At 61.0% G+C, this 56,622-nt stretch carries 55 protein-coding genes and 1 tRNA gene (2 of these 56 only partly in view); 24 read left to right on the top strand and 32 right to left on the bottom strand.

Going from position 1 to position 56,622, the window contains the following annotated elements:
* On the bottom strand, positions 1-747 hold the 5' portion of the coding sequence (locus tag ACP15P_RS07115) for a dihydrodipicolinate synthase family protein (protein WP_424927813.1). It extends 120 nt beyond the left edge of the window; the window shows 747 of its 867 coding nt (coding positions 1-747); it begins with the start codon at positions 745-747; its stop codon lies beyond the left edge, outside the window.
* Between the two features lie 514 nt (positions 748-1,261).
* Here ACP15P_RS07115 and ACP15P_RS07110 point away from each other — a divergent pair.
* The gene (locus tag ACP15P_RS07110; protein ID WP_424927812.1) at positions 1,262-1,384 is read left to right on the top strand and encodes a hypothetical protein; all 123 of its coding nucleotides are present in this window, start codon (positions 1,262-1,264) and stop codon (positions 1,382-1,384) included.
* A gap of 156 nt (positions 1,385-1,540) precedes the next feature.
* Here ACP15P_RS07110 and xseA read toward each other — a convergent pair whose 3' ends face one another.
* Positions 1,541-3,019 (bottom strand): exodeoxyribonuclease VII large subunit, encoded by a 1,479-nt coding sequence (xseA, locus tag ACP15P_RS07105; protein ID WP_424927811.1) that lies wholly within the window; start codon positions 3,017-3,019, stop codon positions 1,541-1,543.
* 71 nt (positions 3,020-3,090) lie between these two features.
* Between xseA and purD the strand changes: the two genes are divergently transcribed.
* Positions 3,091-4,341, top strand: coding sequence for a phosphoribosylamine--glycine ligase (gene purD / locus ACP15P_RS07100; RefSeq protein WP_424927810.1), 1,251 nt, complete (start codon positions 3,091-3,093; stop codon positions 4,339-4,341).
* A 54-nt stretch (positions 4,342-4,395) separates the two neighbouring features.
* Here purD and ACP15P_RS07095 read toward each other — a convergent pair whose 3' ends face one another.
* From ACP15P_RS07095 to ACP15P_RS07085, 3 genes are all read right to left on the bottom strand, one after another.
* Positions 4,396-5,031, bottom strand: coding sequence for an FG-GAP repeat domain-containing protein (locus ACP15P_RS07095; protein ID WP_424927809.1), 636 nt, complete (start codon positions 5,029-5,031; stop codon positions 4,396-4,398).
* A gap of 53 nt (positions 5,032-5,084) precedes the next feature.
* Positions 5,085-5,408 (bottom strand): 2Fe-2S iron-sulfur cluster-binding protein, encoded by a 324-nt coding sequence (locus ACP15P_RS07090; protein WP_424927808.1) that lies wholly within the window; start codon positions 5,406-5,408, stop codon positions 5,085-5,087.
* A gap of 155 nt (positions 5,409-5,563) precedes the next feature.
* Positions 5,564-5,989, bottom strand: a complete 426-nt coding sequence (locus ACP15P_RS07085; RefSeq protein WP_424927807.1) for a hypothetical protein — start codon at positions 5,987-5,989, stop codon at positions 5,564-5,566.
* 58 nt (positions 5,990-6,047) lie between these two features.
* Between ACP15P_RS07085 and ACP15P_RS07080 the strand changes: the two genes are divergently transcribed.
* The 7 genes from ACP15P_RS07080 to arsH all read left to right on the top strand — a co-directional run bounded on the left by ACP15P_RS07080 (position 6,048) and on the right by arsH (position 11,759).
* Entirely contained in the window at positions 6,048-6,419 is a 372-nt protein-coding gene (locus ACP15P_RS07080) for an OB-fold nucleic acid binding domain-containing protein (RefSeq protein WP_424927806.1), read from the top strand.
* 66 nt (positions 6,420-6,485) lie between these two features.
* On the top strand, positions 6,486-7,334 hold the full coding sequence (locus ACP15P_RS07075; protein ID WP_424927805.1) for a metalloregulator ArsR/SmtB family transcription factor: 849 nt from the start codon (positions 6,486-6,488) through the stop codon (positions 7,332-7,334).
* Positions 7,331-8,329 carry an ArsJ-associated glyceraldehyde-3-phosphate dehydrogenase gene (locus tag ACP15P_RS07070; RefSeq protein WP_424927804.1) on the top strand — a complete coding sequence of 333 codons (999 nt, stop codon included), beginning with the start codon at positions 7,331-7,333 and terminating at the stop codon, positions 8,327-8,329. The genes ACP15P_RS07075 and ACP15P_RS07070 overlap by 4 nt, the downstream gene beginning before the upstream one ends.
* Entirely contained in the window at positions 8,326-9,606 is a 1,281-nt protein-coding gene (arsJ, locus tag ACP15P_RS07065) for an organoarsenical effux MFS transporter ArsJ (protein WP_424927803.1), read from the top strand. Before ACP15P_RS07070 ends, arsJ begins: the two co-directional genes overlap by 4 nt.
* Positions 9,603-10,637: an ACR3 family arsenite efflux transporter gene (gene arsB / locus ACP15P_RS07060; RefSeq protein ID WP_424927802.1), complete on the top strand. Its 1,035-nt coding sequence runs from the start codon at positions 9,603-9,605 to the stop codon at positions 10,635-10,637. The genes arsJ and arsB overlap by 4 nt, the downstream gene beginning before the upstream one ends.
* A complete protein-coding gene (gene arsC, locus ACP15P_RS07055) occupies positions 10,634-11,056 on the top strand; it encodes an arsenate reductase (glutaredoxin) (RefSeq protein WP_424927801.1) in 423 nt (140 codons plus the stop codon). The genes arsB and arsC overlap by 4 nt, the downstream gene beginning before the upstream one ends.
* A complete protein-coding gene (arsH, locus tag ACP15P_RS07050) occupies positions 11,049-11,759 on the top strand; it encodes an arsenical resistance protein ArsH (protein ID WP_424927800.1) in 711 nt (236 codons plus the stop codon). The genes arsC and arsH overlap by 8 nt, the downstream gene beginning before the upstream one ends.
* A 70-nt stretch (positions 11,760-11,829) precedes the next feature.
* Here the strand turns inward: arsH and ACP15P_RS07045 are convergent, their stop codons facing one another.
* From ACP15P_RS07045 to rpiA, 6 genes are all read right to left on the bottom strand, one after another.
* Positions 11,830-13,248: a Do family serine endopeptidase gene (locus tag ACP15P_RS07045; RefSeq protein WP_424927839.1), complete on the bottom strand. Its 1,419-nt coding sequence runs from the start codon at positions 13,246-13,248 to the stop codon at positions 11,830-11,832.
* Positions 13,249-13,460: 212 nt separating this feature from the next.
* Positions 13,461-13,649 carry a DUF2065 family protein gene (locus ACP15P_RS07040; protein WP_424927799.1) on the bottom strand — a complete coding sequence of 63 codons (189 nt, stop codon included), beginning with the start codon at positions 13,647-13,649 and terminating at the stop codon, positions 13,461-13,463.
* Positions 13,646-14,536 (bottom strand): protease modulator HflC, encoded by an 891-nt coding sequence (gene hflC, locus ACP15P_RS07035; RefSeq protein WP_424927798.1) that lies wholly within the window; start codon positions 14,534-14,536, stop codon positions 13,646-13,648. Before hflC ends, ACP15P_RS07040 begins: the two co-directional genes overlap by 4 nt.
* The gene (gene hflK / locus ACP15P_RS07030; protein ID WP_424927797.1) at positions 14,536-15,738 is read right to left on the bottom strand and encodes an FtsH protease activity modulator HflK; all 1,203 of its coding nucleotides are present in this window, start codon (positions 15,736-15,738) and stop codon (positions 14,536-14,538) included. Before hflK ends, hflC begins: the two co-directional genes overlap by 1 nt.
* A gap of 76 nt (positions 15,739-15,814) precedes the next feature.
* Positions 15,815-17,167: a glutathione-disulfide reductase gene (gor, locus tag ACP15P_RS07025; protein WP_424927796.1), complete on the bottom strand. Its 1,353-nt coding sequence runs from the start codon at positions 17,165-17,167 to the stop codon at positions 15,815-15,817.
* 7 nt (positions 17,168-17,174) lie between these two features.
* The gene (gene rpiA / locus ACP15P_RS07020; protein ID WP_424927795.1) at positions 17,175-17,936 is read right to left on the bottom strand and encodes a ribose-5-phosphate isomerase RpiA; all 762 of its coding nucleotides are present in this window, start codon (positions 17,934-17,936) and stop codon (positions 17,175-17,177) included.
* Positions 17,937-18,119: 183 nt separating this feature from the next.
* On the opposite strand from rpiA, the gene ACP15P_RS07015 reads away from it, so the two are divergent.
* Complete coding sequence (locus ACP15P_RS07015; RefSeq protein ID WP_424927794.1) at positions 18,120-19,511, top strand: L-serine ammonia-lyase; 1,392 nt, start codon at positions 18,120-18,122, stop codon at positions 19,509-19,511.
* A gap of 289 nt (positions 19,512-19,800) precedes the next feature.
* On the opposite strand, the gene ACP15P_RS07010 is transcribed toward ACP15P_RS07015, so the two are convergent.
* Positions 19,801-20,550 carry a helix-turn-helix transcriptional regulator gene (locus tag ACP15P_RS07010; RefSeq protein ID WP_424927793.1) on the bottom strand — a complete coding sequence of 250 codons (750 nt, stop codon included), beginning with the start codon at positions 20,548-20,550 and terminating at the stop codon, positions 19,801-19,803.
* A gap of 280 nt (positions 20,551-20,830) precedes the next feature.
* Here ACP15P_RS07010 and ACP15P_RS07005 point away from each other — a divergent pair, with 280 nt between their 5' ends.
* The gene (locus ACP15P_RS07005; RefSeq protein ID WP_424927792.1) at positions 20,831-21,397 is read left to right on the top strand and encodes a hypothetical protein; all 567 of its coding nucleotides are present in this window, start codon (positions 20,831-20,833) and stop codon (positions 21,395-21,397) included.
* Here the strand turns inward: ACP15P_RS07005 and ACP15P_RS07000 are convergent.
* The 7 genes from ACP15P_RS07000 to ACP15P_RS06970 form a co-directional block, all read right to left on the bottom strand.
* Positions 21,394-22,068, bottom strand: coding sequence for a thiamine diphosphokinase (locus ACP15P_RS07000; RefSeq protein ID WP_424927791.1), 675 nt, complete (start codon positions 22,066-22,068; stop codon positions 21,394-21,396). The two genes, ACP15P_RS07005 and ACP15P_RS07000, sit on opposite strands and share 4 nt — an antisense overlap.
* Complete coding sequence (locus ACP15P_RS06995; protein WP_424927790.1) at positions 22,061-22,522, bottom strand: CreA family protein; 462 nt, start codon at positions 22,520-22,522, stop codon at positions 22,061-22,063. The genes ACP15P_RS07000 and ACP15P_RS06995 overlap by 8 nt, the downstream gene beginning before the upstream one ends.
* A gap of 21 nt (positions 22,523-22,543) precedes the next feature.
* Positions 22,544-22,786 (bottom strand): DUF2842 domain-containing protein, encoded by a 243-nt coding sequence (locus tag ACP15P_RS06990; protein WP_424927789.1) that lies wholly within the window; start codon positions 22,784-22,786, stop codon positions 22,544-22,546.
* Positions 22,783-24,075 (bottom strand): adenylosuccinate synthase, encoded by a 1,293-nt coding sequence (locus tag ACP15P_RS06985; protein WP_424927788.1) that lies wholly within the window; start codon positions 24,073-24,075, stop codon positions 22,783-22,785. Before ACP15P_RS06985 ends, ACP15P_RS06990 begins: the two co-directional genes overlap by 4 nt.
* A 179-nt stretch (positions 24,076-24,254) precedes the next feature.
* The gene (serA, locus tag ACP15P_RS06980; RefSeq protein ID WP_424927787.1) at positions 24,255-25,847 is read right to left on the bottom strand and encodes a phosphoglycerate dehydrogenase; all 1,593 of its coding nucleotides are present in this window, start codon (positions 25,845-25,847) and stop codon (positions 24,255-24,257) included.
* Between the two features lies 1 nt (position 25,848).
* Complete coding sequence (locus tag ACP15P_RS06975) at positions 25,849-26,343, bottom strand: GNAT family N-acetyltransferase (protein WP_424927786.1); 495 nt, start codon at positions 26,341-26,343, stop codon at positions 25,849-25,851.
* Between the two features lie 9 nt (positions 26,344-26,352).
* Entirely contained in the window at positions 26,353-27,558 is a 1,206-nt protein-coding gene (locus ACP15P_RS06970; protein ID WP_424927785.1) for a phosphoserine transaminase, read from the bottom strand.
* A gap of 217 nt (positions 27,559-27,775) precedes the next feature.
* Between ACP15P_RS06970 and ACP15P_RS06965 the strand changes: the two genes are divergently transcribed.
* Entirely contained in the window at positions 27,776-28,690 is a 915-nt protein-coding gene (locus ACP15P_RS06965; RefSeq protein WP_424927784.1) for a DMT family transporter, read from the top strand.
* Positions 28,690-29,580, top strand: a complete 891-nt coding sequence (locus tag ACP15P_RS06960) for a DMT family transporter (RefSeq protein ID WP_424927783.1) — start codon at positions 28,690-28,692, stop codon at positions 29,578-29,580. The genes ACP15P_RS06965 and ACP15P_RS06960 overlap by 1 nt, the downstream gene beginning before the upstream one ends.
* On the opposite strand, the gene glmM is transcribed toward ACP15P_RS06960, so the two are convergent.
* Together glmM and ACP15P_RS06950 are read right to left on the bottom strand one after the other, a co-directional pair.
* The gene (gene glmM, locus ACP15P_RS06955) at positions 29,567-30,925 is read right to left on the bottom strand and encodes a phosphoglucosamine mutase (protein ID WP_424927782.1); all 1,359 of its coding nucleotides are present in this window, start codon (positions 30,923-30,925) and stop codon (positions 29,567-29,569) included. The two genes, ACP15P_RS06960 and glmM, sit on opposite strands and share 14 nt — an antisense overlap.
* Before the next feature lie 131 nt (positions 30,926-31,056).
* Positions 31,057-31,608: a thioredoxin family protein gene (locus tag ACP15P_RS06950; protein ID WP_424927781.1), complete on the bottom strand. Its 552-nt coding sequence runs from the start codon at positions 31,606-31,608 to the stop codon at positions 31,057-31,059.
* A 250-nt stretch (positions 31,609-31,858) separates the two neighbouring features.
* Here ACP15P_RS06950 and ACP15P_RS06945 point away from each other — a divergent pair, with 250 nt between their 5' ends.
* Positions 31,859-32,482 (top strand): CAP domain-containing protein, encoded by a 624-nt coding sequence (locus tag ACP15P_RS06945; RefSeq protein ID WP_424927780.1) that lies wholly within the window; start codon positions 31,859-31,861, stop codon positions 32,480-32,482.
* Between the two features lie 29 nt (positions 32,483-32,511).
* Here ACP15P_RS06945 and ACP15P_RS06940 read toward each other — a convergent pair whose 3' ends face one another.
* The 9 genes from ACP15P_RS06940 to metZ all read right to left on the bottom strand — a co-directional run bounded on the left by ACP15P_RS06940 (position 32,512) and on the right by metZ (position 44,999).
* Positions 32,512-33,237: a cell wall hydrolase gene (locus ACP15P_RS06940; RefSeq protein WP_424927779.1), complete on the bottom strand. Its 726-nt coding sequence runs from the start codon at positions 33,235-33,237 to the stop codon at positions 32,512-32,514.
* A gap of 333 nt (positions 33,238-33,570) precedes the next feature.
* Complete coding sequence (locus ACP15P_RS06935; RefSeq protein ID WP_424927778.1) at positions 33,571-36,123, bottom strand: putative PEP-binding protein; 2,553 nt, start codon at positions 36,121-36,123, stop codon at positions 33,571-33,573.
* A 68-nt stretch (positions 36,124-36,191) separates the two neighbouring features.
* Positions 36,192-38,447: a glycine--tRNA ligase subunit beta gene (glyS, locus tag ACP15P_RS06930; RefSeq protein WP_424927777.1), complete on the bottom strand. Its 2,256-nt coding sequence runs from the start codon at positions 38,445-38,447 to the stop codon at positions 36,192-36,194.
* A gap of 102 nt (positions 38,448-38,549) precedes the next feature.
* A complete protein-coding gene (locus ACP15P_RS06925; RefSeq protein WP_424927776.1) occupies positions 38,550-39,521 on the bottom strand; it encodes a glutaminase in 972 nt (323 codons plus the stop codon).
* A 26-nt stretch (positions 39,522-39,547) separates the two neighbouring features.
* Positions 39,548-39,988: a DUF6446 family protein gene (locus tag ACP15P_RS06920; protein WP_424927775.1), complete on the bottom strand. Its 441-nt coding sequence runs from the start codon at positions 39,986-39,988 to the stop codon at positions 39,548-39,550.
* Positions 39,985-40,908: a glycine--tRNA ligase subunit alpha gene (locus ACP15P_RS06915; RefSeq protein WP_424927774.1), complete on the bottom strand. Its 924-nt coding sequence runs from the start codon at positions 40,906-40,908 to the stop codon at positions 39,985-39,987. The genes ACP15P_RS06920 and ACP15P_RS06915 overlap by 4 nt, the downstream gene beginning before the upstream one ends.
* 82 nt (positions 40,909-40,990) lie before the next feature.
* The gene (locus ACP15P_RS06910) at positions 40,991-42,442 is read right to left on the bottom strand and encodes a TrkH family potassium uptake protein (protein WP_424927773.1); all 1,452 of its coding nucleotides are present in this window, start codon (positions 42,440-42,442) and stop codon (positions 40,991-40,993) included.
* Positions 42,443-42,497: 55 nt separating this feature from the next.
* Positions 42,498-43,595, bottom strand: coding sequence for a GTP cyclohydrolase FolE2 (gene folE2 / locus ACP15P_RS06905; protein ID WP_424927772.1), 1,098 nt, complete (start codon positions 43,593-43,595; stop codon positions 42,498-42,500).
* Positions 43,596-43,817: 222 nt separating this feature from the next.
* On the bottom strand, positions 43,818-44,999 hold the full coding sequence (metZ, locus tag ACP15P_RS06900; protein ID WP_424927771.1) for an O-succinylhomoserine sulfhydrylase: 1,182 nt from the start codon (positions 44,997-44,999) through the stop codon (positions 43,818-43,820).
* 367 nt (positions 45,000-45,366) lie between these two features.
* Between metZ and hemP the strand changes: the two genes are divergently transcribed.
* The 6 genes from hemP (at position 45,367) to ACP15P_RS06870 (ending at position 51,108) form a co-directional block, all read left to right on the top strand.
* A complete protein-coding gene (hemP, locus tag ACP15P_RS06895; protein WP_424927770.1) occupies positions 45,367-45,546 on the top strand; it encodes a hemin uptake protein HemP in 180 nt (59 codons plus the stop codon).
* Positions 45,543-46,028, top strand: a complete 486-nt coding sequence (locus tag ACP15P_RS06890; RefSeq protein WP_424927769.1) for a hypothetical protein — start codon at positions 45,543-45,545, stop codon at positions 46,026-46,028. Before hemP ends, ACP15P_RS06890 begins: the two co-directional genes overlap by 4 nt.
* An 18-nt stretch (positions 46,029-46,046) precedes the next feature.
* Positions 46,047-47,309: an imelysin family protein gene (locus ACP15P_RS06885; protein ID WP_424927768.1), complete on the top strand. Its 1,263-nt coding sequence runs from the start codon at positions 46,047-46,049 to the stop codon at positions 47,307-47,309.
* 153 nt (positions 47,310-47,462) lie between these two features.
* Complete coding sequence (locus ACP15P_RS06880; protein ID WP_424927767.1) at positions 47,463-49,016, top strand: di-heme oxidoreductase family protein; 1,554 nt, start codon at positions 47,463-47,465, stop codon at positions 49,014-49,016.
* A gap of 3 nt (positions 49,017-49,019) precedes the next feature.
* Positions 49,020-50,030, top strand: a complete 1,011-nt coding sequence (locus ACP15P_RS06875; RefSeq protein WP_424927766.1) for an imelysin family protein — start codon at positions 49,020-49,022, stop codon at positions 50,028-50,030.
* Position 50,031: 1 nt separating this feature from the next.
* Positions 50,032-51,108 (top strand): DUF1513 domain-containing protein, encoded by a 1,077-nt coding sequence (locus tag ACP15P_RS06870; RefSeq protein ID WP_424927765.1) that lies wholly within the window; start codon positions 50,032-50,034, stop codon positions 51,106-51,108.
* A gap of 114 nt (positions 51,109-51,222) precedes the next feature.
* Here ACP15P_RS06870 and ACP15P_RS06865 read toward each other — a convergent pair.
* Positions 51,223-51,297: transfer RNA gene (locus ACP15P_RS06865), tRNA-Gly, on the bottom strand.
* 291 nt (positions 51,298-51,588) lie between these two features.
* On the opposite strand from ACP15P_RS06865, the gene ACP15P_RS06860 reads away from it, so the two are divergent.
* The 3 genes from ACP15P_RS06860 (at position 51,589) to mazG (ending at position 55,482) form a co-directional block, all read left to right on the top strand.
* Complete coding sequence (locus tag ACP15P_RS06860; RefSeq protein ID WP_424927764.1) at positions 51,589-53,313, top strand: putative bifunctional diguanylate cyclase/phosphodiesterase; 1,725 nt, start codon at positions 51,589-51,591, stop codon at positions 53,311-53,313.
* A 66-nt stretch (positions 53,314-53,379) separates the two neighbouring features.
* The gene (locus ACP15P_RS06855; protein ID WP_424927763.1) at positions 53,380-54,600 is read left to right on the top strand and encodes a cytochrome P450; all 1,221 of its coding nucleotides are present in this window, start codon (positions 53,380-53,382) and stop codon (positions 54,598-54,600) included.
* Positions 54,601-54,630: 30 nt separating this feature from the next.
* The gene (mazG, locus tag ACP15P_RS06850) at positions 54,631-55,482 is read left to right on the top strand and encodes a nucleoside triphosphate pyrophosphohydrolase (protein WP_424927762.1); all 852 of its coding nucleotides are present in this window, start codon (positions 54,631-54,633) and stop codon (positions 55,480-55,482) included.
* On the opposite strand, the gene ACP15P_RS06845 is transcribed toward mazG, so the two are convergent.
* Positions 55,468-56,205 (bottom strand): sulfotransferase family protein, encoded by a 738-nt coding sequence (locus ACP15P_RS06845; RefSeq protein ID WP_424927761.1) that lies wholly within the window; start codon positions 56,203-56,205, stop codon positions 55,468-55,470. The genes mazG and ACP15P_RS06845 overlap by 15 nt on opposite strands.
* Positions 56,206-56,537: 332 nt before the next feature.
* On the opposite strand from ACP15P_RS06845, the gene ACP15P_RS06840 reads away from it, so the two are divergent.
* Positions 56,538-56,622: the beginning of an extracellular catalytic domain type 2 short-chain-length polyhydroxyalkanoate depolymerase gene (locus ACP15P_RS06840; protein ID WP_424927760.1), read on the top strand. It continues 929 nt past the right edge of the window; only the first 85 of its 1,014 coding nucleotides appear in the window; the start codon lies at positions 56,538-56,540; its stop codon lies off the right edge, out of view.

The following is a 56,622-nucleotide window of genomic DNA, read 5'->3' as shown; positions in this document are numbered from 1 at the left end:
GTGTTTGAGCGCTGGGATGAACGGGACGGAGACGACGGTGCTCACCTCGGCCGAGAGGGCGGTGTCCTCGGTCTGGTTGGTGAAGAGGTTCCGCATCCGGCGCGGGTAGAGATTGGCCATGCCGCAGATCGACCCGGCTGCACCAAGGGCCGCGGCGCGGTGGAGCAGGCGTTCGTCACCGACGAGGACGGGAACGACGCCGCTCTCAAGGAATGCCTGGGTGTTGTCCCACTGGCCCGCGCTGTCCTTGATGGCGACGATGCGTTCGGGAAACGCCCGGCGCAGGCGGGAGACGAGGTCGACGGAGAGCGGCACCTGGGTCAGCTGCGGGATGTGGTATAGGATGAACTTTGCGGACGGACCGGCGGCCTCGAACAGGTACTGGTGCCAGATGAAGAGGCCGTCATCCTCTGACCCCTTGAAGTAGAACGGCGGCAGCAGGAGGAAGCGCGTGATGCCTACGTCCAGCCCCTGCCGCACCTGGGCAAGCGCATCGGATACCGCGCAGGCACAGACGCCGAGGGTGATTTTGTCGGCGGGGATGCCGCTGTCGAGCAGCGCGGAAATGGCGATGGCGCGTTCGTCGTAACCGATGGAGGCGCCCTCGCCCGTGGTGCCAAAGAGCGTCACGCCGTCGGCTCCGTTGGCCAGAACGGAATTGGCATGGGCCAGCAGAGCCTGGAGATGGATCGCGCCATCCGTGTGAAACGGGGTCAGCAGAGCCGTGGAGATGCCGAAATGCGTCAAGATGTGTTCCGTCCCATGAGCGTGTTTTTTGGTTTTGAATCACAGCCCATGTTAGTAACCGCGCGTTAAGTGTCAAGGTAACATGTCAGTGGTTTTTCGGTAAATTTACGTGGTAACACGCATCGTTAACGTCAAGGTTGACCCCGGCCGGTTCGCATTGTTGAAATTCGTGCATTGCTTAAATCAGCGACCGACCGTGGCTGCGGCATTGTCAAAGGCTGCAAATTGGGATTTGTGTCGCCCGAAGGATTTGGGGAAATGACAGAGGCGACCGGATGAGGCAGCGGGTTCCGATGGTCAGGGACAGGATTACCATTCGCAATGAACGGATCAAACTGTTTGCCGCGTTCTCAAGCAATATGGGGCTCGGTCTGATCGGGTTTGCGGTGCTGCGTCGCCTCGCGGACAGTTTACAAAGTGCTGACGCAGTCATGATATGGTGGTTGACGGCGGGACTCGCTTTTCACGGTGCCGCACACTATATTACAGGGTATATCCGAAAGGAGGATACAACATGACAGCCTTTGATTTCTTTCTGCCGATCGTGCTGGCCGTGCCGGTTATTGGCGGGCTGGTGTATCTTCGTATGACCGACCGTAAAATTCGCAAGCGTCACCACGGGCATCCCGCGGAATAGGATTACGGTCGACAGAAACTTTAAAATTTTGTGTGGAAACAACACACTGACAGCTGAACTTAAAGCTGGCGTACCGGCACTTCTTTAGTCAACGTGCCGTTCCCTGAAGGGTCAGGGCGAAAGTCGTCAACAGACGCAAACATACCCCAAAAACCTCTAGAAAAGCGTGTCCTGTTTCGGGTCCGTCTGTTTCGCGCGTTTGGGCGCCGCCTTGCCGGGCGTCATGCGGCCGTCCGAAAATTCCAGTTCCAGAGACACGGCTTTTTTTGCGTCCGAAGCCCGGGTCAGGACCGCCCCCTTGTCGTCGCGGACGATTGCGTAGCCGCGTTTCAGGACCTGGGCGGGGCCGAGGCTTTGCAGCAGGCTGGACTGGGCCTTAAGACGGAACGCGGCGTTTTCGGTCAGGCGTGCGCCAACCCGGTGCAGGCGGGCGGAGCGGGTTTCGACATCGGATGACAGGCGTTTCAATCCGTTGAGCATCACCGCCGGGCGCAGTCCCTGGGCGTGCAGCGCGAGGGTCTGGCGTCGCCGGTCCACGACCTGGGTGAGGAGGTGCGGGCCGAAGCGGGCGGCCGGCCCCTGCCCCAGACGCACACGGCGGGACTGGGCGAAGGCCATGAGCGCGCGCGGCAGACGCATGGAGAGCGTATCGAGGCGCTGGGCGCGGTCGGCCAGCAGCATTTCCGGGCGTGGCAGGGCGCGGCCCAAATCCCGCAGGCGCTGGGTTTTCTGTGAGAGATCACGGGTCAGGGCACCGCGGCGGCGGTGTTCGAGATTGGCCAGAGCGACCACGAGATCATCGCGCACCGGGACGGCCATTTCAGCGGCGGCGGTAGGCGTCGGCGCGCGGCGGTCCGCCACATGGTCGATCAGGGTCGTGTCGGTTTCATGGCCGATGGCCGAGATCACCGGGATGGAACTGGCTGCGACGGCGCGGACCACGGCCTCCTCATTGAAGCCCCAGAGATCCTCAAGGCTGCCACCGCCACGGGCGACGATCAGAACGTCGGGGCGTGGGATGTCGCCACCCGGCTCAAGCGCGTTGAGGCCCGCGATGGCCTGAGCCACGGCGGGCGCGCATTTTTCGCCCTGGACCGGCACCGGCCAGAGAATGACACGGCGCGGGAACCGCTCGCGCAGGCGGTGCAGGATGTCGCGGATCACGGCGCCGGAGGGCGATGTGACCACACCAACCACCTCCGGCAGATAGGGCAGCGGACGTTTGCGGTCCGCGTTGAAAAGCCCCTCGGCCGCGAGTGCCTTGCGGCGTTTTTCGAGCATCGCCATGAGGGCGCCAACCCCGGCGGGGGCGATGGTTTCGATGATGATCTGGTAGCGGGAACTGCCCGGGAAGGTGGTGAGACGGCCGGTGGCGATGACCTCCATACCCTCCTCGGGCTGCATGTCGAGCTGCCGGGCGGTGCCTTTCCAGATGACACCGGCGAGCACGGCGCGGTCGTCCTTGAGGTCGAGGTAGACGTGGCCGGATGCGGGGCGCGAGACGCGGCCCACCTCGCCCCGGATGCGGACATGGGAAAACTCGCCCTCGATCAGGCGTTTGACCGCCCCGGACAGTTCCGAGACCGTAAATTCAGGTGCGTTGGTGCCCGTTGGGCCTTCCTCGAACAGATCCATGTCACTCCCGCTTGCGCCGCCGTGCGGGCCACCTTAGAACGCCCGGAAAACCGGGCCAAGAGGAGTGTGTCATGAATGTTCTCGTTCTGGGTGGAGGCGGCCGCGAACACGCGATCGTCTGGGCGTTCGCGCAGAACCCGACCTGTGGCAAACTCTGGTGCGCGCCTGGCAATGCGGGCATCGCACAGGACGCGGAATGCGTGGCGCTGAATGCCGAGGACGGCACGGCGGTTCTGGAATTCTGCCAGCGGGAAGGCGTTGATTTTGTGGTGGTCGGCCCGGAAGCGCCGCTCGCGGCCGGGGTGGCGGATGTGCTGCGCGGGGCTGGTGTAACGACGCTTGGGCCCGGTCAGGACGCCGCGATGCTGGAGGCGTCGAAATCCTTTACCAAGGAGATCTGCGAGGCCTGTGACGCGCCGACGGCGGCAAGCCGGACATTTGAGGATCACGGTGAGGCGCGGGACTGGCTGGAAAGCCAGGGCGCGCCGATTGTCATCAAGGCGGATGGCCTGGCCGCAGGCAAGGGTGTGACGGTTGCGGAGACGCTGGAGGATGCGCAGGCCGCCCTCGATGCGATTTTTGCGGATGGTCCCGGTGCCAGGGTCGTGATCGAGGAGTTCATGTCAGGCGAGGAGGCGAGCCTCTTTGTTTTGGCCGATGGTGAGGATCTGCTGCTGCTTGGGACTGCGCAGGACCACAAACGCGCCCATGATGGCGATGCCGGTCCCAATACGGGCGGGATGGGCGCCTATTCCCCTGCCCCGGTCATGACAGCGGAGGTGACGGAAGCCGCCGTTGAGACCATCATTCGACCAACGCTGCGCGAGATGGTGAAGCGCGGCACGCCGTTCCAGGGCATTCTGTTTGCCGGTCTGATGATCGAAAACGGCAAACCGCGGCTGGTGGAATACAATGTGCGGCTGGGCGATCCGGAAGCGCAGGTTCTGGCCATGCGGATGGGGGCGCAGCTGTTTGATGCCTGTCTCGCCTGCGCCAACGGGACGATTGCCTCGGCTCCAGCGATCAACTGGGCGGATGATCACGCGATGACGGTGGTTGTGGCCGCGAAGGGCTATCCCGGAGAGTACCGCAAGGGTGAGGTGATTGGCCTGCCGCGCCTGGAGGATCCCGGCACCAAGATTTTTCATGCCGGGACGAAAAAGGCCGATACCGGGATTGTCAGCAATGGCGGGCGGGTTTTGAACGTGACGGCACGGGCGGATGATCTGAAGGCTGCGCGGGATGCGGCCTATGGTGCGGTGGAGCGGGTCGACTGGCCCGGCGGGTTTTACCGGACGGATATCGGCTGGCGGGCTCTGTAGCGAAAGTCCTTCAGCGACAGGCCAGGGCGTTGTCAAAATCGCGGTGGCCCTGGGTCAGGTCCAGTCACCATTGGCGGTGACAATCTTCGCCGGGGCGTCGTCGAAACAGTCCCGGATACCGCCATCCATCCACGGCTCGCCAAAGCGGTGATTGGTGAGGTTTGAGGCACTCGCCAGTTCCACAAAACGACCGTTCCTGAGCGCGACCAGTCGCAGGGTTTTGCCCAGATGCGGGGTTTCCACATAGGCGACCTCCAGCCTGCCGTCGCCGGTCAGATCGGCAATGCCGACAGGTGCCAGCCAACGGTTGGGTCGACCGATCCAGGGCGTTGACGCAATACGTTTCAGCCGAGCGCCGCGCAGCCCCCATGCGGTCAGGCGGGCGCCTTTGCCTGCGTCGGACTCGACCACGACGACCTCGTTGCGGCCATCGCCGTCGAGGTCGGCGATGCGGGGCATGGCATCCTCAAAGACACGGTTCGGTGGCAGTTCGACGACGATGGGACAAAGGCCATCCGCGCGACCGCGGCGGGTGTGAACGGCGATGCCACCGGCCTCGACCGGGTCGCCGAGGGCGCCGTGGGGATAGCGGTCGGTGGCGTGGGTAATCCAGGCCTCACGCGGACCACGGCCCGTGTCGGTTTCCGCCCGGTCGGTGTTGGGCGCGCCTGGTGGCAGGTCGCAGGCCACGGATGGCCCGGCAATGAGGAGGCTGAGCAGAAAAAGGGCTGTTGCCCGGAGGATCAGATCTGCTTTTCCGGCATTCTGACCACGAGACCGTTGAGGTCGTCGGTGACGCGAAGCTGGCAGGTCAGGCGGCTTTTGACCGGGTCGGGCTGCCATGCGAAATCGAGCATGTCCTCTTCCATGGGATCCTTCGCGGGCAGACGATCCACCCAGTTTTCATCCACATAAACATGGCAGGTCGAACAGGCACATGCGCCGCCGCAGTCGGCCTCAATACCCGGAATGTTGTTGTCGCGCGCGCCCTCCATCACGGTCAGTCCGTTGGGCACGTCAACCTCATGTTTGGTGCCGTTATGCTCAATATACGTGATCAGGGGCATTTCGGGGTCCGGTTTTTAATCCACAATGTCATTTCGGCTGTCTAATCACTGCCGTCCGGTGCCGCCACCAAAAAATGCCGGGGTTGCATTCAATTCTTTTTTGTTCCAGTTTTGTTCTCATGCAGACGGAATGTGTTTCAGAACGGATTGAGGTCTCAGGGGCGGTCGGCCACGGGGATGACGACCTTGAGGCCGGACCAGATCGCGTCCACCGCACAGACCTTGATGTCCACCAGACCCGCGGCAAGGATGAGGGTGCGGACGACATTGCCGTCGAGGGTGGTTTTCACACCGGAGGCCTTTTTCGGCCAGGACACCCAGATCATGCCGGAGGGATCGAGCGCGGCGCGCAGATCCGGCAGCTTTTGCTCAAGGGTTTCACGGTTCTTTTCAAAGATGTGGATGACGTCATACGGACCCGCCGGGACGGGTTCATCAAGGGCTTCCAACCGGTCAACGCTGGCAAATCCCGGCCCGGTGGCCAGCATTTCGAGGTCCTCTGGCAGGGCGGAGAAAAGCGCGCGCCGGCCCTCGCGGTAGCCCAGTTTTTTCAAAAGTGGCGTGCCCGAATATCCCGCCATGTCTGCATCCCTTCAGCACCGTATGGTCGCGACACAGTATTGAGGGAAGGCTGACACCATGCAACTGCGCCAAACAATGCCCGCGCTCCCAATGTCCTGGCCCCGGCCGCCGCACTGCATGCTGGCGGAGCAGCTGGTGCTGCCCCCCGATGGCAGTCGCGTGACCCTGGCGGGGCTGGTGACCTGCCGGCAACGGCCAGGAACGGCCAAGGGCGTGATTTTCGTGACGCTGGAGGATGAAACCGGTACGGGCAACGTGGTGATCTGGAAAAAGGTTTTCGAGAAATACCGGCGTGCCGTCATTGCGGGCCGGTGTCTGCGGGTAACGGGCCGTGTGCAGCGGGATGGCGATGTGGTGCATGTGGTGGCGGAAAGGATTGAGGACATATCGCACCTGCTCGACCGGATTATCGAGGCGAACCCGACATAAAAAGTTCACGGACGAACGCCCCCGACGGGGATTGACGCGGGCTCATATATCTATATTTCAAGATATATGGATAAGAACAGCGCCCTCACCGCCTTTGCCGCCCTCAGCCAGGAAACCAGACTGGATGTGCTCCGCCTGCTTATACGGGCCGGAGAGGACGGAATGGCCGCCGGAGAGATCGGAGCGGCGTTGGATGTCCGTCAGAACACCATGTCCACGAATCTCTCCATTCTCGCACAGTCCGGCCTGATCCGAAACGAACGTCAGGGCCGCAGCATCCGGTATTTTGCCGATGTGGACGGGCTGCGCGGGCTTTTGACCTATTTGATGGACGACTGCTGCGGTGGTCGTCCGGAACTTTGCGCCCCACTGTTTTCACAGACAAAATCAGGGAAACACCCCATGACACGGCCCAAATACAACGTACTGTTCATCTGCACCGGTAACTCCGCCCGCTCGATTTTTGCCGAATCCATCCTGCGTCGCGATGCCGGTGACCGGTTCACGGCATGGTCCGCCGGCACCAAACCCCGTTCGGAGCTGAACCCCTTTGCGCTCGAGATCCTTGAGCAGAAGGGACACGACATCTCGGTTCTGCGCGCGAAAAACGTGGGCGAGTTTCAGGCGGAGGACGCACCGAAATTCGATTTCGTCTTCACCGTCTGTGACCGGGCGGCGGAAGAGGAATGTCCGGCGTGGAGCGGCCAGCCCGTCAGCGCACACTGGGGCATGCCCGATCCGGTCAAGGCCGAGGGCACCGATGCGCAGAAGGCGCTTGCCTTCCAGCAGACCTATGGCGCCCTGCAAAACCGCATCAAGGCGTTCACCGCGCTGCCCATTGAGGCGCTCGACCGCATTTCCCTTCAAAAAGCCGTGGATGAAATCGGCCACGAAAACGCCGGAGTATCCGCATGACGGTCTATGCTCTGAATGGCCTTGGCCGTATGGGAAAACTCGCGCTGAAACCGCTGCTTGAGCGGGGGGCGGAGATCGCCTGGATCAATGACGCCGTGGGCGATGCGGAGATGCACGCGCATCTTCTGGAGTTTGACACGGTTCATGGCCGCTGGGACGCGGAGTTTTCCCATGACGCGGACAGCCTGACCATCAACGGCACCCGCCTGCCCTTTATTGGCACGCGCGATTTGAGCGCCCTGCCCCTCGATGGCGTGGATGTGGTGATTGACTGCACCGGCGTGTTCAAGACAGAGGCCAAACTGGCGCCCTATTTTGATGCGGGCGTCAAAAAGGTTGTCGTTTCCGCACCGGTGAAGGACGGGCCGACCGCGAACATCGTATATGGCGTCAACAACGATACCTATAATCCGGAAGAGCACCGGATCGTGACGGCGGCCTCCTGCACCACCAACTGCCTCGCTCCGGTGGTGAAGGTAATCCACGGGAATATTGGCATAAAACACGGCTCCATCACGACAATTCATGACGTGACCAACACGCAGACCATCGTGGACAAACCCGCGAAGGATCTGCGCCGGGCGCGGTCTGCGCTGAACTCGCTGATCCCGACCACCACCGGTTCGGCCACGGCGATTACGCTGATCTATCCCGAACTGAAGGGTCGGCTGAACGGCCACGCGGTGCGGGTGCCTCTGCTGAACGCTTCAATTACTGACTGCGTGTTTGAGGTGGAACGCGAGACCACGGCAGAGGAGTTGAACGGGCTGTTCAAGGCTGCGGCCGATGGCGCGTTGAAGGGTATTCTGGGCTACGAGGAACGCCCGCTTGTGTCCGCCGACTACACCAATGACACGCGTTCGAGCATTGTGGATGCGCCGTCGACCATGGTGATCAACGGCACCCAGGTCAAAATCTATGCCTGGTATGACAACGAGATGGGATATGCGCACCGCCTGGTGGATGTTGCACTGATGGTGGGAGACGGGCTGTGACCGGTTCCGCCCCCGCGAAACAGGAAGGTCTCGGCGCGTATGTCGCCGTGACCGCGGCCTACTGGGCCTTTATGCTGACGGACGGCGCGCTCCGGATGCTGGTGCTGCTGCATTTTCACACGCTTGGGTTTTCGCCGGTTCAACTGGCCTATCTCTTCGTTCTTTACGAGATCGCGGGCATGGTCACGAACCTCTCCGCGGGATGGATCGCGGCGCGCTTTGGCTTGACCTCGACGCTCTATGCGGGGCTGGGCATTCAGGTTCTGGCGCTGCTGGCGCTGGCGCAGCTTGACCCGGGCTGGGCGGTTGGAATGTCGGTGGCGTTTGTCATGCTGGTTCAGGGCGCGAGTGGTGTGGCCAAGGACCTGGCCAAAATGTCGTCGAAATCGGCGGTGAAGCTGCTGGCGCCGACGGAAAACGGCGGGCTGTTTCGCTGGGTGGCGATCCTGACCGGATCCAAGAACGCGGTGAAAGGCTTTGGTTTTCTGCTCGGTGCGGCGATGCTGGCGACGCTTGGCTTTGTGCCGGCCATTCTGATCATGGCGGCGGTGCTGGCGGTGATCCTGGTGGCGGTGCTTTTTGCCATGCCGCCGGGTCTGCCGAAGGGGCGCAAGGCCGCGAAGTTCTCGGAGGTGTTTTCCAAATCCCCAAACGTCAACTGGCTGAGTGCCGCGCGCGTGTTTTTGTTCGGGGCGCGTGACGTGTGGTTTGTGGTGGGCATTCCGATCTATTTCTACGCGGTGCTGTCGGACGGGACCGAGGAAGGCAACCGGGCGGCGTTTTTCATGATCGGCACGTTCATGGCGGGCTGGATCATTCTCTATGGCGCGGTTCAGGCGGCGGCGCCGCGGCTGATGCGCGCTTCCAGCCGGCCGGAATCCGAACTGATCGGAGCGGCCCGTGGCTGGGCCTTGACACTGGCGGCAGTTCCAGCGGTGTTGACCGTGGCGGCACTGATCTCGCCGGAACCGCAGACCTGGCTGACCGTGCTGCTGGTGGTTGGGCTGCTGGCGTTTGGTGCGATTTTCGCAGTGAACTCGTCCCTGCATTCCTACCTGATTTTGGCCTTCACAAAGGCCGAGCGGGTCACGATGGATGTTGGGTTTTACTACATGGCGAACGCGGCGGGGCGTCTTCTGGGGACGGTTCTGTCGGGCCTGACCTACCAGGTTGGCGGGCTTGCGCTCATGCTTGGGACGGCTGCGGTCATGGTGGCGGCGTCGGCAATCGCGTCCGGACGCCTGAATGAGGAAAAGGTAGAGGAAGTACCTGTATGACTTTGTTTGAACGCTGGCTCTCGCTCTGGGTGGCTTTGGCCATTGGAGCGGGGCTCCTACTTGGAAACCTGATGCCGGGCCTGTTTGGCGCACTGGCGTCGCTGGAGGTTGCCTCCGTCAACCTGCCGGTGGCGGTGCTGATCTGGGCGATGGTTTATCCGATGATGGTCGGTGTCGATTTCGGATCGCTCCGCCATATCGGAGACAAGCCCAAGGGGCTGATCGTCACGCTGATCGTCAACTGGCTGGTCAAGCCGTTTACCATGGCCGCGCTCGGTGTGCTGTTTTTCAACCACGTGTTTGCGGGCTTCATTCCGCCGGATGACGCGCAGGCCTATATCGCCGGGGTTATCCTGCTGGGCGCGGCGCCCTGTACGGCGATGGTGTTTGTTTGGTCGAACCTGACGCGGGGTGATCCGAACTACACGCTTGTCCAGGTCAGCGTGAACGATGTGATCATGGTGTTTGCCTTTGCGCCGATTGTCGCTTTTCTGCTTGGTGTTACCGATATTGCGGTGCCCTGGGGCACGCTGATCCTGTCGGTTGGGCTTTACGTGGTTATTCCGCTGCTGGCCGGCTACATCACCCGTGAGCGGCTGGTGCGCGATGGCGGTGAGGACGCGGTGGACGCGTTTCGCAGCCGGGTGCAGCCGTTTTCCATGGTCGGACTGCTCGCGACTGTTGTTCTGCTCTTCGGGTTTCAGGGTGAGGTCATTCTTGATCGGCCTATGGTGATCGCGATGATCGCGGTGCCGCTGCTGATCCAGTCCTATGGCATCTTTTTCCTCACCTACGGTGCGGCGAAGGCCTGGAACATCCCTTTCAATATTGCGGCCCCCTGTGCGATGATCGGAACATCGAATTTCTTTGAACTGGCGGTTGCGGTGGCGATCAGTCTGTTCGGGCTTGGATCAGGTGCGGCACTGGCCACGGTGGTTGGCGTGCTGGTCGAGGTACCGGTGATGCTGTCGCTGGTTGCGTTTGCCAATGCGACGCGGCACTGGTTCCCGGAGGGTGAAGGGGCAAAATGACGGTTGTTGTGCATCACAATCCGGATTGCGGGACGTCGCGAAACGTTCTCGCAATCCTCCGTGCCGCGGGTGAGGAACCGGTTGTTCTGGAATACCTGCGCACGGGCTGGAGCAGACCGCAGCTGCTGGGGCTGTTCGCCGCAGCCGGGCTGACGCCGCGGGAGGCGATGCGCACTAGGAACACACCGGCCGAGAGCCTTGGGCTGACCGATGCGTCGGTCAGCGATGCGGCCATTCTGGAGGCGATGCTGGAATACCCGATCCTGGTGGACAGACCCATTGTGTGCTGCCCCAACGGGGTTCGGCTGTGCCGCCCGAGTGAAACCGTTTTTGATCTGCTTGACCGTCTGCCGCCGGGGCCTCTGGCCAAGGAGGATGGAACGCCTCTGATCGACGCGGAGGGTAACAGGCTTGTCTGATACGCCAGCACTTGAGGACCGGCATTTCAAACCCATCGACGATGACCGCCTTTTCCCGTCCGGTCGTTCGACGCACAAACCACGGATTCTGCTGCTGCACGGATCGGCCCGCAAACGCTCCTACAGCCGCCTGGTGAATGAGGAGGCCGCGCGCATTCTGGAACGGCTGGGGGCGGAAGCGCGGGTGTTCAACCCCAGCGGTTTGCCCCTGCCGGATGATGCGGAGCCGACCCACCCGAAGGTGCGGGAACTGCGGGATCTGGTGACGTGGTCTGAGGGCATGGTCTGGTGTTCGCCTGAGCGGCACGGATCCATGTCCGGTATCATGAAAACCCAGATCGACTGGATACCGCTCTCGCTCGGCGCGGTCCGTCCCACGCAGGGCAAAACACTTGCGGTGATGCAGGTCAGTGGCGGCTCACAGAGTTTCAACGCGGTGAACCAGATGCGCATTCTGGGGCGCTGGATGCGGCTCGTGACCATCCCGAACCAGTCCTCGGCCGCCAAGGCGTTCAACGAATTTGATGAGGCCGGACGGATGCGGGCGTCGTCCTACTATGACCGTATTGTGGACGTGATGGAGGAATTGGTGAAGTTCACGCTCCTGACCCGTGACAGCAGTGCCTATCTCGTAGACCGCTACAGCGAACGGCGCGAGAGCGCTACGGAACTGTCGAAACGCGTGAACCAGAAGTCGATCTGACTGCGATACGGCCCCAAAAAAAAGGCCCCGGCCTATTGGTCGGAGCCTTTCGTTTTTTTCTGCCGTGCCCTTAGTGGCTGAGGTTCAGCGCCACGAAGCGAGGCTGATCGTTCCGACGGACAAGAAGCAGCACGGATTTGCGTCCCGCATCCTCGGCAGCCTCGACCTGCTTGACCATGTCGCGCGGCGTGGAGACGGCAGACTGGCCGACCTCGGTGATGATGTCGCCCTCACGGATGCCCTTCTCAAACGCGTCAGAGTCCGGATCAACGGTGACGACCACGAGGCCGTTGGTTTCCTGGCTGAGACCGAACTGCTGACGCAGGTTGTCGTTCAGGATCGACACGGTCATGCCGAACAGGGTTTCCTCACGGTTCGCGGCCGGGTTGTCGCCGTCATCAGCGGCGGAGGCGAGTGTGACCTCTTCTTCCAGACGGCCGATTTCGACGTTCAGCGCGATACGTTCATCATTGCGGAACACTTCGACCTCCACGATGCGTCCGACTTCGGTGTCAGCGACGACGCGCACCAGTTCGCGGGTGTCCTCAATCGGCTCACCGTCGAAGCTTACGATGACATCTCCGGTCTGCACGCCGGCATCCTGTGCCGGACCCGGCGGCACGTCAGTGACCATCGCGCCGTTGGCGGAGGCGAGGCCAAGCGCATCGGCCATGTCGGGGTCCACGTTCTGGATGCGGACACCGAGCCAGCCGCGACGGGTTTCACCGTATTCCAGCAGCTGATCGACGACCTGGCTCACAACGGCCGAGGACATGGCGAAACCGATGCCAATGGAGCCGCCGTTGGGGCTGAGGATGGCGGTGTTCACGCCGATCACCTTGCCATCCATGTCGAAGAGCGGGCCGCCGGAATTGCCGCGGTTGATCGCCGCATCAGTCTGGATGAAGTCGTCATAGGAGCCCTGAAGCGTCCGGTTGCGGGCCGAGACAATACCGGCCGAAACCGAGAAACCCTGTCCCAGCGGGTTACCGATGGCCAGAACCCAGTCGCCCACCTTGGCCGCGTCGGAGTCACCGAAGGCAACGAAGGGCAGCGGCTCCTCGCTGTCGACCTTCAGCAGCGCGATATCGGTGCGGGGGTCGCGGCCGATGATGCGCGCATCGAGTTCGGATCCGTCGAAGAATTCGATGGAGATGCCGTCAGCGGACTCGATGACGTGGTTGTTGGTGACGATGTAGCCGTCAGCCGAAATCACAAAGCCCGATCCAAGAGCGCTGGAGCGGCGCTGGCGGCGGTTTCCGTCCTGATCCCGCTGTCCACGTTCCATGAAGTCACGGAACATGTCGCTGAAGGGCGAGCCTTCCGGCAGCATTGGCGTAGGTCCAGGCGTGGCCTGAGCAATGGTCGTGGTGGTGGTGATGTTGACCACCGCCGGGCTCAGACGGTCAGCCAGGTCCGCGAAGCTGACCGGGCGGTTGTCCTGCGACCAGGCGCCCGATGCGGTCGACACGACCATTGCAAGCGCCATGCCGATGAGAATTCCAAATGTAAGTAAATACCTGCCGATGCCTGTCTGCTCTTCCGCGCGGGCTACGGCTGTCTTTTCGATCTTGGTTTTCAATTCCAGTCCTCCGATTGGACGGTACGTCCCACATACGTACCGCTTTATGGTCCGGGTTCTGCCCCCGCGTGTTCCCGACCACAATTCACAGTTTGGTAACATAACACCGCTGTGAGGGCCTACTGTTTTGCGAGCCAGACGAGGCCAACCCCCAAAGCCACCACAACAAGTCCCATTGTACGCCTCTTTTCGGGCGGAATTTTCTCAAGCGCCTCCAGAATATCCTGGATGCGCATGGGGGCCAGTGCAACCACCAGCCCCTCAATGATTGCCACCAGGCCCAGACCCAGCAACAGATCGTGCATCATTCGTCTGCGGACTGGTTTCCGCCGGTGTTCGGCGACCGCAGGTAGTCAAAGAACTCGCTGTCGGGCTCCACCATCAATGTGGTGTTGTCGCCCTTGAGCGATGAGCGATAGGCTTCCATGGACCGCAGGAAGGCAAAGAACTCCTCATCCGCGGTGAAAGCTTCGGCAAGAATACGGTTACGCTCGGCATCCGCTTCACCGTTGATGATGTTGGCGTCACGCTCGGCCTCGGAAACGATCTCAATCGCGGTCCTGTCGGCCTGGGCGCGCACACGCTGGGCGGCCTCGTTACCACGGGCGCGCTCGTCCGCAGCCTCACGCTCACGTTCGGATTTCATCCTCTGCAGCGTTGCCTCGAGGTTCTGTTCCGGCAGGTCGGCCCGTTTCAGACGCACGTCGATGATCTCGATACCCAGAGCGCGCGCCTCTACGGTTGCGGCATCCTGGATCGTGTTCATCAAACCGACACGGTCGGCCGACAGAACGGTCTCGGACCGGACAGAACCCAGAGCCTCACGAACGTTGGCATTGAGAATGGCCTCAAGACGCTGTGCCGCTGCGGTCATGCCACCGACACCCACGGCGCGACGGAACTGCTCCACATCGGAGATCCGCCAACGGGCGAAGGCGTCAACAATCAGACGGCGGTCATCGAGCGGCGTAACCTCAAGGGCGCTGGTTTCCAGCCCCTGAATACGTGCGTCGTAGTAGACCACGTTCTGGATGAACGGAACCTTTACGGCGAGACCGGGCTCCTCCTTGACGGCCTTGACCTGACCGAACTGAAGGACCATCGCCTTTTCACGCTCGTCCACAATGAACAAGGCATTGAAGAGCAGGAAGACAATGACCGCGAGGCCGATAAGAAGTACTGGTGCCTTACGCATTATTCAGCTCCTCCCGTCGGACGGCGCAACTCGTTGAGCGGCAGATAGGGTACGACACCCTGCCCTCCTTCCTGCGTATCCATGAGGAACATCTGCACGTCGCCTAGCACGTCCTCCATGGCCTCAAGATAAAGACGTTTGCGGGTTACGTCCGGGGCTTTCAAATATTCCTCCAGAACGGCGGAGAAGCGGCTTGCCTCACCCTGAGCCGCGTTGACCACCTGGGCGCGGTAGCCTTCGGCTTCCTGCAGCAGCTGTGCCGACTGACCACGTGCGGCGGCGAGACGCTCGTTGGAATACGCGTCCGCACGGTTCTGCAGCGTAGAGCGTTCCTGACGGGCGGCCTGAACCTCACGGAAGGCATCGATCACGCCCGCGGGCGGGTCGGCCTTGTCGAAGTTCACACGCACGATGTTCACGCCGGAGCTGTAGTCATCAAGCGTACTCTGGATCAATTCCTGCACCTCCTGGCTGATGATGCCACGGTCGCGGGACAGAATGGGTGACAGCTCGGAGCGGGACACGACCTCACGCATCGCGGATTCGGACACCGCGTCGATGGTCTTTTCCGGATCGGCGAGATTGAACAGGTACTGGGCCGCATCACGGATGTTCCAGACAACCTGGAAGTTGATGTCCACGATGTTCTCGTCACCGGTCAGCATCAGACCGTCGCTGGCACCGCGCACGGTACCGGACCCGATATCCACGAAATTCTCCTGCGTTACCGGCAGGATAACACGCGTCACGACGGGCCAGGGAGCGAAGTTAAGACCGGGATTACCGATACAGTCGCCACGGCATTCGCCCAGCGTCAGCTCTACGGACTGTTCTTCCGGACGCACGGTATAGAACGACATGAAGGCCCAGCCGATCACGAGAATGGCCGCGATTATGCCGAGACCACCACGGCTGATGCCGCCACCAGGCAGACCGCCGGATCCACCGGAACCGCCGCCCGTTCCACCGCCGCCACCGCGACCGCCCATGAGAACCTTCAGCTGTTCCTGGCCCTTGCGTACGATTTCATCAATGTCGGGAACCGGAGGCTGCCCGCCGGGGCCGCGATCGCCGCCTCCCCGGTTGCCGCCGCCCCACGGATTACGGCCGTTGCCGTTGTTCCCCGAACCCCGTGAACCGCTGCCCTGACTGCCGCCTTTCCTGCCGCCCCAGGGACCTCCTCCGTCGTTATTGCCAGGCATCCGCCACTGCACTCCTTTTCAAGGTATTGTTCACGCAGGACGCACACTTGTCCGTCCCGAGATTAATTTCAACCACTCATTCTACCGGTACGCGCATCGTCACCAGCTCCTCAGCTGCTGTCGGATGCACCGCCATAGTGGCGTCGAAGTCCGCTTTCGTGGCCCCCATACGCATGGGGATGGCGATAAGCTGTACCATCTCCGCAGCGCCGTGGCCCACGATATGCACGCCGAGAACCTTCTGATCGGTTTTGGACACGATCATTTTCATCAGCATCTTTTCACTGCCACCGCCCAGGGTGGCAATCATCGGGCGGAAGGTCGAGCGATAGATCTCGACCTCGCCTTGTTCACGCGCCTCGGCCTCGGTCATACCGACCGTTCCGGCCTCGGGCTGGGTGAAGATCGCGGTTGCGATAACGCCCTCGTAGGCCCGAACCCCGCGGTTGCCGAACATGGTGTCGGCAAAGGCGTGGCCGTCCCGAATGGCAACCGGGGTCAGCGCCGCGCGCCCGGTTACATCCCCAACCGCGAAGATCGACGGAACGGAGGTCTGCGACCACTCGTCCACCACGATGGAGCCGTTTTCGCGCAGTTTGACGCCGGTTTCCTTCACGCCCAGCCCGTCAGTGCTGGCGCGCCGTCCGGTGGCGAACATGATGTGGTCGACGACGTGGGTCTCACCATTGTCGAGCGTGATTTTCAGGCCGTCTCCGTCTTTCTCAACCCTGACCACGTCACGCTGCAGCTCGAGGCTCACACCCCGTTCGCGCATGGCGTCCGCAACATGGTTGCGAATGTCGTCGTCGAAACCGCGCAGGATCTGTTCCCCCCGGTAGAGCTGAAGAACATGCGTGCCAAGACCATTCAGGATCCCGGCAAACTCACAGGCGATGTATCCACCACCCACGATAGCAATACGCCCCGGTTGACGATCCAGATCAAAAATCTCGTTCGAGGTAATGCCGTACTCCGCACCGGGGATGTCCGGCACCACAGGCGATCCACCCGTTGCGATGAGAATGTGTTTGGTCCTGAACACCTGGCCATCGGCCAACTCTATCGTGTGGGCGTCACGCACAATGGCGCGGGTCGGGAACACATTGACACCCGCTTTGGTCAGGTTGCTGCGATAGATGTTTTCCAGCCGGCTGATCTCCGCATCCTTGTTCGAGATCAGACGGCCCCAGTCGAAAGTGTTTTCGCCGGTATTCCAGCCGAACCCGTGCGAGTCCTCGAATGCATCAGCGAAAGAACTGGCGTACACCATGAGCTTCTTGGGCACGCAGCCACGAATGACACAGGTGCCGCCATAGCGGAATTCCTCCGCCAGACCCACTTTCGCTCCATGCTGCGAGGCAATGCGGGCCGCCCGCACACCGCCGGAGCCTCCGCCGATCACGAACAGATCGAAGTCAAAATTCGTCATACCAGGTTCAGGCATCCTCGTTGTGCATCATTTCAACAGCATCTAATGCCGTATCCCGCAGGATCAACTCGGTCTCACCGTTTTCGTGACCAACCACCACCGCATCGGCCAGATCAATGAACAGCCCCGACTCAACCACGCCCGGAAGCGTGTTCAGATCATGCGCGAGTTTGGCCGGGTTCCCGATCCGTCCCAGGTGCAGGTCGAGGATGTAGTGCCCCTCATCCGTTACCAGCGGCTTTTCCTTGTTGAGCCGCAGGGTAATATCGGTGCCATCCACATCGGCGTCCCTGAGGATTTCGTCAATGGCCGCCTGTGTCAGGGAGGAGCCGAACTGCACTACCTCAACCGGCAACGGGAATGCGCCCAGGTCCTTCACCCGTTTTGCCGGGTCCGTGATGATCACCAGGCGGTCACTTGATGAGGCCACGATTTTTTCCTGGAGCAGCGCGGCCCCGCCGCCCTTGATGAGATTGAGGCCAATGTCAAACTCATCGGCTCCGTCCACCGTCAGATCGAGACGCCCGACACGGTCGAGGGAGCGCAGCGGGACGCCGAGATCCTCGGCCAGGAAAACCGTGGTGCTGGACGTGGCAACGGCGGTGATATCAAGACCTTCCGACGTGATCCTCTCGGAAAGGAGACGTACGAACCAGGCGGCGGTCGACCCCGTCCCCAGGCCAAGCTTCATACCGTCCTCAACAAAATTAAGTGCTCTTGCCGCTGCGTTACGTTTTGCGACATCGGCGGGAGAAAGACTTTCTGGCATGGAACCTCCATTCACAATGTGAAACTTATAGGACGGTTGGCGGGCGACCGAAAGACGGATTGCGGAAACCGGTACAATTCAAACCATCAAAACGGTCGCGGTCAGCGGTGTATTCCGTCGCAATTTGCCAGACCCGGGCGGTTCGTCCAGGCTAGAGCATCAGAAGTGTCGGAAAGGGTCGCAATGTTTCTGAGTGTCTTCGATATTTTCAAGGTGGGAATCGGCCCCTCCTCGTCCCACACGATGGGTCCGATGATTGCCGCGGAACGGTTTCTGAAACGTGTGAGTGACGGTCGCGATCGCATCCCCGGATCGGGTGATCCCGCGCGGCTTCGCTGCGTGCTTCACGGATCCCTGGCCTTCACGGGCAAGGGACATGCCACCGACCGCGCCGTGATCCTGGGGCTGGCGGGGTTCACGCCGCAGAACTATGACGCGGACCGCGCCGAGGCGGTGCTTGCGGAGATCACTGAGAAACATGTGATTGACGTACCGGAGCTCGGTGAAATGCGCTTCGATCCCGACACCGACATGGTTTTCGACTATGGCGAGCCCCTGCCCGGTCACGCCAATGGCATGGTTCTTGAGGCCTGGGACGCGGATGACAACCTCGCGGACACCGAGACCTATTACTCGGTCGGCGGCGGCTTTGTGGTCACGGCCCGTGAACTTGAGAACGCTGGGGACGACAGCGCGCCGCTGGACGTACCGCACCCTTTCCGGAACGCGGCGGAAATGGTGCGGATGGCCGATGAATCCGGAAAATCCGTTGCGCGCATGAAGCGGGAAAACGAACTGGCGCATATGTCACCAGAGGAACTGGACCGTGGTCTGAAACGAATTTGGGAGGTCATGTCCGGCTGCATCGACGAGGGCCTCTCGCGCGAGGGAACGCTTCCCGGTGGGCTGAGCCTGCGCCGGCGGGCGAAGCGCATCCACGACGATCTGGTTGCCGAACAGGGGCGCAACCTGACGGCACCGCACACGATCAACGACTGGATTTCGGTCTACGCCATTGCGGTAAATGAGGAAAACGCCGCAGGTGGGCAGGTGGTCACGGCACCCACAAATGGCGCGGCGGGCGTCGTTCCGGCCACCATCCGCTACATGCTGAGCCATGTTCCGGGGGCCACTTCTTCGAAAGTGCCGGAATTTCTGCTGACCGCGTCGGCGGTTGGCGCCATCATCAAGAGCAATGCCTCCATTTCCGGGGCTGAGGTTGGGTGTCAGGGAGAGGTTGGTTCAGCGGCGGCAATGGCGGCCGCCGGGCTTGCGGCCTGCCTGGGGGGAACGCCGCGTCAGATTGAGAATGCGGCGGAGATAGCCCTGGAACACCATCTGGGCATGACCTGCGATCCCATTGCGGGACTGGTTCAGGCGCCCTGTATCGAGCGGAACGGGCTGGGAGCGATCAAGGCGGTGTCCGCGGCATCGCTTGCCCTGCGCGGGGATGGCGAGCATCTGGTCAGCCTCGACGCCTGTATTGAGACCATGCGCCAGACCGGTCGCGACATGGATGTCAAATACAAGGAGACCTCGCTCGGCGGGCTCGCGGTGAACGTACCGTCCTGCTGACACAGTGTAGCGGGACACGCGCACAAGTTGTTCCCAAAAAAGAAAAAAATGCACGCCGAAGCGTGCATTTTTGAAGTAAGAGGAAACTTTTTTGCTTACAAATTGCTGGTAAAAGCCATGTCGACCGGGCCAACCCGTTTTGGGTCAGGGAACTGGAAATCTCCCACAACTCCCGCCGAAATCAAAACACCATCCTGCTACAAACACCCCATGGCTATCAGTTAAGTCTGTTTCCCATGTATCGGCGGATTTTGGTAGGTATCGATATCGATACCTTGACCGGAAGGCATCAGGGATGGATCAAACCCTGCGTCAGAGCGATTGCCACCGCGTGTTCCCGGGTCACGGCATTCAGCTTTTTCTTTGCTGATGTCAGATGCTTACGCACCGTAATTTCAGAGATCCCAAGACGTTCGGAAATCCGTGCGTTCATCTGCCCCTCCGCGAGCAGACAGAGCACATCCCGTTCCCGTGGGCTCAGGCGTGGGCGGCGGTCGAGCATCAGACTGGCATGACCTGATTCAGGGGGCCTGATCCGGGCTGACGCCAGTCCGGAGTAAATCCGGAACAGACTGCCCCGGACCGGATCGTCAATTTCGCGGCCAAGATCCCGGGCACCGAAACCAACCAGCCTCACGTGCCCCTGGCTGTCGATGCCGGTGGGCACGACCATGATATCACCGTAGCCGGTTTCGGCCAGCTCATCGAAGAACAGGCGCGTTTTTTCGATGCCGGTGTCGCGCAGATTGTGGGGACCATTCGCCTTCCAGCGCAGTGGGTTGCTGTCGAGTTGCTCAACATTGAGGAATGGATCGACCTTCTGGTAATTCATCTCAACGTAGCGATCGATCCAGTCCGTCCGCATGGAACAGCTGAGCCAAACCGGATCTCCGGACTGCCTGTCCAGCGCTCCGATATTGAGAAAATCAGCGCCAAGAGACTGAAATCCTTTTACAAACGTCTGCCGGACCGCGTCCGGTCCCGCACCGCTGTCCGCGCTGTCAAGCAGGTCGATGATCCGGTTGAGCTGTTCAGGCAAGAGACCACCCCATTTGTACTTCGCCGCAACAAAAACCCGGTATTCGAGTTAACTGATCGGGTTTACCAGATGGATCGCGTTTTCCAAACCATTTTGGCGGATCGCCATTAATTATGCGTTCCATGTGAAAGAATACGAAAGCATTTCAGAGCCCGACCGATACATGTGCAACAGGCATGAGGACGCGGCCCGCATGAAGCTTGTAAGGCTGTCAAGGCCAGCGTATTCCACAACCACCGGGCAAATTTGAAAGCCCGCAGACAACGGGAAAGGAAATTGCATGAAGACCTTGTGGACCATACTGTCGGCATCCGCACTGGCGCTGGCCGGCTGTTCCGGCATGACCGGAAGCGACGGAGCCGTCAGCGAGGACATCGTTTCGAGCACGGCAACCGTTACCTCCGTCGATTACGACGAGCGGATCGTAACCATGACGGCCGACGAGACCGGAGACACGATCACTGTATTCGCCAATGACGGAATTCCGAACCTCGACCAGCTCGAGGCCGGCGACAAGGTTGTGGCGGATTACTACGAGTCCGTAGCGGTCAACATGGCCGATCCGATGGATCCGGGCGGCGACCTGACCGTGATTGACAGCATTTCCGCACCCGAAGGCGAAAAACCCGGCGCGATGGCCGTGGCAACCCGCAATCTGGTCGTTGAGGTCGTCTCCTACGACAGCGCCACCGGTTTCGCGACCCTCACCATGCCTGACGGCACCACCAACCGCGTTACGGTGCCGGGAGAGCTGCGCAGCTTCGCGGAACGCCTTAACCCGGGCGACCGCGTTGAGGTCTCCATCACGGACGCGGTTGCCGTTACGATTGAGGAAGTTACCGGCTAAACCTGACGTTCCGTCAGAACATCAAAAACCTGTCGCAGTTCATCCTGCGGCAGGATTACCAGAACCGGTCCGCCCTCGAAGGCAAGCTCGACGGGACCGCCCAAAGCCTCATTCGACGTTCCGGTGAGCCCCGCGGGCGCAAAATCAATTCCCTCCGGCGACCATTTGAGTCCACGCCCCTTCACGGCCCTAGCCGGCGCCATGGGAAACAGGGAAACCCGCGTTTTTTCAACGAGTTCAAACCGCAGATTACCATGGCAGACAAAGCAGACATCCTGCCGTCCCACCAGGGCAATTGCGCGGTCGGGGAATTTTGACAGGACGTTCAGCGCCCCAAGCTGGTGATCCACACGACCTCCGGTGAACCCGACCCCAAGGATCAGTGGCGCATGGATGCGGGTGACGCATTTTTCGAGATCGGTGCTGTCCTGCTCCGCCACGTGGTGCATCCTTACACCCCGCGCCTCAAGACCTTTTACATCCACGACCGAGTCCATGTCCCCGATAACGCTGTGAAATTCGCGACCGTGAGGCAGAACGGTGTTGCCACCGCCATCGGCCGCTATCAGCGCGGGCGCGAGATTGATGCAGGCCGACAGGACATTCGTATCCACCGGGCCACCGCCCACAAGCGTTACGGGATCAGGGAACCGGAACGGGACGTCACTCATCCCAGGGTCGGATCACCACCGCCGAGACCGCGTTTTTGGGCGAGCCCTCAATGACCTTGTCGGAATAGGTCAGGTAGACCAGTGTGTCGCGGTCCTCGTCATGGAACCGGACAACCTGGATGCGCTTAAACATGATGGAGGCGCGGCGGTTGAAGACCTCCTCACCATCCTCAAGCTCCTCAAGGAATTTGATCGGCCCCGTCTGACGGCAGGCGATTGAAGCGTCGGACGTGTCCTCTGCAAGACCAAGACTGCCCGAGATGCCACCGGTGCGGGCGCGGCTGACGAAGCAGCTGACACCCTCAACCTGCGGGTCGTCAAACGCCTCAACCGAGATCGTATGGTTCGCTCCGAGGATCTTAAAGGCGGTCGTGACCTCGCCAATCTGCTCGGCCGAAGCCGTAGCGCCGCCAAGGGCAAACAGGATCAGTGCAGTTCGAAACAGTCCAGCCATAAAGGTCCCCGCCAGAAAATGTTATTTCTCGTCATCCCCATCATGTGGGGCGTCCGGGTCCGGTTTTCCAACCCCCAGGAACACAAACCGCAGGGGGATCATCCAAAGGAACCCCAGAACCACGAAAATCAGAAGTTCCCAGAGAATTCCGGGGCGGTCAAACATCTCAACGACATTGACCGCCAAAACCACATAGAGCGGCAGCCAGACCAGCAGCGCCACAAGCGAAAGGCGCCGCCGGGTTTTCCAGCTCAGCTGCTTCATGCCGCGAACGGATCGGTGACCAAAATCGTGTCGTCCCGTTCCGGGCTTGTGGAGAGAATCGCGACCGGGCATCCAATCAGTTCCTCTACACGGCGCACGTATTTGATGGCCTGCGCCGGCAACTCACCCCAGCTGCGTGCCCCAGCGGTGGTTTCCGACCAGCCTGGCAGCGTCTCGTAGATCGGCTTCACGCGGGCCTGCTGCGATGCGGCGGTGGGAAGGTAGTCGATGCGTTTGCCGTCGAGCTCATAGGCCACACAGATTTTGAGTTCCTCAAACCCGTCCAGCACGTCGAGTTTTGTCAGGGCAATGCCGTTGACGCCGCCGGTGGTGCAGGTCTGACGCACCAGAACGCTGTCGAACCAGCCGCAGCGGCGCTGACGGCCGGTGACGGTGCCAAACTCATGGCCGCGCTCGCCGAGGCGCTGACCGTCGTCGTCAAAGAGTTCCGCCGGGAATGGTCCCTCGCCCACACGGGTTGTGTAGGCTTTCACGATGCCAAGCACGAAATCAACGGCACCAGGCCCCATTCCCGATCCAGTTGCGGCCATGCCGGACTGGGTGTTGGATGAGGTCACATAGGGATAGGTTCCGAAGTCGATGTCGAGCAGCGCGCCCTGCGCCCCTTCGAACAGAATGCGTTTGCCCTGGCGGCGGTTTTTGTCGAGCACCCGCCAGGCCGGTCCGGCATAGGGCAGAATACGCGGCGCGACCTCAAGCAGTTCCGCCATCAGCTTGGCGCGGTCGATGGGCTCGGCCCCAAGACCTTTGCGCAGGGCGTCGTGATGGGCGAGCAGCCGGTCAAGGCGCGTTTGCAGGGTATCGCGGTCAGCAAGGTCAGCCACACGCACGGACCGGCGGCCCACCTTGTCCTCATAGGCCGGGCCAATGCCGCGTCCGGTGGTGCCGATCTTGGCCTTGCCCGCAGCGGTTTCGCGTATCTGGTCCAGATCCTGGTGCAGCGGCAGGATCAGCGGCGTGTTTTCCGCAATGAGCAGGTTATCCGGTGTCACCGGAACACCCTGGTCGCTGATCTTCTCGATCTCAGCCAGCAGGGACCACGGATCCAGAACCACGCCGTTGCCGATCACCGACAGCTTGCCGCTTCGCACGATGCCAGACGGCAGCAGCGAGAGTTTGTAAACCTTGCCGTCAATGACAAGTGTATGTCCGGCGTTGTGACCACCCTGGAACCGTACGATCACGTCCGCACGTTCCGACAGCCAGTCCACAAGCTTTCCCTTGCCCTCGTCACCCCACTGGGCGCCGACAACCACTACATTCGCCATGATGATGCCTTTTCGTTTCGCCGGGGTGCGTTATAGCGGATGGGTGTTCACGGGCAACGGAAAACCACGACCAAACACCGATCGACATCGATACAACGAAAACGGCCCCCGCATGACGGGAGCCGCTTTCAGTTTCGATGACCATGTCATCAACGGATCATCAGCCCGTCGGCAAAAGGTCAGAAGTTCAGGGCCTTGGCCTGAACGACCTGAGGCAGTGCCGCAATTTCCTCAAGCACGGACGCCGTAATGCTCTCGTCCACACCGATCAGCGCAATGGCCTCGCCGCTCTTCTGCGACCGGCCAAGTCCGAATGTCGCGATGTTCACCCCATGCTCTCCCAGCTTTGTTCCCAACGCACCAATATAGCCCGGGGTGTCGTTGTTGGTGGTGTAGAGCATGTGGTTCATGCGCTCGGTCTCGAAGTTGATGCCCTTGATCTGAATGAAACGCGGCTTGCCGTCGGAATAGATCGTACCGGCGACGGAGCGGGTCTGGACCTCGGTCGTCACGATCAGACGCATGTAGCTGCCAAAGGCGCCCTGGGAATCCTTGCGGGTCTCAGTGATCTTGATGCCACGGTCACGGGCCACCACCGGAGCGGATACCATGTTCACCCCACCCTCGCCCACGAGCGGCAGCAGCAGACCGGAGGTCAGTGCAGCGGTCAGCGGTTTGAGGTTCAGGTCTCCTACGGTGCCCACGAACTCAATTTCAATCTCGCGGATGGCGTGTTCCGTCACCTGACCCGCGAAGCTGCCCAGCATTTCGGCCAGATCAACCCAGGGCTTGAGGATCGGAGCTTCCTCCGCAGTCACGGACGGCGCGTTCAGCGCGTTCGAAATGGCACCATCCATCAAATAGTCCGACATCTGCTCGGCCACCTGCAGCGCCACGTTTTCCTGCGCCTCGCTGGTGGACGCGCCGAGGTGCGGCGTGCAGACCACGTTGGGCGCGTTAAACAGCACGTTGTCGGTTGCTGGCTCGACGGCATAGACGTCGAACGCGGCACCGGCCAGCTGACCGGATTTCAGCGCCTCGGCCACGGCGGCCTCATCCACCAGACCACCGCGGGCACAGTTGATCAGGCGCGCACCTGGCTTGATCTTCGCGATCCGTTCAGCGGACAGGATGTTGGCGGTTTTTTCCGTTTTCGGCAGGTGCAGGGTGATAAAATCGGCGCGGCCGAGCAGATCATCGAGGTCCTCAACACGCTCCACACCCATGCTCTGCGCCTTTTCGACGGAGAGGAACGGGTCGAAGGCGATGACTTTCATTTTGAGGCCAAGCGCCCGGCTGGCGACGACGGAACCGATGTTACCGGCACCGATCAGTCCGAGTGTCTTGCCGGTGATCTCTGAGCCCATAAATTTCGACTTCTCCCACTTGCCGGCGCGGGTCGAGGCGTCGGCAGCGGGGATCTGGCGGGTGCAGGCGAACATCATGGCGATGGCATGCTCGGCCGTGGTAATGGAGTTGCCGAACGGCGTGTTCATCACAACGATGCCCTTGGCGCTCGCCGCGGAGATGTCGACATTGTCGACACCAATACCGGCGCGGCCGATGACCTTGAGGTTGTCGGCTTTGGCGATCAGGTCAGCCGTTGCCTTGGTGGCGGAGCGGATGGCCAGACCATCATAGTTGCCAATGATCTCCGCGAGTTTTTCGGCGTCCTTGCCGAGGTTGGGCTGGAAATCGACCTCCACCCCGCGGTCGCGGAAAATCTGTACGGCGGCGTCGGAAAGTTTGTCGGAAATCAGAACCTTGGGCATTTCAGTCTCCTTTGCGCCAGTCGGCGCGGGTCAGCTCGAATACGAGGCAGTCGTCGTCACCAAAACGGCGCTCCCCGAGGGATTTGAAACCCAGACGGCGGTAAAACCGATGGGCGGCGGTGTTGGTCATCAGCGGGTCGATCAGAACGGCGCTGACGTCAGGGTTGGAAAAACAGCGGTCAAATGCGGCCCGCATCATTTGGGTGCCGATGCCGCGCCCGGTATCCGTGACCTCACCAATCCAGATGTCGATGGCACGCAGGCCGGGGCCACAGTCGCCCCAGTAATGCGTGTCCTCACGTTCGGGATCGATGATCTGGAGGAAACCCACCGGCCGCCCCTCGACCTCGGCAATCAGAAGATCGCGCCAGTCGGGGTTGTTGCCGAGCATCTCCTCCCAGTCCCAGTCCTCAATTCCGGATGCCATGACATGGGGCTGTTCGTCCCAGTGTCGCAGCATCGGAATATCAGCGGGCGTCGCGTCACGCAGGCGCATCGGTTTGGCTCAGACGGTCCCCAGATCGGCTTTCGCCGTCTCAAACGCCCAGTCGAGCCACGCGGTCAGTGCCTCGATATCGGCCGTATCGACGGTGGAGCCGCACCAGATCCGAAGGCCCGGAGGCGCGTCACGGTAACCACCAATGTCATAGGCGGCTTCCTCGGTTTCCAGGAGTTTGGTCACGGATTTGACGAAAGCACGCTGGGCGTCCTCGTCGAGCGATCCAATCGCCGGATCAACGATTTTCAGGCAGACGGACGTGTTCGACCGGGCCTCCGGCGCGGAGACGAGGTTTTCAACCCAGGGTGTCGCGTCCATCCAGTCCTGCAGCGCCGTGGCATTGGCGTTGGCTCGCGCCATTGTCGCGTTCAGACCGCCAATTCCATCCATCCAGTCAAGCGCGTCGATGCAGTCGGCAACGCACAGCATGGACGGCGTGTTGATGGTCGCACCGGTGAACACACCGTCGATCAGCTTGCCACCCTTGGTCAGGCGGAAAATCTTCGGCAGCGGGCGGTCGGGGGTGTAGCTTTCAAGCCGCTCAACCGCACGGGGGCTGAGGATCAGCACGCCATGCGCGGCCTCGCCACCCATCGCCTTCTGCCAGGAGAAAGTGGTCACATCCAGCTTCGACCAGTCCATATCCTGCGCAAACACCGCCGATGTCGCGTCACAGAAGGTCAGGCCCTCACGATCGGCGGCAATCCAGTCCGCATTTGGGACACGTGCGCCGGAGGTCGTGCCGTTCCAGGTGAAACACACATCAGCGTCCTTGCGGACGTCGTTCAGGTCGGGAAGTTCGCCATACCCGGCGGTCAGAACCCGGACGTCATCCAGCTTGAGCTGCTTGGTCGCATCCGTGGCCCAGCCCTGACCGAAGCTTTCCCAAACCAGCATGTCCACGGGGCGCGCGCCCAGCATCGACCACATCGCCATCTCGAAAGCACCGGTATCGGAGGCGGGAACGATGCCCACCCGGTATCCTTCGGGGACACCAAGAATGCCCGCAATACGATCAATCGCTTCCTTGATCTGGGCTTTCGGTTTCGCCGCACGGTGGGACCGCCCAAGATACGCCTTCGCAACCACGGCCTCGGCATTCCAGCCGGGACGCTTGGGGCATGGACCGGAGGAAAACTCGGGACGTGCGGGTTTTGAATCTGGTTTGGGGGGGGCCGCGGTCAATGCCGCTTCGGCCGGGGAATGGCTCATTGTGCCAGCTCCGTCGTAAGGGTGAGTTCACTGAGCCCGCCCCGCTCACCCTAATCCGGGGTCGCGCCCGGGGTCCGGATAGTCGATTCCCAAACATGTGCCAAGATATTTTTTTCATGGCATTGCCCACAAAACGCCCAGGTCCACCCGCGGCCTATGGTCATTGCCCGGCATTAGGGACTAAATACCCGCATTTAAAACCGGATGCCCCGCCCCCTTGGAACAGTCACACCCAACCCTGACCTCATGGTTGCTGCTCGCCCTGCTCGGACTCATCTGGGGGTCGTCCTTTCTGGGTGTTGAACTGGCGCTGGACGGGTTTGGTCCGGTCACGGTCGCGGCATTTCGTATCACGCTCGCCGCCGCGATCCTGACCGCATGGGCTTATGGGGCCGGTTACGGCCTGCCGGATACGCACACCCCCATGGGCCGGCGGATCTGGCTCGGCTGCATCGGTATGGGCCTGTTCACCAACGCCATTCCCTTTGCCCTGCTCTCATGGGGCCAGCAGCACACGACATCGGGATTTGCCGGTCTGACAATGGCGATCGTGCCGCTGTTTACGCTCGTGCTTGCCCATCATCTCGTTCCCGGAGAGCGCATCACTTGGCGACGGGCAATTGGCTTTGCCATTGGTTTTGTTGGAGTTCTGGTCCTCATTGGCACGTCGGACCTGACCGAGAGCGACGGCGGCCTGTGGCTTGCGAAACTCGCCTGTGTCGGGGCTGCGGCCTGCTACGCAACCGGGTCCATCATCACCCGCCGTACGCCCCAGGGGCCGTTCCCGAGCTTCGCGGCCGGCGGCTTGATTGTCGCAACGATTGTCATCGTGCCCTTCGCTCTGCTTCGCGAAGGGGTGCCGCACGCAGCCTCCTCCATCCCCGTTCTGGGCGCGGTGTATCTCGGGCTGTTCCCCACGGCCTTCGCGACGATCATTCTCGTCTATGTGGTTCGGACCGCCGGCCCGTCCTTCCTGAGCCTCGTGAATTACCAGGTGCCGGTCTGGGCCGTGCTCATTGGCGCGGTAGTGCTGAATGAAGCCGTGCCGCCCCAGCTTCTCTGGGCCATGCTCCTGATCCTGACCGGCGTTGCCATCGCGCAGTTCGGCCGCAGAAAGAAACCCGTCACCTGATGCAGCCCGACCGTATTGCCTATGCCCTCCTGTTTACGCTTGCCTTTATCTGGGGTTCGTCCTTTCTGCTGATCGTTCTCTCGCTGCAGGGATTTGAGCCGGTCACCGTGGTTTGGGGCCGGGTCAGCCTTGCGGCCATCGCATTGATCGTGGGCCTCCTGGCCACGGGGGGCAAGCTGCCGTCCGGCAGGCGAGAGTGGCTATGGTGCGCGTTTTTGGGCTTCATCGGGCTGGCGGTGCCATTCAACCTGATTGCCTGGTCGCTCCAGACCGTGCCGAGTGGCGTGGTGGCGGTTCTGATTGCCGCCATTCCACTGTTCACGCTCGCGCTGACGCGGATCATATTCGGGGATCACATCACACCCGCCCGCTGGGCCGGATTTGGCATTGGCCTCGCGGGTCTCGCCCTGCTGTCCGGGCCGGATGCCATCGCGCAGATCGGAGCGAATGCGCAGGCCGCGGGTCAGATCGCCTGCCTGCTCGCGTCTCTGTCCTTTGCGGTGTCCGCGATCACGGTTCGTGCCATGCCGAAAATCCCGCCGCTCTCGGCCGTAACGGGAATGCACATCTGTGCCGCCGTAATGACCCTGCCGGTCGGGCTTACGCATCTGCCGGAGGTGACGCCGGGACTGACGCCGGTGATTGCCCTGTGTTTTCTCGGCGTGGTACAAACCGGCTTCGCGCAGTTTTTGCGTTTTACCGTGATCCGGCGGGCGGGCATCGTTTTTGCCTCTACCGTTGGTTACATGATCCCGGTCTGGGCTGGCATCCTTGGCGTGATCCTGCTCGACGAGCCCGTCACACTCTCCGCAATCGGCGCCTATGTCCTGATCGTCTGCGGTCTGGTTCTGGCCCGTCCGCGCCGGACCGAGCCGGTCAGACCGCGCTGACCGGACCCGCCACACGAACGACCTCGCTCTCGATATCCGCGACGACGCTCTTCAGCAGTTCGGGATCCTCGCACTCGCCCATAATACGCACCAAAGGTTCCGTGCCGGACTTGCGGATCAAAAGCCGTCCCAGGCCGTCCAGACGCCGCTCACCCGCCTCAATTGCCGCCAGCACGCTGTCATGCTCCAGCGGTTTTGCTTCCGGTCCGTAGCGGACATTGGTCAGCATCTGCGGCAGTGGCTCGAACACGTTTGCCAACTCACTCGCCCGCTCCCCGGTTTCCACCATGGCCGACAGGAACTGAAGTGCGGCGATCAGGCCATCCCCGGTGGTCACGTGGTCGGTCATGACGATATGGCCGGACTGCTCTCCTCCGAGGTTGAACCCACCCTTACGCATGGCCTCCACCACGTAGCGGTCCCCAACTGCGGTGCGGAGCAGATTCAGGCCACGCCCCTCCAGGTGACGCTCCAGGCCAAGATTGGACATCACGGTCGCCACCAGCGTTTTATGGGCCAGAATGCCCTTTTCCGCCCACCGGCCGGCGATGAGCCCCATGATCTGATCGCCATCGGCCACGTGACCATGCTCATCAATGATCATCACGCGATCCGCATCGCCATCAAGACAGATGCCGAGATCGGCGCCATTGGCGACGACGGAGGCGGCGGCGATATCCGGTGAGGTCGAGCCGCAGTTCTGGTTGATGTTCAGGCCGTTCGGGGTCACGCCAATGGGGATCACCTCCGCGCCCAACTCCCACAGCACCTCCGGCGCGGTTTTGTAGGCGGCGCCGTTCGCGCAGTCGACCACCACGCTTATGCCATCAAGCCTGCGACGTCGGGCGAAGGTGGTCTTGGCGAACTCCATGTAGCGGAAGCGGCCGTCATCAATCCTTTTGGCCTTGCCGATCTGTTCGGGTCCGGACAACACCGGATCCTCGCCCATCATGACCTCAATCGCCTCTTCCACCTCATCGGACAGTTTGAACCCGTCCGGGCCGAAGAGTTTGATGCCGTTATCCGGAAACGGATTGTGCGAGGCCGATATCATCACGCCAAGATCAGCCCGCATCGACCGGGCCAGCCGACCAATCGCGGGTGTCGGAACGGGGCCGAGCAGAAACACATCCATACCAACGGAGGTAAATCCAGCCGTAAGGGCGTTTTCGAGCATGTAGCAGGACCGGCGCGTGTCCTTGCCGATCACCACACGGTGGTTGCGGTCACCGTTGCGAAAATACCGGCCCGCCGCCTGACCAAGGCTGACGGCAACGCCGACATTCATGCGCTCCTCATTGGCCCGGCCACGAATTCCATCGGTTCCGAAATAACGCCTGCTCATAAATCCACTCCTGCCCTGAAGTCACATTATTAATTCATACAGCATCCATTGCCGGGACTTGCCCGGGTACCATGGAATAGCCCGAAACCGGGATGAGCGGCAATGTCTTACCACACCGGGAAACGGTGTGTTCAGGCAAGCTCCCATTTGATGGAGCAGCCCATCGAGGGTACCTGGCGCTCCGGGCCCTTGCCCGTCTCCGCAACAAGTCTCATGGCTTCAAGGAGTTCCGGCCGGGCGCCAGGCGTCTGGCTCTTCCCACTGTCATCCAGCCTGCCCCGGTACTGCAGTTCCAGATCACCATTGAACCCAAAGAAATCCGGCGTGCAGGCCGCGCCCCAGGTCCGTGCCACCCGCTGATCGGCATCGTGAAGATAGGGAAAATCGAACCGGTGTTCGCGGGCGAACTTGCCCATGTTCTCAAAACTGTCCTGCGGATGGGTCACGGCTGAGTTGGAACAGATTGCGGCAATGCCGATGCCCAGGTCCCGCAGGTCGGCCGCAAGCGGCCTGAGACGATCGGCAATGGCAATCACATATGGGCAGTGGTTGCAGATAAAAACGACCAGAAGACCATGCCTGCGTTTGAGGCGGTTGATGGTCCACAGGGTACCCTCCGTATCCGGCAACTCAAACGGCACCGCTTTCCAGCCAAAGTTGCAGACAGCAGGTGAACTCGCCATTTCGGCACCCTCTCTCCCAAATTACGAAAATAACAGGAGGCCACACCCCGACCGCCTGGCTAAATTGATGCCAATACCATACGGCAACGCGGCGCATATGCAAAGTAAATGCCCGTTAACCGCAATTAACATTGGCCCCGCCAAGGCCGCAAATGTTAAGGTTTGGGCAGGCTGTTCAGGTCAGGATGATGTCGCGGGCCAGGTCATGCGCCCGAAGCAACAGAGGCCAAAACCGGGAGAACAGAGAACCATGAGCCGGAAGCTGATATTCGCAACCTGCATGATGGCGGCGTTCGTCCTGAATGGACCGAACGCCAGCGCCGGATCTGTTCCAAAGCACCTCAACCGGACCATTGAACCGCAGCGTCTTGACCAGAACCTCTTCAATGAGGCTGTTCTTCTGTTCTCGAACTCGATCCGGAAACAAAATGGTCGCGCTCCGCTTGCCGCGGATCCAAATCTGGCGAAGGCCGCCAGCGATCATGCGAAAAACATGGCCCGCCTGAGACAGCACAGCCATGAACTGCCGGTTCGCGGTCAGCGCAACCTGAGCCAGCGCATCAAACGCCAACAGGTCAAATTCCGCATGGCCGGCGAAAACATTGCGATGGACAAGGTGTACCGGCTGCTGGGCCGGCCCATTTCAGCGAATTACAGCGGGTGCAACTTCACCTATGGAGACACCAGGGAACCTGTGCCCCGTCACACCTATGCCAGCCTGGCGCAGCAGGTTGTGAACCGCTGGATGGCTTCACCGAAACATCGCAAATCCCTATTGTCGAGGGATTTCAGGCGCATCGGAAGCGGTATTGGAGTTGACCCTAAAGGCGCGGCCTGCGGCGACTTCTACCTCGCGCAGAACTTCGCGGACTGACCCGGCAATCGGGTCAGTCATCACGCAACCTAGTTCTGGGCGGAACGGGTTGGCAGACGGTAGAAAATGTGGCGTCCGATTGCGGCGGTCTGCGTCAGGCGACGCGACCAGGACGGGCGCACATAGGTCGCATGAAAATGCGTGGCGCCATCAGTCACCAGACGTGGACGACCCTGCAGCATCAGTGTGGCCAGTTTCTCGGACCGTGCACGCGGCACCGCGTTGGTCATGACGTCGCTGCGCCCGTCACAGGCGAAGGAAAACTGACAGTCACGACGGCCGGTCCCCGCCCCCTGGTTGGTCACGGCACAGATCGAATTGGGATAACGGCGGGAATCCACACGGTTGAGAATGACCTCGGCTACGGCAATCTGTCCTGCCAGCGGTTCACCACGGGATTCATAATAGATTGCTGTTGCAAGGCACTGCCACTCGGCATCGCCGGTGGTTGCATTCATCGCGTCCAGGGTAGACACCGACAGGTCAGCAGGCATCGAACGTGAGGCAACCGTTACGGTACTTTCCGACCGCGCCATTGGGCGCATGGCTGTCGCAAACTCACTGATCCTGCGCTTGCCGTTGGTATCCATGCCACGGGTCTCGGCCTTCATGGCCATGACAAACTGCTCGGACAGGGATTTCGCGGACGTGTTCTCAGCGGACGCACCCGTGGATTCCAGGGTCAGACCCACAACTACCGAAACCGCGGCCAAAACTGTCCATACACGGCGACCGCGCACAAAATCTTTCAACATCCAGTCACTTCCCTCTGCCAGCCGCCAATGCGGCCCCGTCATGCTGCACCGCACAATCGGGCTAGGCATTTAGTGCCTTGTGCCAGAACCGGCAACAATGAGTCTACTATTTTCAAAAAATGAGCGGAAACCTGCCCATGCCTACTGAATGGTTAAAAAAGTAAAACGAAATGCTACTGAAATTAATCTGTTTTTAACTCTTTTTGCGGCGATCGCTACTCATCTGGCGGCCGCATTAACTTTGATGAAATTTATTACTGGACTCCGGGACTTCGAAGAGCCTTCCGGGATTCGCTCTGGACAATCCGAACTCCACCCGGGGAATCGGCAGAATCAGGCGTCAGGGGATTCGTGGCTCCGTCCAGCATCCCGGCTGAGCAGTTCCGCCTGCGCCGCCGCCAGGCGCGCGACAGGCACCCGATAGGGCGAACAGGACACGTAATCAAAACCGGCAACCTGACAGAACCGGATCGACGAAGGATCGCCCCCATGCTCACCACAGAGCCCAAGTACGATTGCCGGATTGCGCTCCCTGCCGCGCCTGGCGGCGGTCAGCAGCAGTTCGCCCACCCCCTCTATATCGAGCGTGCGGAACGGATCCTCGCGAAACACTCCGAGGCTAACATATTCCCGCATGAACCGGCCCGCATCGTCCCGTGAAAGGCCATAGGTCATCTGGGTGAGGTCATTTGTGCCGAAGGACAGGAAAGTCGAGGTTTCCGCCAAATCCCCGGCCCTGAGCGCCGCCCTCGGCGTTTCGACCATGATCCCAACGCCATATTCGAACGACATGCCGCTTTCACGCTGGACGGCCTGCGCCACGGCATCAATGCGCGCCCGGATCAGCTCGGCCTCACGGTTGGCCGTGACCAGTGGCAGCATAATCTCCGGCACCGCCCGCTTGCCTGGCGTGCGGTTCACCTCAATGAGTGCCTCAAAAATTGCGCGCGCCTGCATCTCATAGATCGACGGCATGACGACACCCAGACGCACACCGCGCATACCCAGCATCGGGTTAACTTCGGAGAGTTCGCGCAGACGTGCTTTCAACCGCTCAACCGGCATGTTCACCGCGGCGGCAAACTCGGCCACGTCATCCGGTCCGGTCGGCATAAACTCATGCAGTGGCGGGTCTAGCAGACGGATGGTTACGGGCAGGCCGCGCATGATCTCGAGCATCTGCACAAAGTCCTCGCGCTGCATCGGCAGAAGACGATCCAGAAGGTCCTGCCGTCGGTTGTCATCCTCCGCCAATATCATCCGCCGCATTACGCCAATGCGATCATCCTCAAAAAACATGTGCTCGGTGCGACAGAGCCCGATGCCGTCCGCGCGAAATTCCCTCGCGGTCCTTGCGTCAGCCGGCGTGTCGGCATTTGCACGCACCTCCAGCGCCCGGACCTCATCGGCCCAGTTCAAGAGGTCATGCAACGGCCCGCCGATTTCGGGCGGTATCATATTGGCCGAGCCAACCAGAACCTCGCCACTGGTCCCGTCTATGGTGATCCAGTCACCTTCCCGAAGCACCCGCCCGCCTGGCGCAGTCAGGGTTCGGTCCTCAAACGAAATCCGCAATCCGCTGGCGCCTACAACGCAGGGAAGACCTATACCACGGGCGATCACCGCGGCGTGGCTCGAATTACCGCCGTGAATGGTCAGAACGCCCTGTGCCGAGTGCATGCCCCGGATGTCCTCCGGACCGGTTTCGCTGCGGACGAGGATGGTCGCCTCATCACGCGCGGCCGCCGACTGGGCGTCCTCGGCCCGAAACACAATGCGGCCCGTCGCCGCGCCCGGACTGGCGGCAAACCCCGTGCCGAACAGGTCGCGCTGAAAATCAGGTGCGATCTGCTGGTGAAGGTGCTCGCCAAGGCTTACCGGATCAATGCGGAGAATGGCATGCTCGCGGCTGATACGTCCTGCCTTGGCCAGATCGACTGAAATACGCACGTCGGCACGGGCATTACGTCTGACGGGAACAGCATCGACGATACTGACATCATCTCCGTTCAGGACAAAACTAACCCGCATGGCATCGCCGGTGTCGCGTCCGATCATGTCCGCCGCATGGCGCAGCCGTTCCAGAGCTTCCGCACTGACGTCTTTGAGGTCATTTCCGGACCGGTCGGGTTCGCGCCCCGCTTTACGGTCCATCAGCGGACGGGCCACTCCAAAGACACCCGGTCGGCCGTCACCGCTGTCGACGAACTGGACCTCGCCCGTGACTGTTTCGCCCTGCCCCAGCGGCATTTCCTGCACGATCAGCCCGAGCCCGGCGTCAGCCGGCGCACCTTTTGCCTCGCGCAGAACGCGCGTGGAGACGGAGTACCACATCGTGGCCTTGGCACGCGCCAGTCCCGCGATCTGACTGTGGAGATCGGGCGGAAACGACTGGCCAATCGAAGTTTCAAATTCCGCCAAAGCGGCCGCCACGTCATCGCGCAGGGACACGGGATCGGCACCCGCCTCCGGACTGACCGGATCAAAGCCGAAAACCTCTTTGGAATACCCGGAAACGAGCCGCAAACAGACCTCAAACGCCGGCACCTCGCCCATCAGCTCGATCAGGGCGTCCGGTTCAAAAGGGTTTACTCCAAGGAATTTGCCGCCTGGAGAACCGCCCCAGGACCGTTGCCCCGGGGAATTGCGCACGATGACCGGTTTTCCTGAACGAAGTTCCGGCAGAGGCGGCAGAGGCCCGCCCTGCGCCAGGTTGTTGACGGTTTCAAAGGACAGTGCAAACCCGTCCGGAACCGGCAAACCCAATGCCTGAAGCCGCGCCAGCATTGCCGCCCTGCGGCCATAATACCCGGGAGAAACGGCTTCACCCGCGTCCAGTCCGATGACGGGCAACGCGGTGGCATCGAGTTTCTGATCGTGTTTCATTGCGCCGCAACATAACGCCGAAACACCAAACGACAAAGCCTAAATGGCCGGGCACTCACGCCACCGGTTTATCCATCCAGGCTGGAGAAGACAGCAACCTGGTTCATAACCCGACGCACCCGGTTGAGCAGGCAAAGCCGGTTGCGCCGTACCGTCGGGCTGTCGGCATTGACCTTGGTGTCCTCAAAAAACGCGTCAATCGGACCGCGCAGGGCCGAAAGCGCCGTCATCGCAGCCGCGTAGTCCTCCGCCGCGAGCGCCGGTCGCAGGTCGGCGTCCGCCCGGTCAAGGGCCGCAAACAGAGCCTTTTCGCTGTCGGTTTCCGCGAAGTTGATGTCCGGGTCGAGCGAGTACTCAATCCCGTCGTTTTTCTCCTCACGCTCGAGGATGTTCACGGCGCGACGGTACCCGGCCAGCAGGTTCGGCGCGTCATCCGTGCCCAGGAACTCCTGCAACGCCCGCACCCGCGCCACCAGTGGCACGAGGTCGTCCTGTCCACCGAGCGCGAAGCAGGCGTCGATCACGTCATGCCGAATGCCTTCGTCCCGCAGGTAGACCTTCAGCCGGTCCGCGAAAAAGCCAAGCAGATCTTCCGAATAAACTATTACGTTTCCTACGACGTCATGCACCAAATTGGAATCCGAAACATTTACAGGCGGCGTGCGATTTGAGAAATCTTCAATCAGTAGCTCAGCTTTTTTCTCGAAATCTCTCATTCCAGAAGCAACAAGTTGCGATCTCAGCTCTTCAAGGAAAGACAGTTCAGGCTCACTAGTGAATTCTAAATCATAAATGGCTTTCATCTTGTGGTCTAAAATCAAATTGCCAATCAAATCTCGAAGCTTAATTCGAACGTTCGATTCTAGTATCAGTCTTATAGCTCCGAGAGCGGCCCTCCGGAGTGCGTAGGGGTCTTTTGATCCAGTAGGAACTTGTTCAATAGACCAAAAGCCAGTCAGCATATCGAGTTTGTCAGCGAGCGCGACTGCCACCGAGATAGGGGCGGTGGGAACAACGTCGCTCGGACCCAAAGGCGAGTAATGTTCGGCTGCGGCGGATGCCACTGCGCCGTCCTCTCCCGCCCGCAAAGCGTAGTAATAACCCATGGTACCCTGAAGTTCAGGGAACTCGTAGACCATTTCGCTCGATAAATCTGCCTTGGCTAGATGCGCCGCGCGTTCGGCAAGTCCGGGGTCGGCTCCAACATCAGGGGCTATCTGACGGGCAAGAGAAGCGACACGGCCAATGCGCTGTCCTTGCGTTCCAAGTTTGTTGTGGAAAGTCACGCTGTCGAGCTTCGACGTCATGTCCTCCAGAGGCGTACGCAGATCGTTTTCCCAGAAGAACACGGCATCAGAGAGGCGCGCAGCGAGGACCCGAGCGTTACCATCGAGAATGGTCGCACCCGCGTCAGCCGTCTCGCGGTTTGCCACCACGATATAGGCAACGATTTTTCCGCTTTCCGGCTCACGCACGGACAGGAACTTCTGGTGCTCCTTCATGGAGGTCTGCAAAACCTCCGGCGGCAGATCGAGGAACCGCTCCTCGATTTTGCCAAGCAAAACAACCGGCCATTCCACCAAACCGGCAACCTCACGCAGAAGTCCCCTGTCCTCCACGACCTCAAGGCCCTGCGCGAAAGCAAGCTGCGTCGCGTCGTGCCAGATGGCGTCCTGCCGTTCCGTGGCCGAGAGTTTCACTTTCGCCCGGGCCAGTTTCACCTGGTAGTCCTCGAAGGACGAAACGGAGAACGCATCCGGCGCCATGAAACGGTGGCCACGGGTTACGCTGCCGGCCTTTATTCCGTCGATTTCGAGACCAACCACACGGCTCTCCGACTCATCGCTCAGAATGCACAGGATCGAATGCAGCGGCCGCACCCAGCGCAACGTTCCCGCACCCCAGCGCATGGATTTGGGCCAGGGGAAATTCCGCACGGCATGGTCCACGACCTCCGCCACAATCTCCTCCGCGGTCCGGCCGGGCTTTTGAGTAACGGCGAAGTATACCTCAGCGCCCTTGACCTCACGCACCTCGAGCTGGTCCTTCGTCAGACCTGTCGAGCGCAGGAAGCCCTCAAGAGCTTTTTCGGGCGCGCCAACGCGTGGACCCTTGCGCTCCTCATTGACGGCGGGCGAACCATCCGCCAGCCCCTCAACCGCCAGAACGAGACGCCGTGGTGTCGCAAACGCCTCCGCATGGGCATAGGTCAGCCCACGATCAACCATGCCATTGGTGACCAGTCGTATCAGATCCGCCGCAGCCGCGTCCTGCATCCGTGCGGGGATTTCCTCTGAAAAAAGTTCCAACAAAAGATCGGGCATTTCAGTCTTCCTGGGGTTCCTGGAGGCGGCTCACGCAAAAGCGGATGCGCGGCCCAAGGTCAAGTCAAAACAGGACAACAGCGTCCGTCACGGCCGGTGCCGTCAGTCGCGGTCCGGTATGCGGCCAAACACGGACCAGCCCGTAGCCCGGACCAGTTCTTCCAAAGCCCGCGTTCCGAGCAGGGAATTGCCCTTGGCATCGAGCCCCGGGCTCCATACGGCGATGGAGGCCACACCTGGCATAACGGCCAGAATACCACCGCCAACGCCGCTTTTTGACGGGATGCCAATCCGAAACGCAAACTCACCCGAGGCATCATACTGCCCGCAGGTCATCATCAACGCCATCAGGCGCCGCGCCCGGTCCGCGTTGATGGAGGCATCCGTTGCCCCGATGGGTATACCGGCACAGGCCAGATACATCCCCGCCGTCGCCAGCTGGCGGCAGGTCATCGCGATACTACAGTGATTGAAATAGGTGGTCACCACATCCTCAACACTGCCGCGCAGATTGCCCTCCGCCGCCATAAACTGCGCGAGAGCCCGGTTGCGCGCACCGGTCAGCCGCTCGGACCGGGCCACGTTCCGGTCCACGTACACCGACCCGTCATGGGCCAGCCTGCGGCAAAGACCCAGCATGTCATTGGTTGCATCCTTTGGGCTCAGACCCTCCATGATCACGTCCGCAACCACGATGGCGCCGGCATTTATGAACGGGTTCCGCGGCACGCCCTTCTCGTATTCAAGCTGGACGATGGAGTTGAATGGATCGCCACTCGGCTCCCGGTTGACGCGTTTCCAGAGCGCCTCGCCCACCTTTTCCAGGGCAAGCGTCAGGGAAAAGACCTTGGAAATACTCTGGATTGAAAACGGCACATCACCGTCCCCGGCCACCACGGCCCGCCCGGTGTCCACCGGCACAATCGCCATGCCGAACCGGTTGGGATCCACTTTGGCAAGTTCAGGAATGTAGTCCGCGACCTCTCCCCGCTCGGTTTCCTTTGCGAGCCGGGCGACGATGTCATCCACAAGTTCCTGAAGTCTGCGATGTTTCGCATCCGATGCTTCAGACATGGTGTCTCCCCAACCCGAACAGCGGTTTATTCCGCGAATTCCTCGCCCAACTGCCGCCACAGATAGACCGAACCATCAGGGTAAACCGCCGCCATGACGTCAAACCCTTCAGGGTTCTCGCCGGCCACCAGTTTTGCATCAGCCGTGCCATCCTCCAGATCCCTGGTAATGCGCTCGGCATCAAAGCACCCGAACCAGGGTGGTGGTGTCAGGGGAACCGGTTTCTCCGCTATCGGCATGCTTGCGAACACCGAGCTATCCGCCTCAAAGCACGCCCGCAGTTTCAGTGGAGAGGTCGGGGCATCAATCATATCGATATTCGACACGGGGATCACGGTCCCGCCAAACACAAGCTCATCGCTTTCCTGATCCCTGTCGTAGAAGGCGAAGAACTGGAAATAAACCAGGGCTACCGCGAACACCGCGACGAAAGCCCCGAACCACAGGATCAGCCTGCGACCGCTCACGCCTCCGCGCCGCCTGCCGCGTCCGTGGTCAGATACGCGTCCGCACAGGCCTTCGCCAGCGCCCGCACCCGGCCGATGTAAGCCTGGCGTTCCGTAACGGAAATCACGCCCCGTGCGTCGAGCAGGTTGAACGTATGGCTTGCCTTGATGCACTGGTCATAGGCCGGATGCGCCATAACGATCCGGCGGCCCGCGTCGTCCGTGTCCGCGGCCGCAAGAATACGTCCGCATTCGGCCTCGGCATCCTCAAAATGGCGCAGCAGCGTTTCCACATCCGCCTGATCGAAGTTCCAGCGCGAGTACTCCTGCTCGGTCTGACGGAACACGTCGCCATAGGTCAGGGGGATCGGCGCGTCGGGATTGTTGAACGGCATGTCCATCACGTGATCCACGCCGAGCACATACATCGCCAGCCGCTCCAGACCGTAGGTCAGTTCCCCCGATACGGGCGAACAGTCATGGCCGCCCACCTGCTGGAAATAGGTGAACTGGCTCACCTCCATCCCGTCGCACCAGACCTCCCAGCCCAGCCCCCAGGCTCCGAGTGTCGGGCTTTCCCAGTCATCCTCAACAAACCGGATGTCGTGCAGCGTATTGTCGATCCCGATGGCTTCCAGAGAGCCAAGGTACAACTCCTGCAGATCCGGCGGCGACGGTTTGATCAGAACCTGGTACTGGTAATAATGCTGCAGACGGTTGGGGTTGTCTCCATACCGTCCATCGGTCGGCCGCCGCGAGGGCTGTACATAGGCCGCAGCCCAGGATTTGGACCCGAGCGCACGCAGTGTCGTTGCCGGATGAAACGTCCCCGCACCCACCTCCATGTCGTAAGGCTGCAAAACCGCACAGCCTTTTTGCGCCCAGTAGGACTGCAGGCGGAGGATGATTTCCTGAAAGCTTCGGGGGGCTGCATTTGCCATGTAAACAGGTCCGGTGTCAGATACGGATTTCGAGATGACCCTTTAGCAGCCACACGCTTGAGGTCAATCAGGACCGGCGCCCTCAGCCGCGCCAGAAGGCCACCGTGAACAGCACGAAAACCGACATCAGTTCAAGCCGCCCGATCAGCATCACGGTCGCAAGAACCCACTTGGCCGCCGCCGGAAGCCCGGAGAAATTCCCGGCCGGCCCGATTTCATCGCCCAGACCCGGCCCAATATTGGCAATTGCAGTGGCCGCACCCGATACGGCGGTCACCGGATCGAGCCCGATCATCATCAGAAGGATTGCTGACACCGCCATGGTCAGGAAGAAGAACATGAAAAAGACCATGACCGAATTCAGAATGTCATCGGACACCGGCCGGCCCTCATATCGCGGGGTATAGACCCGGTTCGGGCTGTGAAGCTGCTTCACCGCCGCCGAAACCGCCGAAAACATCAACTGGTAGCGGAAGATCTTGGCCGAACAGGCCGTTGATCCTGAACAACCGCCCAACAGGCCGAGCACGAAGAACATCGCCGCCGCGGTCGGTCCCCAGAGCTGATAGTCCGCGCTCGAATACCCCGTCCCGGTGGAGATGGAGGCGATATTGAAGATCACCTCCCGCAGTGCGGATTCGCCAAATGCCTCCTCGGCTTCCAGGGCATAATCGATGGAGAGGATCAGGACGAAAGCAGCCAGAACCAGAATGAATGTCCGGATCTGTGTATCCCTGAAAAAGGGCATGGCCGTGCCGTTGATCAACTGCAAAAACCGCACGAACGGAAGCGCCGAGAGGATCATGAAGATGATCGCGACGTAATGTGTCGCGGCATTAAACTCCGCGAAGGAACTGTCCTGATTGGCCATTCCGCCGGTTGAGGCCGTGGTCATCGAGTGCACCAGCGCATCGAACGAGCCCATCCCCGCAAAAGTGTAGCCCATGAAACAACCGAAGGTCAGAGCGGCGTAGATCATGGTCAACGACATGGCGATCTCACCGGCCCGTGGCAACATTTTGCCCATCGTGTCGAAGGCCTCAGACCTGAAGATTTGCATGCCACCGACCTTCAGAGTCGGCAGAAAAACCATTGCCACCACGACGATGCCAAGCCCACCAAACCACTGCAGCATTCCGCGCCACAGCAGGACGCTGTGCGACATGTACTCAAGCCCGGTGAACACGGTGGCGCCGGTCGTGGTCAGGGCCGACATGGCCTCGAAAAAAGCGTCCGTAAAAGACGCATTGGGCTCGCCCAGCCAGAACGGCAGCGCGCCAAAAAGAGGAAAAACCGCCCAGACCCCGGTAGCGAGCAGGAAGCTTTCCTGGACGCCAATATCCTCACGGTCGCTGTTGGAGCATGCAAGCGCCGTGACCGTACCCACCATGATGGTAAGGATGGCGGAGGCCGCGAACGCTCCGGCGTTTCTGTCGCCCACATGCAGGTCCGTGAACAGCGGTATGAGCATGAAGCCGCCCAACGCAGCCACAAGCCAGCCAATCACGTATCCCACGGGCCTGATGTCAATCATTCGGGATCGTTGGCCCGACCCGTGCGTACTGTCAAGTCACTGATCGTGCCGGGAATCAGCCGGTGTGATAAAGGCTGTCAAAGGTGCGCGGATCGAAGCTTGCCTGATGGAAGGTTTCGCCGTGTGTCAGGATGGAAACCGCGTCGTGGCTGTGCAGTGATTCCTGATGGCTTGCCACCACCCGGAAATCGCCAATGCGGTCATCCTGTTCCAAGCTTTCACACAACAACCGAACCGCATCCTCTACGAAAATCGGGTTTGCCGCGTTCAGTTCCGCGAAGGCCTGCTCATCCTCCCGCTTTACCATGACCTGGGTTTCGGTCGGGATGGCCTGGTTGCACAGATCCACCACATCCTCGAACCACAACACGTCATCGCCCACAAGTTCCACCGACACACGCGCCACCGATCGTTGTGAATGCGGCGTGGCGAGCTGGTTGCGGGTCTGGCGGGCATGTTCGGAGAGTTCAAGCGAACAGGGGCAGGTGGAGGAATAAACGTAGTCGAGATGCAGAATACGCTGGGTTTTATCCGCGTTCTTCACCATCTCCAGGGCCACGTTGTAATACTGGTAGCCATCAAGCCCGGACCGCAGCGAGCGTTTCATCATCGGGAACTTGAGGCGCATCTGGATGCGGGCGTCGAACGAGTCGAGATCGCTGAGGTACGAATCCAGCACCCCGTCGATCACTTCAAACGAAAACGATTTCTCTGCGTGGTCATAAAATGACCGGATGATCCGGCTCATGTTGATGCCCTTCTTGTTGGCATCAAGCGAAACCGACCCGGTCACCGAAGTTTCCAGTTGCAGGTCACCGCCATCACGCGACCGGAAGCGGATCGGAAGACGGAAATTGGAGATGCCGACGTGCTGGATCTTCTTTTTGGAGCCCTTGATCAGGCTTTCCGGCCCGTTCTGAAGGTCCGGGAGCATGGACCGGTAGGCCTCATCAACCCGCATGTCGGACGGATAGGTACGACTGAAGTCCGGATAGGCATCCGTTGCCGCCGGCCTGCGCCGTCGCGTTGACTGACCTGTTTCATGCTGTGGAGTTTCAGTTACCGAGGACTCGGACGAACCTGTCTGGGTATTTGCTACATACAACCTGGTATCTCCCTCGGTCCGCACCTTCGTCAGAAGATGAAAGACCACTTTCCCAACGTGGCATCGGCACGGTGCCACTCGTTAAGCTGCCGAAAACCTACATAATTCAACCAAAAGTTGAAAACAAAAACTTTGGGAAATAGATCACATGACGATCAAATGCTCAGATATTTGTTTGTAATTTATTAATCGTTACAAAAAAGCAACACACCCTTTAGTCACATTCCGGAGAACATAACAGGAATGTTGCTTTACTTTCCAATCAAACAGTTAACAGGCATCCAGCCCCTGCATCAGATCGGCGATAATGTCAGCCTCGTCCTCCAGACCGACCGACAGGCGTATGAGACCGTCGCTGATCCCGAGTTCCGCCCGCAGTTTCGGCGACAGCCGCTGATGCGTCGTGGTGGCAGGATGCGTGACAAGCGTCTTGGAGTCCCCGAGGTTGTTGGTAATCAGACAGACCTTGAGCGCATTCAGAAAAAGGAATGCCGCCTCCTTGCCACCGGAAAGCTCCAGCGCCAGCATGGTCCCGCCGCAATCCATCTGGCGCTGGACCAGTTCCGCCTGCGGATGATCCTCAAGCCCGGGGTAAATCACCCTGCTCAGTTTGGGATGTCCCTGCAGTGCACGCGCAATCGCGTCAGCCGACCGCGCCTGTGCCCGACACCGCAGTTCAAGCGTTTCCATGCCCTTGAGCATTACCCAGGCGTTGAACGGGCTGAGCGCGCCACCGGTATGCTTGAGATACGGCTCGAACACGCCGCGGATAAATTCCTTCGTGCCCAGCACGATCCCGCCAAGGCAGCGTCCGCCGCCATCGATATGTTTGGTCGCCGAATAGATGATTACATCCGCGCCCAGATCGATGCTGCGCTGAAAAATCGGTGTTGCAAACACGTTGTCCACCACAACCATCGCGCCGACCGCATGGGCCAAATCGGACACCGCCTTCAGATCCACCACATCCAGCGTCGGGTTCGACATGGTTTCAAGGAACACAAGTTTCGTGTCCGGCCGGATGGCTTCGCGCCACTGGTCGTTGTCAGTGCCGTCGACAAAGGTCACCTCCACGCCAAACCGGGGCAGCAGCGTCTCGGTGATGTAAAGACAGCTTCCAAACAGGGCCCGGGCCGAAACGATGTGATCCCCGGCTTTCAACTGGGAGAACAGTGCCCCGTTGACGGCCGCCATGCCTGATGCCGTCGCAAAAGCGTCCTCCGTTCCCTCGAGAATCGCCATCCGCTCCTCGAACATGCGAACGGTCGGGTTGCCGTACCGGGCATAGATGAACTCATCATCGCCAGATTCAATGAACCGCGCCTCGGCCGATTCCGCCGTTGGATACACAAATGCCTGAGTCAGAAAAATCGCTTCCGACATTTCACCGTACTGACTCCGGCGCGTGCCTCCATGAATCAGATTGGTACGGTTTTTCCACGTGTCGGTCATTTTTTCCAACCCGCCTTCGCGGGCCCTTTCAGGACAGTATTTTCAGAGAAGACGGCATATCGGGCCGCCGGTCAAAATGGCTTAGCCACTGGATATGCACCGGTCAATGGCGCGTCGCCAAACCCCGGTCAGATATCGGCTTTTATGCCCGGCAAATTCCGGCCGCAACACGGATTTTTTATTCCGACCAAAAAAGTCGGGTTGACTATTCCGATAAACTTACTCAGGTTTGATCCAGATCAAGTAATCCCGCTCATTTGGGAAGCCGAGAGATTACAGCCCGAAGGTCTCAGCCAGTGCGAAACGCGAATTGCGAGCGAAAGATCCTGATCAAAGAGCGGACCGTCAAGGTGGAAGGAACAGACAGATGAACATGCGCACCGCACCGGAAATTCTCAAGCCAACCCGGGAATCGCTCGCACCGGCAACACCCGCCTGGAATGCAACCGACCTGACCAGGGGCGGCGTTCAGGCCCGCATCGTTCTGGACGACAAAACCTATACCCTGCGCATCACCCGCGCAGGCAAACTGATCCTGACAAAATGAACCAGCCCCTCCCCATGCGCGGCGCGAAGGCCGTGGGTGTGATGGACGAACTGACCGGCATTGAGGCCGCGTCCGTGATCTATCTGCGCCTGTGGTTTTCCGGATCGAGGGAACAGGCCCGCGTCCGCTCCGACCTCTTCATGGCCCTGGGCCGGGAACAGGGCGACCGCGCCCTGCGCTCCTTTGAAAACCTCTGCGAACTCTGTGTCCGTCACGGGCGCAGACCGATCATGCGCCATTCGGTGGAGTGCCGCTGCCTCGGCTCGGACGAATCCTGTTTTGCCAATTTCATCGCCACTGCCGCAGACGGCCAGCGTGAGGACGCGCTGCTCATTGCAACGCTACTGGTACGGCCCGATGTCGCACCGCTCGTCGCGTCGCTGGCCGCCGAATTCGGGCTGGCCCTCAAACGGATGCGGTTGGGAGAAAAAACCACCGTAAGCGTTCCATCGCACAGACCCAACAACAACACACTGCACTGAAACCGAAGGACAGACTGAATGAAACGCAACTTCCTGATCTCCACAGCCATGGGCCTCGCCCTCGCCACGCCAGTCATGGCGGTCGAGAAAAGTGCAGTCCTGGAAACATACGCCAATATTGCCGAGGCTGAATATGGCGACAGCCTGACCACGGCCAAAGCCCTCCAGTCCGCCATCAGCGAACTCGTCGCCAACCCGTCGGCCGAAGCCCTGCAGGCGGCCAAATCCGCCTGGCTTGCGGCCCGCGTACCCTATCAGCAGACCGAGGTTTTCCGCTTTGGCAATGCCATCGTCGATGACTGGGAAGGCAAGGTAAACGCATGGCCGCTCGACGAGGGACTCATCGATTACGTCGATGCCTCCTATGGCGGCCCGACCGACGAAAACGAATACGCGGCCCTGAATGTCCTCGCCAATCCCAGCTTCACGCTCTCCGGCACCGAGATTGACGCCTCCAAAATCACGCCCGCCCTCATTGAGGAGTCGCTTCAGGAAGCTGATGGTATCGAATCCAACGTGGCCAGCGGCTACCACGCCATCGAGTTTCTGCTCTGGGGTCAGGACCTGAACGGTCACGCCCCGGGTGCGGGCAACCGTCCCTGGACCGACTACGCCGCCGGTGAGGACTGCACCAACGGCAACTGCGACCGTCGTGGCGAATACCTTCAGGCCGCCGCTGACCTGCTCGTCTCCGATCTCGAATGGATCACGGCACAGTGGGGCGCCGATGGTGAGGCCCGTACCGGCCTGATGGATAATCCGGACGCGGGCATTTCCGCCATGCTGACGGGCATGGGCTCACTTTCCTACGGCGAACAGGCTGGCGAGCGGATGCGCCTCGGTCTCATGCTCAACGACCCGGAGGAGGAACACGACTGCTTCTCCGACAATACCCATAACAGCCACTACTATGACGGTCTGGGCATCCAGAACGTCTACCTGGGTGAGTATGTCGGCGTTGACGGAACGGTAGTTTCCGGCCCATCGCTTTCGGACCTCGTCGCTGAAACCGACCCGGAACTTGATGCCGAGATGCGCGAAAAACTCTCCGCAACCATGCTGGCCCTCGGACGCATCAAAACGGCGGCGGAAGCGGGCTACTCCTACGACATGATGCTTGAGCAGGGCAACGCGGCCGGCGAAGCACTGGTCATGGGTGGCGTCAATGGCCTGATCGACCAGACCCGGTCCATTGAGCGCGTCGTCACGACCCTCGGTCTCGACCAGATCGCCTTCGAGGGCTCCGACAGCCTCGACAACCCCAACGCTGTTTTTCAATAAACTTCATCAACACGCATGGCGCGGCCCGTCCGCGCCATGCTCCAATTTCCTTCCGGCCTGGTGAGCGGAATGTGAGCCGTTCCGATATTGCAAATCGGGGGCAAAGCGCCCATTGAACGCCGCAATACCGACCGCAGCCGGACCCACGACGCCATGACCAACCAGCCCCGTCACACATCTTCTGGATGGCGCGCCCCGGCAACCGCGATCCTGTTGGCGCTCGCGCTCCTGCCCGGCACCGCTCAGGCGGGCCCTCTGGACGAGCCGCACCTCAACATTATACCGCGCACCGCGGAAGAACGCGAACGCATCGCGGCTGTTACCGGCCTCACCCAGGATTTCACTGCCGCCGAGCGGTTTGAGGAAATGTCCGCAGGCGCCGCCACCGTCCGCGCCCGCACCACCGCCGATGCTTTCTCCGACTTCTCAGGCAATCTCGAATTCAGCGAGGAACTGGACTTCAAGGTCGGCAACGGACTCTTCAAGAAAATCTGGGTCTCTTCGCCCTCCTCCACCCTGGCCTCCGACGGCCTCGGTCCGCTTTACAACGCCCGCTCCTGCCAGCGCTGCCACATCAAGGACGGACGCGGCCACCCGCCCGAAGCGAACGACGACAACGCCGTTTCCATGTTCCTGCGCGTCTCGGTCCCCGGCGATCCGGAGGACATCACCGCCGATATCGAGGGCTGGTTCGCCACCCTGCCCGAACCCACCTATGGCAGCCAGCTTCAGGACCTGGCCGTCACCGGCCACGCGGCTGAATACAGGCTCGACGTGACATGGGAGGAAATCCCGGTGGAACTGGCAGGCGGCGAAACCGTCAGCCTGCGCAAACCCGACTGGAAAGCCGCCGATCTCGGCTACGGCCCGATGCACCCCAACACCATGATCAGCCCACGTGTCGCCCCGCAGATGATCGGCATGGGCCTTCTTGAGGCCATTCCCGCCGCCGACATCCTCGCCAATGCCGATCCCGATGATGCGAATGGTGACAGCATCTCCGGCAAGGCCAGCATTGTCTGGTCCGACGAATATCACCAGCCCATGCTGGGGCGCTTCGGCCACAAGGCCGGCAACCCAACCGTGCGCCAGCAGGCGGCCCAGGCCTTCGCGGGCGACATGGGCATTTCCTCGCCGCTTTACCCTGCAGGCTCCGGCGAGTGCACGGCCACCCAGACGATCTGTATCGACGCGCCCCACGGCGACGGCGACGACCGGGAATTCGAGATTGACGATGACGGCCTCGAACTCGTGACGTTCTACAGCCGCAACCTCGGCGTTCCGGCGCGCCGCGACGTTGGCGACCCGCAGGTTCTGCGCGGGAAACAGGTTTTTTATGAAACCGGCTGCGCCGACTGCCACCGTCCCGCCTTCGTCACCCACCGCCTGAAGGACCGTCCCGCGCAAAGCTTTCAGCTCATCTGGCCCTGGACGGACCTGCTTCTGCACGACATGGGCGAGGGTCTGGCCGATGACCGCCCGGAAGGCCGTGCCTCGGGTCGGGAATGGCGCACTGCGCCGCTATGGGGCACCGGCCTGACCGAACAGGTCAGCGGCCACAGCTATTTCCTCCACGACGGCCGTGCTCGGAACCGCCTTGAGGCCATTCTCTGGCACGGCGGCGAGGCGCAGGCCTCCCGCGACCAGGTCATGGACCTGCCCAAATCCGACCGTGACGCCCTCATCAGATTTCTGGAAAGTCTCTAATCCATGCGCATCCTGGCCCTGATCCTCCTTCTTCTCCCGATCGCGGCCCAGGCCGACGACCATGCCCAAAGCGTTGAGACCATCGTGAACGAACACATCCTGCCCGGCTTTGAGCGCTTCGATAGTGCCGCAACAAACCTGGCTGATACGGCAACTGACCACTGTGAACCCGAATCGGAAGAGCTGCGTGCCGCCTGGAACGCGGCATTTGACGCCTGGCTCGGCATCAGCCACCTGCGCTTCGGCCCGACCGAGACCGGTGACCGCGGCTTCGCGCTCGACTTCTGGCCCGACACGCGCGGCGTCACACCCAAAACCCTGGCAACACTAATCGCGGACGAGGACCCCATCGCGGAAAGCCCGGAGAGTTACGCCGAGGTTTCCGTCGCCGCCCGCGGCTTCTATGCGCTGGAATTCCTGATCTACGACCAGGCCATCTCCACAGCCGGCGACCCGGCATACCACTGCACCCTCATCCAGACCGTTACTGCAGACATCGCCAAAATGGCGGGCGATATGGCCGATGAGTGGAATACCGTCTGGTCGGAACAGATGCTGTCGCCATCGCCGGACGGTCTCTGGCACACTGATGAGGAAGCCGCCCGCGAACTGTTCAAGGCCCTCACCACCGGTCTCGAATTCACCGCCGACACCCGTCTCGGGCGCCCTCTCGGCACCTTCGACCGCCCACGACCCGCCCGCGCCGAAGCCCGGCGCTCGGGCCGTTCCCTGCGCAACGTGCAGCAGTCCCTCGCGGCACTTGAGGATCTGGCCCTCGGGTTCGGCCTGACCGACGAGACCCTGCGCGCCTCGCTCGAATCCGTGTTCGCCCGCAGCCAAAAGCTCGCCGCGAACCTCGATGATCCCGTCTTCGCGGGCGTGGATCAGCCCCAGTCCCGCCTGCGCGTCGAAATCCTACAGCAATCCATCGGTGACATTCGTGACGTGGTCTCCCAGGGCGTTGGCCCCTCGCTGGGCATCGCCGCCGGGTTCAACTCCATGGATGGTGACTGACATGAACGCACGCCGCCGCTTCCTCGCCGGAATGCTGGCCGCCGGCGTCATTCCCAAAACCGGCTGGGCCAGCGCGGGAATGCCCGCATGGCTCGCGGCCGCCGGAACCCAGGATGGCGGCTTCGTGCTCTGCGGCATCACCTCCGCGCGGGAAATTGCCTTTCGCATCCCCATACCGGCCCGCGGCCACGCCGCTGCGGCACATCCCACAAAACCCCACGCCGTGGCCTTCGCCCGGCGACCTGGCACTTTCGCACTGGTGATTGACTGCGCCACAGGCGAGGTGAGATCCCGCCTTGCCTCACTACCGGGACATCATTTTTATGGCCACGGGGCCTTCTCCGCCGACGGTTCCGTTCTCTTCACGTCCGAGAATGACTACAACAGGGCCCGCGGCATGATCGGCGTCTGGGACGCGACGGACGGCTACCGGCGCATCACGGCGTTTGAGAGCGGCGGCATTGGCCCCCACGACATCAAACGCCTGTCCGGTACCGACACGCTGGTCGTGGCAAATGGCGGCATTGAAACCCATCCGGACAGCGGCCGCGCCAAACTGAACCTCGCGACCATGCAGCCCAATCTCAGCTACATCGCGGAAGGTCAGGTGACGGAAACCGTGACCCTGCCCCGCGACCTGCGCCTCAACTCCATCCGCCACCTGGCCCTGTCAAAAACCGGAACCGTCGCTTTCGGCATGCAGTGGGAAAGCGCCGGACATCCCCGCGCTCTGGTGGGCCTGCACAAACGCGGTGCCGAGCCCGTTCTCTGCACGGCCCCGGAGCACGTAACCCGCGAAATGCAGGGCTATGTCGGCAGCATTGCAATGGACAACTTTGGCGAGCGTATAGCCGTCACCTCACCACGCGGTGGTGTGGTACAGACCTACGACGCAACCACCGGAAATTTCGTCAGCAGTCACCCGCAAACCGACGCCTGCGGCGTTGCTTCCAACGGCACGGGTTTCACCGTGACGGACGGCACCGGGGGAATAGCCCGCCTCGGAAACGGCTCCAACGACCGGCGCCGGGTCGATGGTCTGATGTGGGACAACCACCTCGTACCGGTCGGCACCTGAGCCTTACACGCCACTGACCGCTCCATAAGCGTCACCGCGCAACCGCATCAAACTTTAAGGAAAAACGGAACATGGCCCCCGAGGGGGGAGGTATCCGTCCATGTTCTGGTAAATTGGAGCGGGCGATGAGATTCGAACTCACGACCCTAACCTTGGCAAGGTTATGCTCTACCCCTGAGCTACGCCCGCATCCGTGAGGCGGTGTATAGCCAAAAGCGTTTGAGGGTGACAAGGGGCAAAACGACGCTTCCGCAAAAATAATTTCACAGTTTTTCGAAGCGGTCACCGCACCGGGATTTCCCGCCCCCAACCGTGCCGATTCATTGACAGCCCAACCCTGTCACGGCACCATGTCAGCGCAGCAAAAACCATAAGCCCGTGCAAATACCTGGCAAAAAATTACTCCGCCATTAATCAATAATTATGCTGCGGCGGTTTGTAGTTCGGACAGTTAACGGTGAATTTTGTTGAAAGTGTGCGATGAGTGTTCTCAATCCAGACGGCCGGCCGGAAATGTCGCTGCTGAGACTTGCGGTAGCGCGGCTGGGGATTTCCGCAATGGGGGTCTATATTCTGGAAGGCGACGGGGCGCGATTATGGACATCCACCGCTGACTTCTCGCTCAACCAGTCCCGGTTTTCCCGAAATGACCATCAGGGCTGGACGGAACTGCCCAAACCCCTGCGCCACGCGCTCGCAACCACCGGTGCCAGCCGACTCACTACGGTCCAGACCGGCATCCACTGCGAATTCATCACGCTCATGCCGATCTGGCGAAACAGCGCGCCGATTGGCTTTATCCTGATGATCGATCCTCGACGCCGCTGGCTCGGCCCCCGAGCGGCCCAGGGCATGCAGGACACGGCACAGCTCTTTGCCTCGCTGATCGCCCATGCCCGTCCCGAATCCGTTCCCCCGAAAGAGGCGCGTGACGATTCGACCGCAGCCATCCCCGACGACACCCTGCGCAACAGCGTCACACGAATGGTTCAGTTCGCCCATCTGGATGCGATGGAGATCATCAACTCCTCGATCCTCCTGATCGACATCGACCGATTTCACGAAATCAACGAGGCCCTTGGTGCCGCGGTGGGCGACACGCTCCTCGCCGCAACCGGCAGCCGCCTTCGCGACATCCTCGGCCCGGGTGATCGCATGATCCGCCTCGAATCGGACCGCTTCCTGGTCATCACGCCGCGTCCGGCGCCGGAGCTACCCGATTTTGCCGGAATGCTGATCGACTGCGTTTCTGAAGCACACAACATCGATGGCCGCGACATCTCCCTACAGGCCACCATGAGCCTCGTGCCCGCTCTCGATGGCGACAACACCGCCGCCAGCATGTTCCTCCACGCGGAACTCGCCCTGCGCCGTGGCAAACGCGAGGGCGGCAACCGCATCGTCATGCACGACCCCCGGCTCGACGCGGCACTTCAGGACAACAGCCGTCTGAAACTCGATCTGGCTGAAGCCATGGAAAACAATGGCCTGCAAATCGTGTATCAGCCCTATTTCGACCTCGCCGGTGATTCCGTCTCCGGATATGAGGCGCTGATGCGCTGGACCCACCCCGAGCGCGGCAACATGCAACCCTCCCAGTTTATCGGCCTGGCCGAGGCCTCCGGTCTGATCCTGCCACTGGGTGCCTGGTCGCTGAACCGCGCCCTCTCCGACGCCGTGGGCTGGGACGGTGATTTCCGGCTCTCGGTCAACATCTCCGCGCTGCAGTTCCACCAGCCCGAATTCGTCGACCAGGTTGACGCGGCCCTCGCCCGAAGCGGCTTCCCGGCGGAACGCCTGGAACTGGAACTGACCGAGACCGTACTGCTCAATGAGGAGCCGGGAACCGTCCGCCGCATCAAAAGCCTCATCGACCGGGGCATCCAAATCGCCCTCGATGATTTCGGAACGGGCTACAGCGCGCTGTCCTACCTCTCGCGCATTCCCCACCACCGCATCAAACTCGACCGCAGTTTCGTCCAGGACCTCGAAAACCCGGCCACGGCAGAGCTTATCCGCGCCATCATCCAGTCCGCCCGCGCCCAGGGCATCAAGGTCACGGCCGAAGGCATCGAAACCGAAAAACAGCTGCGCCAGGTTCGCGAATTCGGTTTCACCCATGCCCAGGGTTTCCTGATCGGCCGCCCCGTCGATGAGCCGATGGAGGTTGCCGATACGGGCGGCCCCAGCGCGATTTCCGTCTGACGCCCTCTTACCAGACCACTCACGCAATGATACTGCCTCTGCCTGTCACGACAGAACGGGGGCGGCATGCAGGAACTCTCACAGGATCAGCGGGATCCGGAATTCGTCCAGAACCCATATCCTTTCTATAAACGCGCCCGCGCCTGCGGTGATCTTTTTCACTGGACGGAATACGGCTTCCCCTGTGCCGCAGGTCATGCTGCCGTCAACGCCATCCTGCGCGACCGCCGGTTTGGGCGGGAACCAGCGGAGGACCAGAAACCGCAACGCCCCGCCCACCTGAAAAACTTCTACGCGGTCGACGAGCTTTCCATGCTCGACCGCGAGCCACCGGTCCACACGCGGCTGCGCTCACTCGTCCTGCGGGCCTTCACCTCCCGCCGCATCGCGGGCCTTACGGGTGACATCGAGGCCATCACGATCAACCTTCTCGACCGGATGGACGGCGACAGTGTGGACCTCCTGCCTTGCTTTGCCGAACGCCTGCCCGTCGAGGTGATTGCGAGGCTGCTCGGCGTACCGGGCGAGATGTCGGACCAGCTTCTCAAATGGTCCCACGACATGGTTGCCATGTACCAGGTTCGCCGCGACCGGGAGATTGAGGACCGCGCTGACCAGGCCGCCGCTGAGTTTACCGCGTTTCTCCGGGATTACGTGGAGCAGCGCCGCAGTTCCCCGTCCGATGACCTGATCTCCGAACTCATCTCTGCCGAATCCGAAGGCTCCAAACTTACCACGCTTGAACTCATTGCCACCTGCATCCTGCTCCTGAACGCGGGCCACGAGGCTACAGTGCACGTCATTGGCAACGGCCTGACCTCCATCTTCAGCGAGGGTCTCAATCCGACCGAGCTGTTTGCCAGTGAGGCCACCACGGCCAAAACCGTCGAGGAAATGATCCGCCACGACCCGCCGCTGCACCTCTTCACCCGAATGGCGAAGGACGACGTCGAGATCTTCGGTCACAGGTTCCGGCGCGGCGACACAGTTGGATGCCTCCTGGCCGCGGCAAACCGTGATCCGGCAGTTTTTGAGGATCCCGACCGCTTCAATCCCGACCGGCCCAACGCCGCAGCCAACCTGTCCTTCGGCGCAGGCATACATTTCTGCATCGGTGCCCCCCTGGCCCGCCGCGAACTCATTGTCGCGCTGCCGCTTCTTTTTGGCCGCTTTCCGGACCTGACACTAGCCAGCCCACCGGACTTCGCCGACCGCTATCACTTCCGCGGCCTGACCACGATGCCCGTCACATTGATCCCAGGCACCTCACGCGCTACACGGCCCTAACGGGAACAGCATCAGGACGGGGCGCAGAGCATGAACGAAAATTCCGGCAAAACCGCCTCGGACGCTCTGGTCCGCGACCCCGAAGGCGGCATTCCCCGTCTTCTGGAAATTATGGCCCGACTGCGCGAGCCGGAGACCGGCTGTCCCTGGGACATTGTCCAGACCTACGAGACCATCGCCCCCTACACCATCGAAGAGGCCTACGAGGTCGCCGACGCCATCGAGCGCGCGGCCTTTGACGAGCTGCGCTCGGAACTTGGCGACCTGCTCCTCCAGGTAGTCTATCACAGTCGCATGGCGGAAGAGCAAAACCGCTTCGCCTTTGCCGATGTGGTGCGGGACATCTCGGACAAAATGCTCCGCCGCCATCCACACGTGTTTGGCGATGACAGCCGCGACAAGTCACCGGAACAACAGGTCGCGGACTGGGAGAAGATCAAGGCGGCCGAGCGTGCCGAAAAACCGGAAACCGCCAGTGTCCTCGACGGCGTTGCCGCGAGGCTGCCTGCGCTGACCCGCGCCGTCAAACTTCAGAACCGTGCGGCACGAGTGGGATTCGACTGGCCCAATGCCACCTCCGTCCTCGACAAAATTACTGAGGAAACGGAAGAACTCGTTGCCGAGATGAACGGTGGCAACGAGGACAAAATTATCGAGGAATATGGCGATCTGATGTTCGTGATGGCGAACCTTGCCCGCCACCTGAAAATCGACCCGGAGGCCGCCCTGCGCGCCGCCAATGCCAAATTCACCCGGCGCTTCGGCGCGGTGGAGACAGCCCTGGCGTCCCAGGGCCGCACGCCGGATCAAAGGACTCTTGAGGAAATGGACGCCCTCTGGGACGCCGCAAAACTTGCCGAGCGCGCCTCAGAAAAGAGCTGACAGAATCAGCAGCAGAACCAGCGCCCCGGCCCCAAGAGCCGCGAGAATCTTATAGGCCCGCTTTTTGCTGTTACGCACCGACCGCATCAGGTTGGCCCGCTCGTTGACGTTCGGGAATTCCTTCTCCGGCACCTCAACGCCCAGAAACTCGCAAAGCGGCTCCCAGCCCTGATCAACGGAGAATACCAGCAGACGCTCAGGCGGGATCGCGGCCTTCACTTCCTCGATATGATTTTCGTACCGCGCCTTTGCCTTTTCGCGGTCCTCCATCGTGCCACGCAGGAACCGCTGCCAGATGAGCTTGCGCGCCATCTCGCCAAACCGCCGTTCCTTGGAGGTGAAGATCTCCAGCACCTTGTACTGCCAGGTGTTCTGCGTGAAATAGATCGTGTCCATTGTGCTGTCGTACCACGCATCGGCCCCACGCGGATGCAGGGTCAACAGCACCTTCGCATCCGGATAGGCCTCGGCCAGTTCCTTCCAGACACAGCATGCAGGATTGTCGAGCGCCGCCGAGTAATTCTTAAAGACCTTCTCCCAGTCATGCTGGGTCCCCGGCTCGGAATTCGCAACCTGCCGCCAAAACTCGACGTGGTCGCGGTTGGCCGGGTTCTGGAGCAGTTCAACCATATGATAACAGGGAAACCCGAGCTCGTTGAGCGCGGCATAGGTCGACATGGTCCCCGTACGGCCAAAGCCCGCACCGATTACTTTGAGTGTCACAGTATTACTCCGATCAGCTTTTCGAATCCCCAAACAACGTTACAGCCCTTATCCCCCCGCGGTCCACGATTGGAAACAAACATGCTAAACGCGCCTCAAATACGCACAAAATCACCAACTGTTTTTGTCGCCATTACCCGCAAAATCTTTGGGCAATTGCGCGCCAAACGGGCGGGCTGCCCCAATTAATTGCAATGGCACAACTTTAACGCTCACAGCACCCCCGGTCAGTCGCAGTATGTCCGTGAATCAGGTAGTATAAAACCGAAGCCCAAAAATATGTGATGCACAGCACCGACAGCGTCTTTTCCGCATTTTCGGAGGTATCGACGATGAAAAACCCGCTGCACCCGGCGATTCTGTCCCTGTTTGTCAGCGGCATCGCAGCCGCTGACCCCCTGCCGAATCTCAATCTCG

Source organism: Amaricoccus tamworthensis (assembly GCF_049800875.1).
GTDB classification, from domain to species: Bacteria; Pseudomonadota; Alphaproteobacteria; order Rhodobacterales; family Rhodobacteraceae; genus Amaricoccus; species Amaricoccus tamworthensis.
The sequence above is the reverse complement of the archived record's forward strand: the minus strand, read 5'-3'. Positions and strand labels throughout refer to the sequence as shown.

Bases quoted from the DNA above. Each gene is read 5' to 3' on its own strand.
- ACP15P_RS07000 (WP_424927791.1), bottom strand. From the start codon at position 22,068: ATGAGTGACGTCCCGTTCCGGTTCCCTGATCCCGTAACGCTTGTGGGC.
- arsB (WP_424927802.1), top strand. From the start codon at position 9,603: ATGACTTTGTTTGAACGCTGGCTCTCGCTCTGGGTGGCTTTGGCCATT.
- ACP15P_RS07015 (WP_424927794.1), top strand. From the start codon at position 18,120: ATGTTTCTGAGTGTCTTCGATATTTTCAAGGTGGGAATCGGCCCCTCC.
- ACP15P_RS06970 (WP_424927785.1), bottom strand. From the start codon at position 27,558: ATGAGCCATTCCCCGGCCGAAGCGGCATTGACCGCGGCCCCCCCCAAA.
- ACP15P_RS06950 (WP_424927781.1), bottom strand. From the start codon at position 31,608: ATGGCGAGTTCACCTGCTGTCTGCAACTTTGGCTGGAAAGCGGTGCCG.
- ACP15P_RS07045 (WP_424927839.1), bottom strand. From the start codon at position 13,248: ATGGCGCTTGCAATGGTCGTGTCGACCGCATCGGGCGCCTGGTCGCAG.
- ACP15P_RS06915 (WP_424927774.1), bottom strand. From the start codon at position 40,908: ATGGCAAATGCAGCCCCCCGAAGCTTTCAGGAAATCATCCTCCGCCTG.
- ACP15P_RS06885 (WP_424927768.1), top strand. From the start codon at position 46,047: ATGAAACGCAACTTCCTGATCTCCACAGCCATGGGCCTCGCCCTCGCC.
- ACP15P_RS07070 (WP_424927804.1), top strand. From the start codon at position 7,331: ATGACGGTCTATGCTCTGAATGGCCTTGGCCGTATGGGAAAACTCGCG.
- glyS (WP_424927777.1), bottom strand. From the start codon at position 38,447: ATGCCCGATCTTTTGTTGGAACTTTTTTCAGAGGAAATCCCCGCACGG.
- ACP15P_RS06855 (WP_424927763.1), top strand. From the start codon at position 53,380: ATGCAGGAACTCTCACAGGATCAGCGGGATCCGGAATTCGTCCAGAAC.
- hflK (WP_424927797.1), bottom strand. From the start codon at position 15,738: ATGCCTGGCAATAACGACGGAGGAGGTCCCTGGGGCGGCAGGAAAGGC.
- ACP15P_RS06995 (WP_424927790.1), bottom strand. From the start codon at position 22,522: ATGGCTGGACTGTTTCGAACTGCACTGATCCTGTTTGCCCTTGGCGGC.
- ACP15P_RS06940 (WP_424927779.1), bottom strand. From the start codon at position 33,237: ATGTTGAAAGATTTTGTGCGCGGTCGCCGTGTATGGACAGTTTTGGCC.
- serA (WP_424927787.1), bottom strand. From the start codon at position 25,847: ATGCCCAAGGTTCTGATTTCCGACAAACTTTCCGACGCCGCCGTACAG.
- ACP15P_RS07005 (WP_424927792.1), top strand. From the start codon at position 20,831: ATGAAGACCTTGTGGACCATACTGTCGGCATCCGCACTGGCGCTGGCC.
- ACP15P_RS07075 (WP_424927805.1), top strand. From the start codon at position 6,486: ATGGATAAGAACAGCGCCCTCACCGCCTTTGCCGCCCTCAGCCAGGAA.
- ACP15P_RS06990 (WP_424927789.1), bottom strand. From the start codon at position 22,786: ATGAAGCAGCTGAGCTGGAAAACCCGGCGGCGCCTTTCGCTTGTGGCG.
- ACP15P_RS06925 (WP_424927776.1), bottom strand. From the start codon at position 39,521: ATGTCTGAAGCATCGGATGCGAAACATCGCAGACTTCAGGAACTTGTG.
- ACP15P_RS06945 (WP_424927780.1), top strand. From the start codon at position 31,859: ATGAGCCGGAAGCTGATATTCGCAACCTGCATGATGGCGGCGTTCGTC.
- rpiA (WP_424927795.1), bottom strand. From the start codon at position 17,936: ATGCCAGAAAGTCTTTCTCCCGCCGATGTCGCAAAACGTAACGCAGCG.
- gor (WP_424927796.1), bottom strand. From the start codon at position 17,167: ATGACGAATTTTGACTTCGATCTGTTCGTGATCGGCGGAGGCTCCGGC.
- ACP15P_RS06910 (WP_424927773.1), bottom strand. From the start codon at position 42,442: ATGATTGACATCAGGCCCGTGGGATACGTGATTGGCTGGCTTGTGGCT.
- purD (WP_424927810.1), top strand. From the start codon at position 3,091: ATGAATGTTCTCGTTCTGGGTGGAGGCGGCCGCGAACACGCGATCGTC.
- ACP15P_RS06985 (WP_424927788.1), bottom strand. From the start codon at position 24,075: ATGGCGAATGTAGTGGTTGTCGGCGCCCAGTGGGGTGACGAGGGCAAG.
- ACP15P_RS07085 (WP_424927807.1), bottom strand. From the start codon at position 5,989: ATGGCGGGATATTCGGGCACGCCACTTTTGAAAAAACTGGGCTACCGC.
- mazG (WP_424927762.1), top strand. From the start codon at position 54,631: ATGAACGAAAATTCCGGCAAAACCGCCTCGGACGCTCTGGTCCGCGAC.
- ACP15P_RS06860 (WP_424927764.1), top strand. From the start codon at position 51,589: ATGAGTGTTCTCAATCCAGACGGCCGGCCGGAAATGTCGCTGCTGAGA.
- ACP15P_RS06870 (WP_424927765.1), top strand. From the start codon at position 50,032: ATGAACGCACGCCGCCGCTTCCTCGCCGGAATGCTGGCCGCCGGCGTC.
- hflC (WP_424927798.1), bottom strand. From the start codon at position 14,536: ATGCGTAAGGCACCAGTACTTCTTATCGGCCTCGCGGTCATTGTCTTC.
- ACP15P_RS07110 (WP_424927812.1), top strand. From the start codon at position 1,262: ATGACAGCCTTTGATTTCTTTCTGCCGATCGTGCTGGCCGTGCCGGTT.
- metZ (WP_424927771.1), bottom strand. From the start codon at position 44,999: ATGACCGACACGTGGAAAAACCGTACCAATCTGATTCATGGAGGCACG.
- ACP15P_RS07040 (WP_424927799.1), bottom strand. From the start codon at position 13,649: ATGATGCACGATCTGTTGCTGGGTCTGGGCCTGGTGGCAATCATTGAG.
- ACP15P_RS06880 (WP_424927767.1), top strand. From the start codon at position 47,463: ATGACCAACCAGCCCCGTCACACATCTTCTGGATGGCGCGCCCCGGCA.
- ACP15P_RS06875 (WP_424927766.1), top strand. From the start codon at position 49,020: ATGCGCATCCTGGCCCTGATCCTCCTTCTTCTCCCGATCGCGGCCCAG.
- ACP15P_RS07080 (WP_424927806.1), top strand. From the start codon at position 6,048: ATGCAACTGCGCCAAACAATGCCCGCGCTCCCAATGTCCTGGCCCCGG.
- hemP (WP_424927770.1), top strand. From the start codon at position 45,367: ATGAACATGCGCACCGCACCGGAAATTCTCAAGCCAACCCGGGAATCG.
- ACP15P_RS06960 (WP_424927783.1), top strand. From the start codon at position 28,690: ATGCAGCCCGACCGTATTGCCTATGCCCTCCTGTTTACGCTTGCCTTT.
- arsC (WP_424927801.1), top strand. From the start codon at position 10,634: ATGACGGTTGTTGTGCATCACAATCCGGATTGCGGGACGTCGCGAAAC.
- ACP15P_RS06975 (WP_424927786.1), bottom strand. From the start codon at position 26,343: ATGCGCCTGCGTGACGCGACGCCCGCTGATATTCCGATGCTGCGACAC.
- glmM (WP_424927782.1), bottom strand. From the start codon at position 30,925: ATGAGCAGGCGTTATTTCGGAACCGATGGAATTCGTGGCCGGGCCAAT.
- ACP15P_RS07090 (WP_424927808.1), bottom strand. From the start codon at position 5,408: ATGCCCCTGATCACGTATATTGAGCATAACGGCACCAAACATGAGGTT.
- xseA (WP_424927811.1), bottom strand. From the start codon at position 3,019: ATGGATCTGTTCGAGGAAGGCCCAACGGGCACCAACGCACCTGAATTT.
- ACP15P_RS06935 (WP_424927778.1), bottom strand. From the start codon at position 36,123: ATGAAACACGATCAGAAACTCGATGCCACCGCGTTGCCCGTCATCGGA.
- ACP15P_RS06890 (WP_424927769.1), top strand. From the start codon at position 45,543: ATGAACCAGCCCCTCCCCATGCGCGGCGCGAAGGCCGTGGGTGTGATG.